Source organism: Deinococcus hopiensis KR-140 (assembly GCF_900176165.1).
GTDB lineage: Bacteria > Deinococcota > Deinococci > Deinococcales > Deinococcaceae > Deinococcus > Deinococcus hopiensis.
Genome location: NZ_FWWU01000009.1, coordinates 783,274 through 837,783 on the forward strand (window position 1 = coordinate 783,274; position 54,510 = coordinate 837,783).

Below are 54,510 nucleotides of genomic sequence, written 5' to 3' on the forward strand. Positions count from 1 at the left end.
GCTCTCGTTGGGCGAGTGGGGCGCGTCCTCGTTTAGGCCGAAGTCCACCAGCAGCACGGGCGCGCCCAGCACCTCCCGGAAGGTGGCGACGATGGGAATGCTCCCCCCGCCCCGGCCGAAGGCGGCGGGCTTACCGTACATGCGCGTCAGGGCGCGGTCCGCCGCCTTGATGTAGGGCGAGTCGAGGTCCACCTTCACGGGCTGACCGCCGTGGTGGCCGCGCACTTCGGCCTTCACGCCAGCGGGAGCAATGGTGGGCACGTACTCCTTGATGAGCTGGGTGATGCGCTCCGGGTCCTGGCCGGGCACCAGGCGCATGGAGACTTTCGCCCCGGCCTTCGCGGCGATCACCGTCTTGCTGCCCTCGCCCTGGTAGCCGCCCCAAATGCCGTTGACGTCCAACGTGGGACGCGCCCACAGGCGTTCCAGGGTGGTGTACCCCGCTTCGCCGGGCAACGCGGGCACACCGATGGAGGCGGCGAATTCCTCGTCCGAGTGGGGCAACTTGGCCCACATGTCCCGCTCCTCCTGGGTCAGTTCCTCCACGCCGTCGTAGAAACCGGGGATGGTCACGCGGCCCTGATCATCCTTCAATTTGGCAATGATCTCGCACAGGGCATTGATGGGGTTGGGAGCCGCGCCGCCGTAAGAGCCGGAATGCAGGTCCCGGTTCGCTCCCTGCACGTGGATTTCCACGTAGCTCAGGCCGCGCAGGCCGTAGGTCACGGTGGGCACGTCGGGCGCGAAGCGGCTGCCGTCGGAAATGACGATCACGTCGGCGCGCAGTTCCCCAGCGTGGTCCCGCAGGTAGGCTTCCAGCGAGGGGCTGCCCACCTCCTCCTCGCCTTCGAGCAGGAATTTGACGTTCACGGGCAGGGGCCCGGCGGCAAGCAGCAGTTCAACGCCGCGCACGTGGGCGTAGGCTTGGCCCTTGTCGTCGGTCGAGCCGCGCGCGTAGATGCGCCCGTTCCGCAGGGTGGGCTCGAAGGGCGGCGTGACCCATTCTTCCAGAGGGGCTTCCGGCTGCACGTCGTAGTGCCCGTAGATCAGCACGGTAGGCTTGCCAGGGGCGTCGAGGCGCTCGGCGTAGACGAGGGGGTGCCCGGCCTTGTCACCGTTGCGCGTGGCGTCCACGCGCGCCGTGAACCCCAGTTCCGCCAGCTTGGCCCGCAGGAACTCGGCGGCGCGCGCCATGTCGGCCGTGTGGGTGGGGTCTGCGCTCACCGAGGGAATCCGCAGCAGGGCAAACAGTTCGTTCTCGGCGGCCTGCCGGTTGAGCAGGGCGGGGAGGTCCGGCGTAGAGGCGGTCATGGGCGGATGATACCGGGGAAGTGTGGGACGGCAAAAAGGCGGCTGCCCGGCGCAGGCCCATGTCCCCGGCTCCAGGATGGAGAACGCACATTCCCAATCGTGCCGGGCGCACCTCGCGCCACGTTCAGAATCCTTGCGGCGGGTATACTCAAGCGAGGTATGCCCGCCGACTCCAAGCACCGCCCCGTCTACGTCATCTCGGTGGCCGCCGAACTCGTGGACATGCACCCGCAGACGCTGCGGCTGTACGAGCGCAAGGGTCTGATCCGGCCGGGGCGGTCCAGCGGCAAGACGCGGCTCTACAGTGAGCGCGATATCGAGCATCTGCGCGAGATCCGCCGCCTGACGCAGGAACTCGGCGTCAACCTCGCGGGCGTCGAGGAAGTCATGCGCCTTCAGCACGAACTCGACGATCTGCAGGGCGAGTTCGAGGCCGAGATCGAGCGCATCGAGGACGAGCTGCGCGAGCGGGCCACGCCGCGCGCCCTGCCTGCCGGGGACGGCAAGACCGACGCCCGGGACCGGCCCGTGTACGTGATCTCCATCGCCGCCGAACTTGTGGACATGCACCCGCAGACCCTGCGCCTGTACGAGCGCAAGCAGCTCATTCGGCCGGGCAGGAGCAGCGGCAAGACGCGGCTGTACAGCGAGCGCGACATCGAGCACCTGCGCGAGATTCGCCGCCTGACCCAGGAACTCGGCGTCAACCTCGCGGGCGTGGAGGAAATCATGCGGCTGCGCCACGAGCTCGATTCGGCCCGCTCGCAGATGGAGGGCAACGTGCGCCGGTTGCAGCAAGACCTCAGCGAACGCATGACCGGCTGGCGAACGCTGCCCGCCCCCGGCGACGGGGAAGAGGACGCCGAATGACCGCGTTGGGCGAGGTAAGGCCAGAAGCGGTGCAGCAGCGGGTGGGGGCGGGCGTGGCCGCCCTGCGCGCTGGGCCACATGGCCCGGAGGTGCTGCTCGTGTTGCGCCGCGACGATGGCCTGTGGGACCTGCCGGGCGGCGGAGTCAACGTGGGCGAGGAGGTGGAGGCCGCCGCCCGCCGCGAACTGCGCGAGGAAACGGGGCTAAGTGCCGGACCCCTCACGCTGCTGGGGGTGTTTAGCGGGGACGCGCACCGACACACCTACCCCGACGGTAACGTGGTGGCCTGGGTGACAGTGCTGTATACGGCGCGGCACGTTTCCGGAGAGGCCCGGGCTGGTGACGACGCCGCCGATACGGGCTGGTGGCCCCTGGGTGGCCTGCCCACCGGCGTGAGTATGGCAACGCGCGCCTACTTCATGACCCTGCTGCTGAGGTTGGAGGACCTGGGGCTGGAGGACGGACCGTGACCTCCTTGCCGGCCGAGTGCCCACTGTGGGTGATGGGCGACGTCCACGGCGCCTTTGACAAGCTCCGCACGCTGCTGCTCTCGGCGGGGTTGATCGATGTGCGGGGTGACTGGACAGGCGGACGGGCGCACCTCGTGTTTCTGGGCGACTATATGGACCGCGGGCCCAACGGCATCGGGGTGGTGCGGCTGGTGCGGCGGCTCGAAGCGCAGGCCCCGGCGTCGGGTGGTCGCGTCTCGGCGCTGCTGGGCAACCACGAAGTGATGTTCCTGGCTGCCCAGCGCTTTGCGCGCAGTGATCCTGGGGACCGTTACGGGTTTTTCGACTACTGGCTGGCCAACGGCGGCCAGGGCCGCGACGCAGCCAACATGACGGCCGAGGAGGAAGGGTGGCTGGCAGCCCGGCCCGCCCTGCTGCGGGTGGGGCGCTGGCTGCTGCTGCACGCCGACAGTCCGATGTACCTGCACCTGGGCACCAGCGTGAACGCGGTAAACGCGGCCGTCGCGCGGCTGATGCAGAGCGTGCAGCCCGAGGTCTGGGGCCACTTCGCCAACGCCTTCGCCGAGCGCCTCGCCTTTGCCGATCACGGCGGCGAGAAGGTGGCCCGCAAACTGCTGAACACCTTCGGCGGCACGCGGTTGGCCCACGGCCATACCCCAGTGCCCATCCTGCTGGGCGAGTCGGGCCTGGCCCCTGAGGACGGCCCCGGCCTGCCCGTGCTGTACGCCTCTCAGCTGTGTGTGGCCCTCGACAGCGGCCTGACCTTCGGCGACGCGGCGGGCTTCCTGACCCGGCTGGATGATCGGGGCGTGGCCGAAGTCGTGCCGTATCCCGCGCCAGAGCGGAGGACGAGGTTTTGAAGAAGGACCAGCAGGTCTGACCGCCAGGGTCGGTGCCCTGGGGTTGGACCATTTGACGGTCAGGCGGTGGGCCCCTGCCCGCCCACGGCAGGATAGACTCGGCCCCGTGAAAACGCACAAGGTCGAGGTCGGGGACGTGACCCGCGAACTGCCCATCGTGCCGGTGGCCCCCGGCGTCAGCGTGGCCCTCTTTAACATGCTGGGCGACACCGAGGTCACGGAAGCTGCTGGGCGCGAACTCGCGCGCCTCCTGCCCCCCGAGGTGGACGTGCTCGTCACGCCCGAGGTCAAGGCCCTGGGGCTGGCGCACGTGATCAGCCGGGAAAGCGGCAAGCCCTACGTGGTGATTCGCAAGACGGAAAAGCCTTACATGGTGGACCCGGTGGCCCGTGAGGTCGTCAGCATTACCACGGGCAAACCGCAACTGCTGGTGCTTGACGGCTTCGACGTCCCCAAGATCCGCGGCCACAAGGTTGCCATCGTGGACGACGTGGTGTCGAGCGGCGGAACGCTACACTCGCTTCGCCAGATTATCGAGGAGGTGGGCGGTGAGGTGGCCGCCGTCGTGGCGGTCTTTACCGAGGGTCAGGAGCGCCCCGAGGTGACGGCGCTGGGACACCTGCCGCTGTTTGAATGAGCCGCCGGCCACCTTTCAGGTCCGGCTGATGGTTAAGCGCTGACGGTTGACCGCTTCTTCCGTTACCCTGACGCCATGACTGCCCCTGTGCCCGCCCTCCGCATCACTGTCGGGGACGTAACCCGTGAGCTGCCCACCGTGCGCGTCGGCAACGTGGGGCGCGTGCCGCTGGTGGAATTTATCGGTGACAGCGAACTGACCAACGCCGCGGCCCAGGCGATGCTGCCCCTGATTCCCGAGGAAACCGAGGTGCTGCTCACGGTGGTGACCAACGCCCTGCCGCTTACCCACGAGATCAGCGACCGCTCGGGGCTGCCCTACGTGGTGGCGCGCAAGAAGCGCCGCACCTACATGCAAGACCCCCTGATTCAGGACGTGCCCTCCATGACGCTTGGCGTCGCGGAGACGCTGTGGCTGGATGGCCCCCACGCCGCGAGGTTGAAGGGCAAACAAGTGGCCATCGTGCAGGACGTGGTGGCGACGGGCGGCACAGCGCAGGCGCTGGCCCGGCTGGTGGAGCGGGCCGGCGGCACGGTGGCCGGGTATCTGGTGGCCTTCAAGCAGGGCGAGAGCCCGCTGCCGCTGCGCTACCTGCAGGAGTTGCCCCGGAGCCTGTAGGGCGCGCCCGCTTATTTCCTGGAGGGGGACACGATGCTCGGCAGCGCGTCCTCCAGCCGGTGCATGGGCAGGCCGAACGCCTCGCGGGCGGGCCCGTTGGGCGCGGTGTTGCCCTCCTTGAGCATGGCGTACTGGTCCCGGGTGATGGGCGGCTTGGGCAGAACCTGCATGGCGGGCACCAGCAGGTTCATCAGGGCAAGCGGCACAGGCGCGATGGGTTTGCGCTTGCCCAGGGCGGAGAGTTCCAGCTTCAGCAGTTGCCGGAAGGTGAATTCCTCGGGGCCGGTAAGGGCGTAGGTCTGCCCTACAGTTTCGGGCCGTTCCAGCGCCCCCGCGAAGGCCAGGGCCACGTCCTGCACGCTGACCGGGCGAAAGGGAAAGGAGCCGTCGCCGATCTGGGGCACGACGGGCGCGGTGCCCACCAGTTCACGCAGCACCCGACCGAAAAAGTCGTCGCCCACGCCGAAGATCAGGCTGGGCTGGAAGATGGTCCAGCTCAATCCACTTTCCCGCACCAGGCGCTCGGCCTGGGCCTTGCTGCGGCTGTAGCCGCTCCCGCTGTCTTCCCGTGCGCCCAGGGCGCTCATGTGAACGTAGCGGGTGTGGCGGGCACACGCGGCCAGCACGTTCCGCGTGCCCTCCACATGAACGCGCGTGAAGGTCTGTTCACCTTGCTCCGCAATGATGCCGACGAGGTGAACCACGGCGTCTGGCCGCGCGTGCCCGGAGGCCCGGAACACGCTGCCCGGGTCCGTGACGTCGAGGGGCACCCCCACTGTGCCGGGCAGCGCCCCGCCGCGACGTGATCCGGCAAACACCGTGTGTCCCCGCGTCAGCAGTTCACCCACCACCGCCCGTCCCACAAATCCCGTGGCTCCCGTGACCAGGACGTTCATCTGCGCTCCTTTCGGCTTCCGGTTGGTGGGGAAGCCTGTCCGTTTCATTGGACAGGGCGCCGGCCGGGCGAACCGTAAGCCTTGTGCCAGGGTTCCTTCTGTCCCGGTGCCGGGCGGCCCGGGCCTCTACAATGCCCCTGATGGTGTGGCCGCCGTCTGTTCCGGCGTGCCCCCGCCCCGCTGCCCATGCGTCCCCTGACCCTGCCCGCCCGATTGCCCCTGCGCCGCGTGCTCGCCGTGGCCCGCCCCGCGCTGTGGATCAACACCGTGGGCACGCTGGTCATGGGCCTCTGGCTGACGGGGCACCTCTGGACGGAGCACCCCGGTCTACTCGTGCTGCTCGCGTACCTCACGCTGCCCTTCAACCTCCTGATCTACGGGCTGAATGATCTGGCCGACCGTGAGGAGGACGCCTTATCTGTCCGCAAAGGTGGCTGGCAGGGGGCGCGGCTGACGGTGGGGGAGGGTGCGCCGCTGCTGCGGGCGGTCCTGTTGCTGAACGTGCCCTTTTTGCTGGCGCTGGCACTGCTGCTGCCCCCGGCAGCCCAGGGGGTGCTGCTGCTCTGCGTGGCGCTGTTCGCCGCTTACAGTGTGCCGCCGCTGCGCCTCAAGGGCCGCCCCTTTCTCGACGGCCTGAGCAACGTCGCCTACGCCCTGCCGCTCGCGCTGCCCGCGCTGGCGCTGGGCACGCCCGTGCCCACCCTGCCCCTGCTGGCCCTGATGTGCTACTCGGTGGGAAAGCACGCCTTCGACGCCGCACAAGACGTTCCTGCTGACCATCTCGCAGGCACCCGTACCGTCGCCACCACGCTCGGTGTTCCTGGCAGCGCCTCCTACGCGCTGGTCTGGTTCCTGCTCGCTGGAGCGCTGCTGTGGCCGGTCAGTCGCCTCACCGCCGCCGCCCTGTGGGTGGTGTGCGGTGGGATGGCCCTGGCGCTGTTGCGGGACCCGACGCCGGGCCGCGCCGCACGGCTGTATCCCCTCAGCATCGTCACGCCGTGGATCGTGGGCACGGTGGCAGGGGTGCCGCTGGTATACCTGCTGGCGCGCGGGCTCTGGCCGTGAAAGGAAGCGGTCAGCTTCCAGCCGCCGGGCGCCAGGCTGGTCCCCAGTCCATCGGCCTTCTCGGTGGCGGGGTAGCGGGCCTCGCGCTCGCGGCGCTGCTGGGAGGGCTGGGGCACGGCGTGACCGTGTACGAGCGGGACCGGGCGGGGGGCAAGTTGCGGCGGGTCACGGTGGGTGGGCTGAGCTTCGGTACAGGGCCCAGCCTCTTTACCTTTCCGGGGGTGTGGCGCGCGTTTCTGGCCCAGCTGGGCGAGGTAGACCCGCTGGACCTGCGCCCCCTGCCCGGCGGTCTGGGGATTCATTACACGCCGTTCGGGGAGGTGCCGCTGCCCGTTCCCCCCGGGCATCCCCTGCATTCTGCGTGGAGCCGGTACGTCGCGTCCGCTGCGCCACTCGCGCCCTGGGTGGAGACGCTGCTGACCACGCCGCCGCGCCTGACAGACCCGTTGTTCCGGCAGGCCAGTGGGGGGCTGTTCCGCGCCACGCGGGGCCACCTCACGGCAGAGGGCTGGGTGCGAGCTCAACGGTTGCCCCCCGCGTTGGCCCACGCCATCCGGACCCACGCCCTGAACGCAGGCCTGGCACCGGAGGACGCCCCCGCCCTCTACGCCCTAATTCCCGCATTGGTGGCCGAGAAGGTCTACCGGCCTGCCTCCGGCATGGGCGCGCTGCTCGGTACCCTGCTGGCCTTGGCAACGGCCCGGGGCGTGCAGGTGCGGGAAGGAGCAGAGGTGGTGCGGGTGGATGTGGAGCGCGCGGCCCTGACGCTGCGGGGAGGGAAGGTCTGCCAGCACGATCTGCTCGTCAGCGCCCTCGATCCGGTCCGGCTCGCGGCGCTGCGGGGGCATTCAGTTCGTTCCCCTGTGTCCTGCCGGACGGTAAGCGGCGTTGCGCTGTATGCGGCCTTGCCTGCCCCCGCTCCACTGCCTGCCACCTCGGTCCTGCCTCCCACCGACTTCACCACCTTTCGCGCCGCAATGCGGGCCGGGGCCCTGCCCCCCGATACGTTGGCCCTCGTCCACGCGGACGGTCCCCGCCTCGCCGTGCTGCTCACCGCGCCTGCCACAGCCCGTAACCTCGGCCCTCCCCATTCCTGGGTGCGGGCGCAGGTGAGGCGGGTGGAGGAGAGGCTCGGTGTGCCCGGGCTGCTGGCCTCCGCGCGGGATGTGGTGGCCCTGCCCCCGGCCTACTACGCGGCCGGAGGATATCCGGGCGGCGCGATCTACGGCGCGGCCCTTCCGGTGTGGCGCGGTGGGCCGCTGCACCCTCAGCCCTACCACCCAGCCCCCCGACTGTGGCAGGTGGGAACGGGGGTGCATCCAGGCGGAGGCCTCCCGGCGATCCTCGGTGGGGCGCTGATCGTGAAGCGGCTGATGCAGGGAAGAGGCTGAAGCCCTTCAGCAGTCCGGTTGGTGGGGGAATGCGCCAGCATCAGGAGGGCGCCGCTGAGCGGCTGGGCTTCTTCGCCGTTTGGTGCGGCCAGGGAGGCGGCTTCGATCCAGCCTGGGACGTGGGCAGTTGACCATTCTGGGGGAAGTTCGCCCGAGGGGCGCAGGTCCTGGGCCAGTGGGCCCCTCGCGTGAACCCACCACCGGGCCAGCAATCCGGCAGGCTGCACGGCGAACGCTTGCAGCGTGGACCAACGCAGCCGCATGCTGGCGTACCAGGGCCAGCGCGAGAGCACCTCGTCCCAGGAGGGCGGCGCGGAGGTGTGTAGAGCGGGGCCCGCTGCCCGCCACGCAGCAAAAACCCCTGCTGGGCGTATTCCAGGCGGCACGCTACTTTTTCCGCCCGGATCTCCTCGGCGTGCACCAACTCCAGAGGGCGTGGCAGGAAGTATCGGAAATCGTCCCAAGTCCCCTCCGTGGGCAGCGCGCAGCCGACAGTTCGGCAGTCGCCGGCGTTTCACTGGGCTGGAGCCCGTACGGTTCGCGGGCGATGTGCTGGGGCACGGCCGCGGAAGCCTGATACAGCTCTTTTACCACCTGGGCCGGCGCCACGTCCGCGATTTCGCCGTAAAGTCGGCCGCAAGGCTTGGATGACGGGGGTGGCCCAGGCCAGAAGAAGGAGGCGTCGGGGTGAATTCACCCCGACGCCTCGATTGTGCGTGTGGCCTTACTGTCCGGTAATCGCCCCCAAGGGGTTGACCAGACCGTAGCCGAAGTTGTTGTCCTTACCCGCCGTGCCCAAGTCCTTGGCGGTGCTGGTCAGCAGGCTCAGCAGCTGGGCATTGGTGAGGTTGGGCTTGACGGCCCACACCACCGCGGCGGCGGCACTGACGTGCGGCGTGGCCATGCTGGTCCCGTCGAAGTACTCGTAGTCGGCGCTCGTGACGCTGACCGTACCGGTGGTGGGCAGCTTGACCAGCAGACCCTGGCCGTCGGCCTGGGTGATGCCCACGACGGGCACGGTGTAGGCGTTTGTCAGGCTCATGCCCAGCGGCCCAGCCACGTTGTTGTAGATCATGACGCCCTTCGCGCCGCTGGCCACCGCGTTGGCGGTCTTTTCCTCGAAGGAGCAGGTGCCGCGGCTGATCAGGGCGATGTTGCCGCTCAGGGCCGCGTTTCGGGTGGAAGTGCCGCAGAACTCGTTGCCGCCCGCCGTGCCCGTGCCGTCGCCCGCTTTGACCACGTTGCCGCTGAAGGTGCCCTTGCCGCTCTTGTCCGCGCCCTCCACGTCGCTAAAGGTCACGCCGCCACCGCTCGCCGACGCGCGGGAGCCTTGCCCGAGCGGCACGCTGCTCAGCACGTGGACGCCGGGACCCACGAGGTCCACCTGGGTGCCGAAGTTGGAGAAGTCGGCCTTGGCCTCGGCGGCGTCAATCGCCCCGACGCCCACGACGTTCGTGTAGGCGGCAGGGTAGGAAACGGCGGCCCCGTCGTTGCCGGTGGCGGCGATCACGAGGACCCCCTTGTTGTAGACGCTGGTGTACGCGCGCTGCTCGGTCTGGCTGGCACGTCCACCGCCCAGCGACATAGACACCACCACGTGGTTTTCCGTCCCGCCCTGGCTCTTGAGCTGCGCGGCGCACCAGTTCACACCGTTGATGATCCCGCTCGACGCCCCCGAGCCGTCGTTGCCCAGCACCCGGGCCATGTACAGGTTCGCCCCGCTGGAAACGCCGCCTACGCCGTTGGGGTCCATGCCTGCCTGCATGCCGCTCGCGCCCGTGCCTGCGCCGTACTGCGCGAAGATGGTGCCCGACACGTGCGTGCCGTGGTGCGACACGTCGTTGAGCTGGTACGGATCGGTGTACGTCTCGCCCGTCACGAAGTTCTTGAAGCCCCTCAGCTTGCGCCCGAACTCCGGGTGGTTGGCATCAATGCCAGTGTCGGTCACGCACACCGCCACGCCCGCTCCGGTGTAGTTGCTGGCCCGCAGGGTGGGCACCTTCAGGGCGCTATCGCCCCAGGTGTACTCGCCGCTGGCCGTGTAGACGGGTGTGGCCTGGGCGGTGAGTCCCTGGGCGCTCAGGCCCGAGCGGACCGAGGCGTCGGTCACGCCGCTCTTCATCCCCACCGCGTGACGCACGAGGTCCGGCTCGACGTAGGCGACGCTGGGGTTGGCCTGGAGCTTCGAGAGCGCTTCTGGACTCAGCTTCACGGCTGCCGCGCTGATGTCGGCCCACTGGGTGGTCAGCACCCCGCCCGCCGCCGTGATGGCCTGCGCCTGGAGCTGCGCCTGCGCCGCGAGCTGTTCGGCGTTTAGGCTCTGCGCGCCCAGATTGCTCTCCTTGAAGCCCACCAGATATGCCCCTGCGATTTCGCCAGTGTGCTCGGGCGCGCTCGCCGCGGGAGACGCGACTTGCACCTGCTGCCCACAGGCGGCGAGCGTGAGGGCGAGGGTGGCGGCCAGCAGGGTACGGGTATGCTTCATGGGGTCTCCTGAAAAGCGGGAAAGGGGGAGGACGCGGGCGTACACCCCGGGTCAGGGGGAGGGGCAGGCGAAGCTGTTGTGTTGATTGGGCGAATGCTATTGCGCGCCTGATAGGGTGCTTTGTGTGTTTCTAGACATTTCTGGACTTGGTTCAAGTTACATTTCCTCTCTCTTTCCTGTGCTCCTTCCCGTTCTCTTCGTCCCGCTTAACGTGTGAAAGGCTGAACAGTAGACTCGCCCCTCCGCTGCCAACTGGGGCGGAGAGCTGGCCGGGGGCGTTCCCCTGTTTCTCAACTCCAGCTAAAGAAAAAAAGCCAGGAAACCCTGGCTTCTCTCACTCCCCCCGGTGGGGGTATCATCGTGAATTTTTTGGCTCACCAGCGCTCAGTTACCGTCTTGAGTTGCATGAAGTTGGCGAGGTAGTCGGGGCCGCCTGCCTTGGAGTCGGTGCCGCTCATGTTGTAGCCGCCGAAGGGCTGCACACCGACAATTGCCCCCGTGATCTTGCGGTTGAAGTAGAGGTTGCCCACCTCGAACTCATTTCGCGCCTGCTCCAACCGCTCGCGCCGGTTGCTGCACACGCCGCCCGTCAGGCCATACTCGGTGGAATTGGCGATTTCGAGGGCGTGGTTCCAGTCACGCGCGCGAAATACGGCCACCACGGGCCCAAAGATTTCCTCCTGGGCGATGCGTGCCCCCTGGTCCACGTCTCCGAAGATCGTCGGCTGGATGTAGTAGCCTTTCTTGCCGCCGCACTCGCCGGGGGCCTGACCGCCCAGCAGCAACTTTCCTTCCTGCGGGCCGAGTTCGAGGTAGCCGCTGATCTTCTTGAAACTCATCTCGTTGACCACACCCGTGATGTTGGCGTTCTCCTCACCCGTGCCCATCTTCAGCGCCTGGGCACGTTCGACGAAGGCGTTGACCACGGCGCCGTAGACCTCATCCACCACGATCAGGCGGCTCATGGCCGAGCACTTCTGGCCGTTGAAGCCGAACGCGCCCTGTACGGCAGCGGTGACGGCCACATCGAGATCGGCCGTCTCGTCCACGATCATGGCGTCCTTGCCGCCGAGTTCCAGCACCACCTTCTTGATCCATTTCTGGCCGGGCTGCACCTTGGCCGCCACCTCGTTGATGTGCAGACCTACGGCGCGGCTGCCCGTGAAGGTGATAAAGCGCGTCTTCGGGTGCGTGGTCAGGAACTCGCCCACCTCAGCGCCGATGCCGGGCAGGAATTGCAGCACGCCCGCAGGCAGCCCCGCTTCCAGCAGGACGTCCACCACGAAGCCCGCGATCAGGCCCGAGTCCTCGGCGGGCTTGGCGATTACGCAGTTGCCTGCCACGATGGGCGCGGCGAGCATCCCCAGGAAGATCGCGCAGGGAAAGTTCCAGGGGCTGATGGAAACGCCCACGCCGAGCGGCAGGAACATCAGGCCGTTTTCCTCGCCCTCGTACCAGGTGGTCTCGGCAGAGCCGAAGCCCGCGTATTTCATGGCGCTGCGGGCGTAATACTCCAGAAAGTCGATGGCTTCGGCCACTTCCACGTCGGCCTCAGCGTAGTTCTTGCCCACTTCGATGCTCATGAGGGCGCAGGCTTCCAGGCGGCGGCGCTTGAGGATCGCCGAGGCCTTTAGCAGGATGCGGGCGCGGGCGTCCATGTCCCACTTCTTCCACGACTCGAACGCCTTCCACGCGCCGTCCAGTGCGCGCTGGGCGTCCTCTACCGTCGCCCTGGCCGTCGTGCCCACCACTTCCGAGGTGTCGCAGGGATTGAGGGAGGTCAGCCTTTCTGCCGTGTCCACCCGTTCGCCATCAATCACGAGGGGGTAGTGTTTGCCCAGCAGTTCGGCGCGGACCTTCTGAAGCGCAGCTTGATAGGCAGCGACGTTCTCAGGCTGGCTGAAGTCGGTGAAGGCTTGGGGGCGGTAGTCTTGGACTTTGATCATGGGGCGGCTCCTTTAGAGGGGTCTTGGCTGTCGGCTGGGGTAGCAGTAGCGGTAGAGTTCAAGATCGTCGGCTTCGCCGTGGACAGAGCTGGAGAAGTCTGGCTCGCTGGCCCGAGGGCTATCAAATCCAGCGGCAAAAACATTTAAAAACTCGGAGAACAGCTCTGGGCAATCTTCAGTGGGCTTGTGACCGTTGCACATGAAATGCTTGTACCCGTTGGCATGTTTTGTAAATCATTACTGCTTTGCGAAATCAACAGGACTGGGGCACTCAATACCAATGCCTTTCGAAAAGAGTTTAAGACTTTAAAAACTGATAAGAGCCTGTATTTACAAATTGTAGAACGCCGGCCCTACTATTAATCCCACAAGCAGTCAAAAAAGGTGTAGCTGGAAAATTGTGTTGACGAGGTTTTAATCTATTGGTCACGGTTTAACCTTTCCTATGGCCTGAAACATGAACTCCCGAAGCCAATAGGTGTTGGTATGGCCCAGAGGATTCATGGCCTCACCCCTTGAGCATTCCCCGCAGGACGAACACAGCATTGCGCGGCGTTTCAGCGATGCGGCGGCTGAAATACGGATACCAGTCGCGGCCATAAGGGATGTACGCCCGCACACGGTAGCCCTCGGCGGCGAGGGCCTTTTGCAAGTCGCGGCGGATACCGTAGAGCATCTGGAACTCGAAGTTCTCCTTGTCGGTGCCGTGGGCCAGCACGAACATTTTCACGTCCTCCACGATGCGCTCATCGTGCGTGGCGACGTTGACGTAGTTGCCCGCCTTCATGTGCGCGTACACGAGGCGGCGGTAACCGGCGTCGACGTCCGCCTTGTCGGGCATGGCGACGGAGGGGGGTTCGAGGTATGCGCCCTTCACGATGCGGAGGTTGGGATGCAGGTCGTCCAGGCTGTCCCGGTCCGCCTCCGTGCGGTAGAGGTAGCTCTGGAGCACGGTGCCGACGTGGCCGTTGCCGAACTCGCGGACCAGTTCGCGGAACTGCGCGAGGGTCACGTCCACGCGGGGGTGGTCCTCCATGTCCAGGCACACGAAGCCGCCATACGCCTTGGCGCGACCGATGATGCGCCGGGCATTGGCGAGGCCGAGGTCCATACCGGCGACGTCCTGGCCCTGACCCACCGAGGAAAGCTTCACGCTGACGTAGGGCGTGATTCCGGCGGCGTGCGCCTCGTCAAGCAGGTGCAGCACCTTTTCGGCGAATTCATTCGCCTTCTCCGGCGAGGCGACGAACTCGCCCAGCAGGTCGAGGTTGCTCAAGATGCCGTCGCGTTCCAGCTCCTTGACGGCCTGGAGGGCGGAGGTGGCGTCCTCGCCCGCCACGAAGCGCTGCGCCATGCCCCAACCGCGCGAGCGCACGAGGTCTTCGACGAATTTCTGGCCCGAGACGGTCAGGACAGCCTTGCGGTAGATCTGGTCAATCATGGCGTTTCTCCAGGGGTGGCGCTGTCTTCGAGGTTTTGCAGCACGAGCCTGCCGAAGGTGCGGACGTGCAACCGGGCAGCCTCGCGGGCCGCACCGATATCCCGCGCGAGCACCGCTTCCAGAATGTTGGCGTGCTGACGGGCGGTGTCGGGGTGGGCGTTGTACGTGCGGGTCTGGTGTTTGATGAGGGCCACCCGCTGTTCGAGGCCCCGCGCGATTTCCACGAGGGCGGCGTTGTGGGCGGCGAGCGTGACGGCGGAATGAAAGGCCAGGTCCAGCCGCGTCTGGCGGCGGTAGTCGTTTCCAGCAGCGGTCTGGAGGGTGTTCAGGGCGGCGCGCAGCAACTCGGCGTCCTCAGAGGTGTGGGCCTGTGCGGCCAGCGCAGCGGCCAGACCGTCGAATTCCTCGCGTACCACGTAGGTGTCGCGGGCCTCGGCGGCGCTGACAGTTCGCACGCGGACCCCCTTGTTCGCCTCGGACACCAGCAGGCCGTCTTGCATCAACCGCATCAGCGCCTCGCGGATGGGTGTCCGGCTCACGCCCAGGCGGTCGCCCAGTTCCACCTCGCCCAGCCGCTCGCCGGGCGCGAACTCGCCGTCCAGCACTGCGCGGCGCAGGTGGCCGTATACACCGTCGCGCACCAGCCCGGGCCTTTCAAAAAGAGTCACCTGTATATTGTATACAAAAAAATGAGGAAGTGTGGAACAGGCCATATAGAGTCCCGGGAGTGAAAGGCGGTGGAACCGGGCCGGCAGGGAAGAAATTCAGCCGCAAGTTGTCTGTCCTGTCAACGCCGGTCCAGCTCCAGAAGGACCGCTGGTAGACGCCGGCAGTTCGGCCTGTCCCAGGCAAAGAATCCAATCGTTCCAGCAACCCCGCGGCCGCGAGAGGTTGCTTTTGTGTTGGTTCTCGCCGCGTTCCGTTGCCCGTCCATGATCCATATGCTGAAAGCAGACTTACCTTGAACGATTCACCCGGTGTGTTGCCCAGTACGCAAGCCCACAACTGCAGAGGCCTGAACTTGGAAGCCCAGTGGCGGCTCGATCTGGCCCGCCGTTTTCCCCACGTCTGGTCTGTTTTTCCTGGGCTCGCTGCCGTGCCCGTGGGCGGCCCGGTGGCCCGGGGCCTCGCCGCCGATCTGGAGATCGGCGTGTTCTGGCACGCACCGCCCAGCAATGCCGAACGTATCCGCCTCCTGCAATCCCTGGACGTGACCAGCCCCCGCTCCTTTCCCTACTTCCCGGATGAAGACCTCTGGCTCGATCAGGGACAGCTCGGAGGCGTTCGCCTGGACCTGAGTCACCGCACAGTGGAAGGCGTGGAGGCCGGGCTCTGTGCCGTTCACGCGGAGCAACAGACCGGTGCAACCGCGCTGAACGCGATTGGGGTGTTGCGGTGGGGTGCGTCTGTGGGGCGAGGAGGTGCTGAAGCGCTGGCAGGCACAGGCCGCCGACTATCCCCGTCCCCCGCCGTGGCGGTGATCGGGGCCCACCTCGGGCCTACGCCAGTGGCCTGGCTGCGGCAACATCTGGCGTGACGAGAAGAACCTGTTGATGGTCCTGATGGCGCTTGGCGGCGTGTATGTGCCCCACGGCGAATTCAAGTGGCTGGCCGTATTGGAAGGTCTGCTCCCCCTGCGGCCTCAGGACCTGACCCGGCGGCTCGGAGACGTGCTGACCGCACCGCTGGCCCAGGGCATCGAAGCGCTGCACGCCTTGTGGGAAGACACCTACGCCCTGGTTGGGAAGCACTTTCCTGAACTCGAGCCGGTGCAAAAAGCGCGGCGCTGGCTGAACCGGCCTGCCGAGCGGTTCTCGCCCCTCGGTTGGCCGCCTTAGTTCAGCAGCAGGCTACGGGCGGGCAGTGTACTCAGCCGGGCCTGCTTTTTTCGCTGTCTCCCGGCTGTTTTCCGTTTGTGGACTCGGTTCGCGACATCTCTCCGGCCAGGCGGCCCAGCCAGCCCAGCGTGAACAGAAACAGCAGGGTGGCTCCCGTCGCCAGCACGTACAGGTGCAGGCCGCAGGCCACCCCGACGCCCGCCGTGGCGAGCAGGCCGGCCGCGGTCGTCAGGCCCTGGGTGCCCTCGCCCCGCCGGTCCGAGAAGATGGCCCCGGCCCCCAGAAAACTGACGCCGCTGACCACCGCGCCCAGCACGCCCACGAGGTCGAAGCGTACCTGTTGCGAGTCGCCGGAAAAGCGGTCGATCAGCGTGTCGGCCAGCACGACGAACATCGCGGCGCTCACGCCCACCAGGATGTGGGTCCGCAACCCGGCCGGACGGTTTCGCTGCTCGCGCTCCCAGCCGATCAGACCGCTCAGCACGAACGCCGCGAGCAGGCCCTGCATCAGGCGCAGCTCATTCCAGAACGCTTCCACGTCCCGCAGCCTAGAGCAGTTCTCCGAATGAGGTGTGCGGGGAAAAGCCCCCGGACAGAAGGGCGCTCTTCCGTCTGCCCCACGCCGCCGTTTTCCGGGCGGATGTCTGGGCCGACTTCAGTTGGTTGAACGCGGCTTCGATTCCCACGTCCTGACCTGCCGCCAGCCTGGCGAGGTCGGCGACGTTCACCTCGGGCTTGACCGGCTTGTCGGCGTCCTTGCCGTTCAGCAGCACACGGCCCGCCGTCACGCTCACGTTGCGCTCGGCGGGCAGATCGGAGCTGAAGGTGGTATTGCTGACCCCGTAGGTGGGTTTGCCGAACAGCACGCTGTTGCCGCCCGCACGGATGTTCTGGCCGAACATTTCGCTGGCGCTGTTCCCGTTCAGCAGCACGGCCGCCTTGCCCTTGAAGACCGTGGTGTCCTTGAGGGGCAGCGCGACTTCCTGCTGGGCGCAAGACGCCGTGTAGGTCACGCCTGTGCTGCTCAACGAGAAGCTGGAGACGCTGCCGTCGGCGTAGCGCACCCCTTCGCCGTGGTGGGCGAGAAGGCGGCGACCGCGCCGACATACTCGCGCAGATCTCCGCCACCGTTGTTACGCAGGTCGATGATCGCGTCCACTGCGCCCTGCGCCTCACGCATCAGGTCGTGGACGCGCTGGGCGATTCCCGTGCCGCTGAAGGTGGGAATGCGCAGGTGGTGGTGCTTCTTGCCGCTGGCGTCCGCGCGAATTTCACCCCAGGGCTGCGCCGCGGCGCAGCCCTGCCTTCAAGGTCACGGTCCGCTGCGCGCCGCCCCCAGCCCACGGCGAACACCACGTCCGCCTGCTTGGCCGCCGCGCCCGCAATGACCTTGCTGTAGGCGGCCCGCGCGTCGGCGTCGTTCGACCCGTTCCGCTTCAGGGGCGTGCCGTCCACGCTGAGAACAACGTCTCCGCGGCGCAATCCGGCCGTGAAGGCAGGGCCGCCGTATCGGGTGTTGGTCAGGACGGCCCCGTCCTCACCGGGCACGGGCGCGTCGTTCAGCCCGAAGACCGGCGTGGACGTGGGCTGGTTGCTGATGGCGCGGCGGTAGGCGTTCGCCTGCGAGAAGCTGCGGTAGAAGGTGTGCTCGTCCCCGAAGGCGTCGACGTACTGCGCCATCAGGGGATCAATCCGCGCGTCGTCGCTGTACGGCACGAAGTGGTTTGCCAGGGCGCCGGGAAAGAGTTTCTTGACGTCCACGTAGGCCTGATCGTGCACCTCGTCCAGATTCACCTGCCAAAAGCCGTAGTAGTACACGTTGATGCTGCTCTTGACGCTGTAGAGCAATGTCCTGCATGGTCCCGGGCAGATCGGTCTGCGCGGCCAGGCGGGGCAGGTCGGTGTCGCCCCGCCTGGCCGCCCCCAGCACAGAGGCGGTGGGCCGCCCGCCGGGCAGACGTACTTGCCGGGGGTCAACGTGCGGGGCACGCTGGGAATCTCGGTGTTGGCGCTGGGCTGCACGCCGAGAGCAACACCGTCAGGCCCAGGGCGGCGAGGGACAGGGACGCCTTCATAACTCGCTGAGCATAGATTTCCGGCTCCTGGCAGGGAAGCAGGGGCGGCCCCTTCCGGGCTTCCCCTCGGCACGTCTCAGGCGGTGCAGGTGTGGCTGTGGGGCCGCCTTCCAGCATGCGCCCGGTGAATTCAGCGCGAGTTGGCAGGGGCCGGACTGTACAGGCGGCGGGCGCACGCCCGGGCGGCCCCGGCAGCCTCGAGGCCAGCTTTTTGTGGGTGCGGGCCGCAGCACGCACAGCGCGAGGACCTGCCGGGGAAAGTCCAGCTACCAGCGGTCCGAATCGCCGTTCACAAAGGAGCGCTTGGGTGGACGGGCCAGGTGTTTCCACCGGATCACCGGCACTGGGGCATTCAGGAGGAGGGAGAACTGGGCGAAACCAGGTTACATCACCTGGCTTAGTCCAGGTACATCGGCTCCAGAGGAAAGATACGGCCGGACAGCTGGCTCAGGCCGCGCGGTCCCGCCCGCTTCTGGCAGGGTTCGGTGTCCAGGCACAGGGTCACGTAGCGGGTGCGCCGCGCGCCCACCACCACCCGGTACAGCGCCGCCTCCGAACGCGAGCGCGTGTAGTGACACAGGTCGCAGTGCAGGGCGTTCTTGCCCTTGGGGTCCAGCGGCGTGAACTCGGCCAGCTGGTCGCCATGCACCAGGGCGAGCCGTCCGTCGGCCACTGGATACAGCCCCAGCGTCAGGGGGGCCTGGGGCTGGCCCTCACCAAACAGTTCGCGGTACGTATCGGGAAAGAGTTCCCGCAAGAGATCGCGGGCACTGTGATCCTTGGGGCGGAACTCACTCATGGGGCGCAGTGTACGGGAGGGGCGCAGGCGGTGAAGGTGGGGTGGGGAGCGTTTGGCCGGGCGTCAAACGGCCAATGGCGCAGGGCCAAAGGTGGTCCCCAACCGTGCCTCTGCGCCCCCTCGTTTTGCCGCCCACACCCTAGACTGCTCTGCGTGAGATCGCGCAGCGCCAACCGCAGCGGCATCGTGATCCGGCGGCGGGTGACGCCTGCCGGAGACATCATCGTGACCCTGCTGACGCCGCAGGGCAAGGTGAAGGCCATTGCGCGCGGCGGCGTGCGGGGCCAGCTGTCCAGCCGCCTGAACCTCTTCCATCACGTCGGCGCGCAGCTGTACCAGACGCCGCAGGCAGACTTGGCCACCGTGCAGCAGGCCGTGCTGGAGGGCGCGCTGCCGAGGTTGGCCGAGCCGGAGCGCTACGCCTTCGCGCACCTGATGGCCGAACTTGCTGACGCCCTGTTTCAGGAGGGTGAATTCAGCGAGCAGGCCTTTGAGCTGTTTGCGGGAGCGCTGCGCGGCATCTCCCACCAGGCGGACCCGGAGTGGGTGGCGCTCGTGATGAGTTACAAACTGCTCGGGCTGGCGGGCTTCATTCCCCAGACCACCCGTTGCGCACGCTGCGGCGCGCCCGGGCCCTCGCATCCCGATCCACTGGGCGGTCAACTGCTGTGCGGAGCGTGCGCGAGCCTGCCCGCGTACCCCGAGGAGGGCCTGGACTTTCTGCAGAACGTGGTGCGCCGCTCGGTGCGCGTGAGCATCGAGGAACCTGTGCCCGAGGAGCAGCGCCCGGCGCTGTGGCGCGCGCTCGAGCGCTTCGTGACGGTGCAGGTGGGCGGCGTGCAGAGCTGGCGACAACTCGTGCCACACGTCGGCGCCGTGCCGGCCTGAACCCGGTGCTGGGAGACCCATCGGTTCGGGGACAGACCGTCTGAGATCGGTCTGCGCGTAGGTCGGCAACATAGGGTGATACGGATTCTGGCCAGACAGTTATAAGATTTGCCTGACGCGAGCCGAACAAGAGGGAAAAAGAGCGGCCAGCAGTAAAGGCACTCCGCCACCCTTCAGAATCGATCACGGGTTAAGCGGAATCCGTAGGGGTCCCTCCCGCGCTGGCAACCCATTCGGCTGCCCCGTGCTCAACAGGAAGAGCGGTGGCTTGCGGCCCAGCCCTTCCCGCAGGCCCCCCCCTTGCGCACCGTGACTTGTGCGTCGGTGCGGTCGGTGCGCTGAAGACTCGACTGACGTTGGAATGGCCACGGGTCCGCCGTAAGGACCTCCCTCTGGCATTGATCCGGGGTGCGCCCTTCACCGATTCGTTACTGACTTAGCGCGAATGGCGCCGTGGGGGTGCCCTTCCACGCGCGGCGCCGTTCTCCCCCAAGCGCATTCAAGTTCGCTCGCCGGGCCCGGTCAACAAGAAATCCTCTTTCTCTAAGCACAGATCAAGAAGTGGGTCCGGGAACTGAATGGGTACCTGCCGAAGACGCCTGGTCCGGCGCGCAGGGTCAGGTCCTCGGGGGTCAGCGCGCCGTCGGAAATCCAGGTGGTGATGCCCACGCACACTGGGATGTGGGAGCAATCCCCGGTCCTTCGTGAGGCAGGTGAAGTCCGCGATCCTTGCCCGAGGAGGCGCTCAGCCAACAGCGCCGCGCCCGCCTCATTGGTGCCGGGCAGGATCATCGCGAATTCCTCGCCTCCGTGCCGGGCCACGAAATCTTTGCGGTTACGCCCACGTTGGCCCGGGTGTGGCGATCTGCCTCAGGCAGTTGTCGCCCGCTAGGTCGCCGTAGCGGTCGTTGTACTGTTTGGAAAAGTCCACGCCGCACAGCAGCAGGCTGATGGGGCGCCGCGCCAGCCGGTGGTTGTGCCATTCCCGCCTGGAGTACGAGGTGAACGCCGCGCGGTTAAAAAGGCCCGTCACGGCGTCTGTGGTCGCTGAGGCCGAGGGCCCGCGGTTAAGCAGGCGCAGGGCATTCATCGGCTTTTATGGGAGGCAACTTCCGAAACGCTTGTGGAGAGAGAAGACCAGCCCAGGCTGGCAGCTGGCGCTGATGCGAGAATCCCACCTTTTTAAAGGTGGGATTCTCAATTCACCCGGTGCGCCTCGATAAAGTCGGTCACCCGCTGGCGTGTCGGCCCCAGTGAGGTGAGGGGACGGGCCAGCGCCGCGGCGATGGTGATGTGGTTGAGGCCCGGCAGCACGGTGCGGGTGACGGGAATGCCCGCTTTTTTCAGCGCCGCTTCCATGTTCAGGGCATTTTGCGGATAGACCGTCCGGTCGTTTTCCGCCACGAGGAGCAGGTGGGGCGGGGCGTCCGGGCGGACGTGACGGTCCGGCATGACCTCGTCGGGGGTGCTGCCCTCGGGAAAGGCATTGCGGCTGGCCAGGGGCCGGAAGTCGTAGGAGTAGGGTCCGGCGATGCCGATGACGCCGCGTACCGCTGAGATGGGCACGCCCGCCTCGCGCAACCAGCGCGCGTTGTCCACGGCCTCCACGGCGTTGAAGCCGCCGGCAGAGTGGCCCATCACGAAGAGGTTGTCGGGGCCACCACCGAAGCGCGTGGCGTTGTCGCGCATCCACCTCAGGGCCGCCGCCGTGTCCTGCACGTAGGCGGGATAGCGGTTTTGCGGCGCGAGGCGGTAATTCATCACGCCCGTCACGTACCCCACCCGCGCCAGGCTCTCGCCCACGAACCTGTGCCCCATCTTGTCGCCGCCTTCCCACGAGCCACCGTGGACAAACAGCACGACGGGCGCGTTCTGTGCGTTCTGAGGCGCGTACACGTCCAGGACATTGCGGGCGTCTGGGCCGTAACGCTGATCGGCAGCGACGTTCAGGCCCCGGGTGCTGACGGCGCGGTTGAGGGTGTTTTGCACGTTCACCGCCGAGCACCCCGTGAGCAACGCGCCCAGCGTGAGCGTGCTGAGCGCCAGCCACCCCAGGCCGGACGGTGCCTGCCGAGAAGAAGAGGTTTTGCGAGAAGGCATGGGGCAGGCTAGCTGCCCCGCTGCCCGGCCTTGGGCACGCTGGGCACACTCCGCGGCCCACCCGGCTTGAGCCTTCCTTGACCCACCGCCCAGGAGCGGCCCGCACGAACGCCTACACTTTTGCGCCGTCCCCGCGCGCTAGCCTGCCGGGGATGCCGCCCTCGCCTCCCCGAACCGATGTGCTGGTGGTGGGCGGCGGCCCGGCGGGAGTGGCCCTCGCGTCCGAATTCGCACGCCGAGGCCTGCGCGTGCGGCTCGTCGCGCCCGAAGAGCCCCGGGCCTTCGCGCCCACCTACGGGGCGTGGCTGGACGAGCTGCCCGGCTGGGCCCAGGCCTGCCTTGAGGCGGTGTGGACCGATGTCCGCGTCTACATGACGCAAACGCCCACCCCGTTGCTGCGGCCCTACGCGCTGCTGGACAACGCCGCACTGCTGGACGCCTTGTTGTGCCGGGCAGGGAAGCACCTGACCTGGACGGTGGGCACGGTGCGCGGCGCGGCGCGGGCGGGGGAGGGCTGGGAGGTCCACGGCCAGGCGGGCGAACGCTGGTGGGCAGCGGTGGTGGTGGATGCGGGCGGGCACGCGGGAAGTTTGCGGCGGCCGCGGCATCCCGGCGGCGCGGCCCTGCAGACGGCCTACGGCGTCGTCGCCCATTTCGACTCGCCGCCCATCTCGCCCGGCAGCACGGTGTGGATGGATTACCGCGCGGAACACCTTCCGGCCACAGACGTGCGCGCCGCGCCCACCTTCCTCTATGCCATGCACCTCGGCGGTACACGCTACCTGGTGGAGGAGACGAGCCTGATCGCCCGCCCCGCGCCATCCCGCGCGCTGTTGCGGGAGCGGCTGTACGCCCGCTTGAGGGCGCTTGGTGCCCTCCCTGGCGAGATCGAGCGTGAGGAGTGGGTCGCCTTTCCTATGAACGCCGCCGCCCCTTTGCCCGGTCCCTGGCTGGCCTTCGGCTCGGCGGCGGGCATGGTGCACCCGGTCAGCGGTTTTCAGGTGGCGGGCGCGCTGAGCGCGGCGCCGGAGGTAGCGGATGCGGTGACGGGTGCCCTCGTCGCGTCTGGACCTGAAGCGGCGGTGTGGGCGGGGTGGTCCGCCCTGTGGCCTCCCGAGCGCCGCGCCGCCCGCGAACTTGCCCTGCTGGGCGTCGACGCGCTGTTGGCGCTGCCGGGGAACATGCTCCCCGACTTCTTCCGCGCCTTTTTCGGGCTTCCCGCCTCTGAGTGGCGCGCCTTTCTGTCGCATGGGGCCGGGGCGGGGGACCTCGCCCGCACCATGCTGCGGGTCTTCGCGGCCGCGAAGCAGGGGGTGCGTCTCCCCCTGGCCCGCGCCGCACTCAGGCAACCTGGGGTCAGTGGGCGGGGGTTGCTGGCGGTCGCCAGACGGTCGGACCGGACTGGTGGGGGGCCGAACGGGTAGAAGGGGAGGGCGTCGTGGAGGCCCTTATGGTCAATGACCTTGTTGTCAACGTCTCTCCCATAACCTCAACTGCGAGATGTCGGTCAACCTTCCTGATCGGCTGCGTTCGCTGGGCCATGCCTGGGCCTGGGGCAACATGGCGCTGAGGGCGGTGCTGTGCCGTTGGCCCTGGTGGCCGTGGGAGGCGGCTTGCCCGCCGATTTGAGCGTGGCCCTGCCCCTGCTCGCCGTATGGTGTTTGCGCGCATCCCGGGAAGCTGGCGTCAGCGGTGGCCCGGAGATGAGGCTCAGAAATACGTGGGTTGGCCTGGCGGTGTCCCTTCGTCCTCTTCGCCGCCAACCTGCCGCTGGTCCTGGGAACCCTGACGCAGCGTCCGGGGGCCACGACGCTGGGCTCTGAAACCGCTGCTGCTGCTGACCCCCCCTGCCCCTGCGGGCAGTGGGGCTGCTGGCCGCGCAGATCGCCGACGTGACGCAGCTGCAGGTCCTGGAGCGGACGGGGGTACTGACCCAGCCTGGCCCATCTCGGCAAGCTCCCGGTGTGGGCAACCGGCACGTTCTGGACGGGGCGCTGGCCGCTCTGGAGGACCCCCCCGCACCTGCTGTTGCTGGACACCGACGCATTCAAGTCGATCAACGGTGCGTGTGGGCACGGCGGGGGGCGCCCGGGTGCTGGAAGCGCTCGCGAGGCGCTGGGCAGCCCTACCCCTGGAAGCGGGGGTTCGTGGTTCTGCTGCGCGGAACGGCGCTCCTTCAGGCCCGGGATCTGGCGGAGCAGGTGGGCGTGCGCGCCGGGCAGGGTTCCCTGCGCGTGACCGTTTCTCTGGTGGAACGGGCCACCCCTGCTGTACGCTGCCAAGCGTGGCGGGCGAAACCGGGGCGGGGCCGATCCGCTCCACCCCTCAAACGCAGGAGGTCTTCACGCCCTGAGGACTGTCCCGGAAAGTGGGAAGGCCAGGTGAGGCACACGTCTATACTTCTTCCATGTCTCTTCTCGACATGATCGGCCCCGTGATGATTGGGCCGAGCAGCAGCCACACGGCGGGCGCGTGCCGCCTGGGCCTGGTAGCGCACCACCTTCTCGGTGGCGTGCCCCAGCGGGCGGTCATCGGCCTGCATGCCTCCTTCGCCAAGACGGGCCGGGGCCACGGCACCCACCTCGCCCTCGTCGCCGGACTGCTGGGCTGTTTTCCCGATGATCCTCGGCTGCCCCGCGCCTTTGAGGAAGCCGGGGTGGCTGGGCTGAAGGTGGAATTCCGGGATGTGGACCTGGGAGACGTGCATCCCAACACGGCCCATATCGACCTTACGGGCGAGGGACCGGAGGGAGCCGAGGTGCGCGTCGCCGTGCAGGGCAGTTCCACGGGCGGCGGCGTCATTCTGGTCACGCAGGTACAGGGGCTGGGGGTCAACTTCAGCGGGTCTGCGCCCACGGTCTTGCTGCGGTATACGGACACCATCGGCATGATTGCGCGTATTGCCAGCACCATCGCGGCCGATGGAGTGAATATCGCTTCGCTGACGTGTACGCGGGAGAACCGCGGGGGGCAGGCGCTGCTTGCCATCGAGTTGGACGCGCCGCTGAGTGCTGCGGCGTTGGCGTTTTTCAACCACTGGCCGGATACGAACTGGGTGCGGTTGCTGCCGAAGTTGATGGATGGGTAGGGAACGGGGCCAGGGGTCTTGCTCCAGTTTCTCCCCCCTGCCCCACCGGGGCAGGGGCGTTTCGCCGCGCCCCCGCGAGGGGCCCGTTTGGTTGGAATGCGGGTGTTGTTCACGGCCCGGACTGGTTGTGTTGCCTGCCTGGGCCACCGTCCCGCTGCGCGGAGCGGCGTGACTCAGGGAGTCGCTTGCGGGCCCTGTGGGGACGGATGGGGCGGTGGCGTTCAGATTCTAGGAGCAGAGGGTCCTGCTTTTGACCCTCTCCCACAAGGGGAGAGGGCCTTACGAAGCAAGGGGTGTGGAGGCCAGCGGGGCACCCCGTCCTCTACTCACACCGCACTGCCTCAATCGGCGTCAGGCTCGCCACCCTGCGCGCGGGCCACACGCCGCGGCACCAGCCCGGTCAGCGTCGCCGCCTCGATCAGGAACTGCCCCAGGGTGCCACGGCGTGCGCTCGGTGACGGACACCAGCATCATGTTCATGATCCCGATTCCGCCTGCTCGGTTGAAAAGAAGTCCTCTTTTTGACAGCTGTTCTCGGCCGCCGATTCTGGCGGGCATCGCCTGCAGCACGCCCGTAATCTGCTTGAACTGGTCCACAAACTGATCGAAGTTCTGGAAATCGAAATCCGCCGGGCCGTCAGGATGCGGCGCAGGTCACGCTGCGCCCGGTCCTTGTCGGCCCCGGGCCAAATTCGCAGCGTCAGGGAGGGGTATTCGCCGCGCGTGTAGGAGTAGCGCCGCCGCGAGTTCGTTCCACCCCTCCACCCGCGTCCGCCACTCGGCGTGGTGCAGGCGCGGCTCGCCGAATTCGGCCTCCCGCAGCGCCTGCGCGGGGCCCAGCCACGCGTCGTCACCTGCCCAGGAGCCGGGGCGAACCACCCGCAGCCCGGCCGTCAGGTCCCGGGGGAGGTCCTCGCTGGCGGGCGCCCTGCTCAGGCCCGCATGGCCCGTCGCCGTGACTTGCCAGCCCTGCGCGGCGCCCAGGCGAGCGCGGGCCAGGTCACGCTGCCCCTGCGCCAGGGTGACGCCCGGGCTGCCAGCAGGGTCAGCCCCAGCAGGGCCGCTCCCCAGATTCTGTATCTGCTCACGGCCGTCCTCGCGGCTGGAAGGTCGCCGGTTCCTGCCCGTCCGCGTCCCCGCTCTACATGGGGCAAGTCACACAGCTTGACGGATTTGCGCGGAGTCGTGGAAGCCCCGCCAACTGTCCCCCTGCCCCGGACAGCGTGAGGAACGAAAGGGACAGGCTGTCTAGACGCTTAAGAAAAGAGCGTTACACTCGGCCTATTCGGACGTTCCCCAGACTGCCCGACCCGTATTGCCCGACACCGTGCCGAAGGAGGCGCTCATGACGCTGGAAGAACTGATGAACGCCCCTGCCCCGGCCTCCGCCTGGGTGCTCGCCCAGGACTGCGCCGAGACGGGCCTGGACCCCGCAGATATCCGCACGGAGATGGCCCGCCGCATACTCGAGATGCGCGACTCCATCGGGCGTGGACTGCAAAGCGGCGCGAAAAGCATCACCGGCATGGTGGGCTGGAACGCCAAGGGTCTGTGGGACGCGCCGGACATACTGGGCGCACCGCTCCTCAAGCGGGTGCAAGCGTATGCCATGGCCGTCAACGAGGAAAACGCACGTATGGGCCGCATCGTCGCCGCCCCCACGGCGGGCAGTGCGGGCACCATTCCAGGCGCATTGATCGGCGTGGCGGACCATCTGGGGCTGAGTGACGAGCGCCTGGTGGACCCCATGATTCTGGCGGCGGGCGTCGGCAAGGCGATCAGCAAGCGCATGTTCATCTCCGGCGCGGCGGGTGGCTGCCAGGCCGAGATCGGCTCCAGCGCCGCGATGGCTGCCGCCGCTGTGGTGGAACTGCTCGGAGGCACGCCCCGTGCGGCCGTTCACGCGGCCTCCTTGGCCCTGATGAACACCATCGGCCTGGTGTGCGATCCGGTGGGCGGGTACGTGGAGGTCCCCTGCGTGAGCCGCAACGCCTTTTACGCCGTCCACGCTGTTAGCGCGGCCCAGCTGGCCCTCGCGCAGCTCGAATCCTTTATTCCGCCTGACGAGGTGCTGGGCGCGATGGCGTCTGTGGGCCGCATGATGCCCGCTGCCCTACGTGAAACGGCGGAGGGTGGCCTGGCCCAGACGCCCACGGGGCTCGCCGTTACCGCCCGCATGGAGGGGCGGCAGGAGGACGCGGGCGGGATGATCGAATTGCCGATGGCTTGAGGTTGGGGACGTGGGTGGGTTGTAGGGGATGGGTCAGGCGCTCAGGCCCTACAGCTCGCTCCAGCCTGCACCGCGATGCTCGCCTGCCAGCCGCCTTCCGTGCGCTTCACGATGTTCCGCGTGTTCTGCAGACCAGCATCACGTCGGGGTAGAAGTACGTGGCGCGGGTGGGGGTGTACAGCTGCATGTCGGCCTGGGAGTGGCGGCAGTTTTGCCGCAGGGCATCGGGGTAGAGGTCCCCACAGGCAGTTCGCCCCCCTCGGCATGGAGGGGGTACGCGAACCTCCCCAAATGTTTGCGTTTGTAGCGGCTCCCGCACCCGGACTGCAGGGATTTGGCCTCGCTGATTGCCTGGGAACGTCCTCCCACGGCGTCGTCTGATGGGCGTACGCCGGGGGGCCACCTGTAACGGAGGAACTGCCCCACTGCGGCTCCATTTGCCGCCAGGACCACGAGAACGGGGGGAGCAAAGCCGGGGGACAGGAGGGTTCCTGCGCCGAGCTTCCATTGCGGGGCCAGCGTGACCAGCCACCTGGGGCAGAGAGGCGGGCGCGGCGTCCAGCACACCGTGAGGGACGCGAAGCGGAAGAAGTCAGACCCAAGCCGACAGCGGCGAAGGTCCACATCAGGCCGGGCCAGAACGGGCGAGAGGGCTGCACGCCCGGTAAAGACCCGTGCGGTCAGGCCCCAGGTTCGGGCGAACTGCAGGTGCCCGGCGGCCGAGCCCCGTCCGTCCGGTCCAGCGTTCGTCGTCCATGCTGGCGCCCCGTTGTTTAGAGCAGTGGTCCGAATTGCGCCGCGCGTGGAAGGCGCAGCCCTCACGGCGCGCCATTCTCCCGCACGCGCATCTCGCTCGCCGGGCTCGGTCAAAAAGAAGTCCGCACGTTGACACATGCTCTATGGCGACGTGCCAGTCTTTGGGCCCATACCCGTCGGTTCCGCCTCACCGCGGTGGACGAGGCTCGCCCAGACGCCGAGGAGAACCACTTCGGCGCAGACTGACCCAACAAGCCAGCGGTACGGGTCTGGGCAGCAGTGGGTGACAGCTTCGGCCGTGTCACGGCTTCGGCCCTTATGCCTGCAGCGGCGCTCCCCACCCAGACGGCAGCGGCGAGCAACCAGAGTGAAACGGGCTGGAGAAGACCGCCGCGATCACTGGGCGTCTCGCTTCCAACCTGACCGGCAGCAGGCCCGAAAGGACCAGCATGCCCGTCAGGCTGACCCCGAAGCCCCACCGGTTCTCAGCGGTCCACCTTTGCAAGTGGGTTCTTGGGTCAAGTCCCAGGGTATTCGGCCAAAGAAAGCCGCCATGACCCGCTTTACCGCGCCTCCGGCGCCCACCCCGCATCGTCTACGCTCGCCGCGTTCTCCATCCCCTTGCGCCAGCCTTCCAGCCTCACGGGAGCGCTCCCTTCAGGCAGGTCAGGGCCTGCTCCCTTCCGTTCCCGCGCCAGCCGCAGCCCTTCTTCGGTCAGGGTGTAGATGTGGCGGGGCGGCTTCCCAGGGTGAGGCGAGTCCTCCCACTCGGCACCCAGGTGCCCGCTTCCGTGCAGCCGCTGGAGGATGGGGTAGAGGGTGCCACCCTTAAGCCCCGTCGCCTTGCTCAGGTCATAGCCGTAGCTGGGGCGCGGGTGGGTGGTCAGCAGGGTCTGCAAGACGGCCTGCGTGTGTGGACTGGAATTCGGAGACCTGGCCATACCCTCTCTCTCTAGACTTTGAGGTCGAGGGGCGCGCAAGCCCCTGGAATTAGCCCATCGGACCCAGTTCGCGGCGCAGTTCCTCATGGGAGGTGAGGAGGCGCGCCGCTCCCGCACGCCGCAGCGCCTCACCCGTATCCGGGTGGATGTGTCCTCCGGCCAGCAGGCCCCAGACTGTCGCGCCCGCGGCCACGCCCGCCGTGACTCCGGCTGCGCTGTCCTCTACCACCAGGCAGCGGGTGGGGGAGACGCCGAGCGCCCGCGCCGCATGTTCGTAGAGGTCCGGCAGGGGCTTGCCGCGTCCGCCGACGTGGGCAGGATCGTAGGCGTGCTCGCCCACCAGGGCCGCCAGTCCCGACGCCTCCAGCTTCAGGTGCAGCCGGGACCGTAGGCTGTTGCTCGCCACCGCGAAGGGACGGTCCGCTCGGCGCAGCGCCTCCAGCGTCTCCCGCGCGCCCTCGATGGTGGGGGTGGCCCGAAAGGCCTGGGCCAGTCGCGCGTCGAGTTCGGGCAGAAAGCCTTCCGGTTTCTCCCAGCTGTATTCCTCCCGTAACCAGTTGAACAGGGCGCGGTGCGTGCTGCCCACGGCGCGGGCCATAAAGGCGCCCTGTTCGATGGTCAGCCCGTGCTCGTCGAGCAGCGCCACCCATACGCCGTTTGCCAGGAGTTCGCTGTCCACCAGCACACCGTCGAGATCAAACAGGACGGCGCCGAAGGTTTGAGCCGGCATCACGTGTCGCTGTCCGGCCCATTTTCCCAGCCCGCGAGGACGTGAATGTGGGTGTGAAATACCACCTGCCCGCCGCCGGGGCCGCAGTTCACCGCCAGGCGGTAGTCGGCTGCGTGCTGCCGGGCCACCTTCACCGCCGTCAGCCACAGCTGCCCCATCTCCTCCGCGTCTTCGATCTCATCCACGCGGGCCGTTACCTTCTTGGGAATCACGAGCAGGTGAATGGGGGCCTTGGGCGCGATGTCGCGTATGGCGATGAAGCGGTCGTCCTCGTACACCACGGCTGCGGGAATTTCCCGGGCGATGATGCGTTCAAACAGCGTGGGGCCAGCGTTGTCCATGCCTTTACTCTAAGCCCTGGGCTGGAAGGGGCTTTTAAGCTGTGAAGATGCGACTGCCCAAGCGACTCCTCCTCGCCGCCGGAATCGGAGCCCTTTCCGCCCGCCGCCTCCTGAGTGCTCCGTATCCCCTGGGGGGCAAGAGCGTGCTCATCACGGGTGGCTCGCGCGGGCTGGGGCTGGCCCTGGCGCGGGAATTCACGGCCAGGGGTGCGAAGGTGACCCTGATGGCCCGCACCGGCGACGCCCTGGAACGGGCTGCCCAGGAATTGCGGGCCAGCGGGGCGGCCGTCCACACGGTGGTGGGAGACATTACCGTCGCCGCCGATCTGGAGCGCGCGGTGGAGGAGACGGCGCGGGCGCACGGCGGGCTGGACGTGGTGGTCAACAACGCGGGGCTCATTCAGGTGGGACCGCTGGAAAACATGACCGAAGCCAATTTCCGCGAGGTCATGGAGGTGAACGCCTTCGCGCCCCTGTGCCTCACGCGCGCCGCCCTGCCGCTGCTGCGTGCCGCGCGGGGCCGGGTTCTTATCGTGGCGTCGGTGGGGGGCAAGGTGGCGGTGCCGCACCTGGGGCCGTATTCCATGAGCAAATTTGCCGTCACCGGGCTGGGTCAGGCCCTCCGCGCCGAACTCGCCCGCGACGGCGTCGGCGTCACCACCGTCTGCCCCTCGCTGATGCAGACGGGCAGCGCCCGACACGCTGAGGTCAAGGGCCGCCAGGAGCGGGAATACGCCCTGTTCGCCACGGTGGACAACGTGCCCGTGGTGTCGCTGGACGCGGCCACAGCGGCGCGGCGCATTGTGGACGTCCTCGTACGCGGCGACGCCGAGGCGATGATCGGCGGCCCGGCCCTGCTGCTGCGCTACGCCCAGGCCCTCGCGCCCCAACTGGTGGCCGACGTGATGGCGCTGACCAACCGGTTGCTGCCCGGTCCCACGCCGAGCAATGAGGGCGTGCGGGGCGCGAACGTCGAAACGCCGGTGACGCAGAACAACCCCATCAAGCGGGCAGCGGAGGCGGCGCACAACGAGGGGTGAGCAGAGGCGGGATACGTTTTCACCCGCGCTCCGCTCCTATTGCCCGCTGTCCACCGTCCACCAGTCATCAAACGGCGTGACCGGCAACGCCCGCTTGTGCCGGGTGTTGCGGTAGGCGGTTTCCAACTTTTTCGCCACTTCCGGAGCCACCTCGCGCCCTTCGAGGTAATCGTCGATCTCGGCGTAGGTCAGGCCCAGAGCCACCTCGTCGGGAAGGCCGGGGCGGTTGTCTTCGAGGTCCGCTGTGGGAACTTTGCGCCAGGTGGACTCCGGTGCGCCGAGGTGCTGCAACAGCTGTGCGCCCTGGCGTTTGGTCAGGCCGGTCAGGGGCGTCAGGTCCACGCCGCCGTCGCCGTGTTTGGTGAAAAAGCCTGTCACGGCCTCCGCCGCATGGTCCGTTCCCACCACCAGCAGGTTTGCCTGTCCGGCGAGGGCGTACTGGGCGATCATGCGCTCGCGGGCCTTGATGTTGCCGCGCACGAAATCGCGCATCTCCTCTCCCAGGGCTTCGGCCGCCGCTGCCGCGCTCGCGTCCGCCGCTCCCTTGATGTTGACGGTGACGTGCCGGTCCGGGTGGATAAAGGCCAGGGCCAGCTGTGCGTCGGCCTCGTCGGCCTGCACCCCGTAGGGCAGACGCACGGCGAGGAAGGTGGCGTCGCCCCCCGCTTCCCGCACCCGCTCAGCGGCGAGCTGACATAGCCGCCCGGTCAGCGTGCTGTCCTGCCCGCCGCTGATCCCCAGCACGAAGCCGCGTGCGGGCGTGGAGCGCAGGTAATCGGCCAGAAAGGCCACTCGGCGCTTGATCTCCTCCGCCGGGTCAATGTCGGCGAGGACGTTCAGCTCTTGCCGGATCAGGTCACGGGTGGAAGACATGGGCCAAGTATCCCACGGGGCGTTTTGGCCGGAAGGTGCCGTTCTGTTCACGCTTGAGAGCGGACTGTGCGAATGGGACGCGTCACGTTGGGCGCGACTGAAGTGTGAATAGGGGAGGGCAAGGTGACTGACATCGCCCCAGACGTTCTCCTGCCCGGAAACGCGTTCTCTGCGAAACAAGGCCCGCTTCACATCGGGTTCCGTACCCAACTGGTTCTCGGTGTGGGCTGGTATCCCGGGGGAAACCCGGATGATGGGTTTTCGGCGTTCGCGCCGTTCGTAACCACAATTGGGGCCCTGCGGCGTTGCGGTTGGGGGCGGGACGTGGAGGAGATGCAGGACAGGGGGCGTCACCCTGTTCCATGGATTGAGGCGGAGATGAACGCCTTCCCTGACCCCAAAGCTCAAGGCTTTCCCAGTGCCTTCCTACGTCTCCCAATTGAGCCGCGCCCTACCTTCGGAGGATGACCGCCTCCGCTCCACCTGAAAAAGCACTGGCTGTAGATGATGCCGTGGACCGCCTGGGCCTCGGGCCTTTTCAGTGGCGGCTGCTGGCCATCTGCGGCCTGACCTGGGCCGCCGACGCGATGGAGGTGCTGCTGATGGGTTTCGCGCTCCCTGGCATCAGCGCGGCGTTCGGGCTGGCGCGCGGTTCGGCCACGGCCACCTTGCTGCTGAGCGCCACCTTTGCCGGAATGCTGGTGGGGGCGATGTTCTGGGGCTGGCTGGCGGACCGCATCGGGCGGCGGACGGTGTTCCTGGCCACCGTGGCGCTGGGGGTGGTGTTCGGGCTGCTGGGGGCCGCCGCGCCGGGGGTGACCTGGCTGGCACTGGCCCGCTTCCTGACCGGCTTTGCCATCGGGGGCACGTTGCCCGTGGACTACGCGATGATGGCCGAGTTTGTGCCGACGGCGTGGCGGGGGCGGTTCCTGGTGTACCTGGAAAGTTTCTGGGCGCTGGGAACCGTGGCGGTGGCGGCGCTCGCCTGGGGCCTGAGCACGTACTTTGAACCCGGGCAGGCCTGGCGCTGGCTGCTGGGTCTGGCCGCTCTGCCCGGTGTGGTGGGCCTGGTGGCCCGGTTGGGCATTCCGGACTCGCCCCGCTCGCTGCTGGCGCGGGGGCGGGAAGCCGCGGCACGGGAGGCCCTGTCGCGGGTGGCGCGGGCCAACGGGACCACGTTGCCGGACGTGCCCCTGCTCGCCCCGCCACCTGCGCCGCGGATCACGCCCGCCACGCTGTTTGGGGGCGTACTGGCCCGCCGCACCGTGCTGCTCGCGCTGATCTGGTTTGGGCTGAGCCTGGGGTATTACGGCCTCTTCTCGTGGCTGCCCTCGTACCTGCGGGCGCAGGGGTTGGAGCTGGGCGCGGTGTACCGCACGTCGCTGCTGCTGGCGCTGGCGCAGATTCCAGGCTATGTGCTGGCTGCCTACCTCGTCGAGCAGGTGGGCCGCCGCGCCACCCTCGTCGGTTACCTTGCCGTCTCGGCGCTGGGGGCGTACCTGTTTTTGCTGGCGGGGACCCCGAACGCCGTGCTCGCCACGTCGGCGCTGCTGTCCTTCGCGCTGCTGGGGGCGTGGGGAGCGCTGTACGCCTACACGCCGGAACTGTTTCCCACGCCGGTACGCACCACGGGCATGGGCTTCGTGTCCAGCATGGCCCGCCTCGCTTCCGTGCTGTCGCCCAGCGTGGGCGCGATGTTGCTGACCGGACGACTCGGGGTGGCGCTCACCCTCTTTTCCGCCTGCTTCGCGGTGGCAGCGGTGTGCGGCTGGCTGATCGGCGTGGAGACGCGCGGGCAAAAACTCCCCGACACCCTGCTGCCGGAGAATGGCGCATGAGCTCGCCCCTTTTTACGGACCTCTACCAGCTCACCATGATGCAGGGTTACTGGAAACACGGCCTGCACACGCAAGAAGCCGTGTTCGACCTGTACTTCCGCAAGCTGCCTTACCGGGGCGGCTTTGCGGTATGGGCCGGGCTGGGTCCAGCGCTGGAGATGCTCGAAACGCTGCACTTCGGTGACGCCGATCTAAGCTACCTGGATACGCTGGGCCTCTTTCAGCCCGCCTTTCTGGACGCGCTGCGCGGCTGGAAGTTCTCTGCCCGCGTCACTGCCTTCCCGGAAGGCAGCGCCGTGTTTCCCCACGAGCCGCTGTTGACCGTGCGGGGGCCGCTCTGGGAAGCGCAGCTGGTGGAGACGGCGCTGCTGAACACGCTGAACTTTCAGACGCTGGTGGCGACGAAGGCCGCCCGCTGCGTGTTGGCCGCCGAGGCCAGCCCCCACGGCGGACAGGTGATCGAATTCGGCGCACGCCGGGCGCAGGGGCCGGACGGAGCCCTCAGCGCCGCGCGGGCCGCTTTTGTGGGTGGGGCTGTGGGCACGAGCGATGTGGAGGCCGCCCGCCGCTTTGGCCTGCCTGCTGTGGGCACCCATGCCCACGCCTGGGTGGAGAGTTTCCCGGACGAATTGACCGCCTTTCGCGCCTACGCCGAGTTGTACCCCGACTCCACCACATTGCTGCTGGACACCGTTGACACGCTGAGAAGCGGGCTGCCCAACGCCCTGACCGTTGCCCGCGAACTGCGCGAGCGCGGCCATGAATTGCGCGGCGTGCGGCTGGACAGCGGAGACCTCGCGTACCTGTCTTGCCGCATCCGCTCGGCCTTCGACGAGGCGGATTTCCGAGACGTGAAGATCGTTGCCAGCAACGACCTCTCGGAATCCGTAATCGCCTCCGTGATCGCGGAGGGCGGCCGGGTGGACACCTACGGCGTGGGCACGCAGCTCGTCACGGCGGGTGGTGAGGGCGGCGGAGCGCTGGGCGGCGTGTTCAAGCTGGCCTCGCTGGGCGGCGTGCCCCGCATGAAACTGACCGGTGAGCCCGGCAAGTCCAGCCTGCCCGGCGAGAAGCGGGTGTGGCGGGGCACGGACGACGAGGGTCTATACGCTCTGGACGCCCTGACCCTCGGAGACGTGCCGCGAGCGGGGGACCGGGTGAGCGATCCCACCAACCCGCTGCGCTTTTCTCGCCTCTCTGAAGGCCTGACGTGGCATGAGGCGCACGCGCTGGTGATGGAAGGTGGCAAACGGACGGTCCCTGGCGAAGCCCTGCCCACCGTGCAGCTCCGCGCCCGTGCGGAGCTGGCCCGGCTTCCGGCGGGCACGCGCCGCCCCCTCAATCCGCACCTGTACCGGGTTGGGCTGGGCGACGACGTGGCGGCGCTGCGGGAGCAGGTGGCAGAAGGGCTGCGGGCGCACACGAAGGCATGACCGATCTGCCTGCCGCCGTCTATGTGGGCCGCTTTCAGCCTCCGCACGCAGCGCATGTCGGAACGGTCCTGCACGCCCTGCAACGCGCCAGGCGGGTACTCGTGCTACTGGGAAGCGCGAATGCGGCCCGCTCTGTCCGCAACCCGTTCAGCGCGCAGGAGCGGGCGCAGATGTTCCGGGCAGCCTTGCGGGAAGTGGGGGGCTCACCGGGCCGCGTCGTGTTCCGCCCCCTGCCGGACCGTTTCGATGCTGACGCCTGGGCAGCCGATGTGCGTGCCCAGGCGGGAGAGGTGTTTGGCCCTGGTGCGCGGGTTGCCCTGGTGGGCTTCGAGAAGGACGCCAGCAGCGCCTACCTGCGCTGGTTTCCCGGCTGGGAACGGCTGGGCGCGCCCGAGGTGCCGGGGCTGAACGCCACCGATCTGCGCGCGGTGTGGCTGACTGGCCAGCCTCTGCCCAGAGCGATGCCGGGAGCGGTGCGAACGTTCCTGGCCCAGTTCGCCGGGACCCCAGCCTTCGTCCGCCTTCAGGCCGAGTGGAAGGCGGTGCAGGCGGCCCGCGCCCTGCTGCCTCCAGGCGCACACCTCCACGAGGAACGCTGGCTCCGCACCGAGGGCGGGCAGGTCTGGCTGCACACCCGCACTGGTCCTGTGGGGCAGGGGTTGTGGGAATTGCCCGGGCGGGTGCTTCCCCTGGGGCGAACGCCACCTGGCGGGGAAGCGGCCCGCTTCACCCACCCCGCCCGCGCCCTGATTGTGCCCACCACGGCACACGTTTACTGGGAATCTGTCCCTGCCGGACACGCCGCGCGGCCCGTGCCCCTCGCGCTTGCGCTGGCCCGGCCTCGCCGCTTTCATGAGGACCACCACGTGATTTTGAGCCGGATGCTCAGCCGCGGGGAAGCGGGAACGCTCCGGCTTCGGCCGTGACTCCTCCGTGCGGACCTTCCTTTTGAAAGTTCTTCACCGGTCTTCGCAGCCCGTTCGCTTCGCCCCATCCTCCTGCGCCTCAAGGAGAAAGGAAGGAACGCGCCTCCTGCTTTCCGCGCTGCCGCTGTCTGTCGTCCTGTCCGCGGCCCGGACGCGGGCGGAAATGCGGCGCTCTACTGGAGCGCTGCGCCTGGCGACGAGCGCCGATGATCAGCCGTACAACTCCGAGGAAGATGGAAATTGTCGGGGTTCGGGGTGGCGCTCGGCAACCTGCTCGCCAAGCAGAGGGGGCCCAGGCCGCGGTGGGTCAAGCACAACTTCGGCGCGTTGCTGACCGACTTCGACAAGAACGAGCACGGCGGGGTGACCGCCGCGCGCGCCATGACCTCCACCCGCCTCAAGGCCGTGGACTTCGCTCCACGCCTGTGGCGGCGGGCAGCATCAACCGGGGCTTCTTGAAGAAGCTGCCCTTCAGGAAGCAGCTGCAGGTCTACCGCATCTTCGGCGACGCCATCAAGGCTGTGGCTCCGGGCGAGGTGGACGCCGTACTGGTGGACAGGCTGACGTTCCTCAGGGCCACCAAGACCTACAGCAAGGCGGGCCTGACCCTTGGAGCCCCCGGAGCGGCAACTGCTGTGCAACAGGGCGGCCGTGCTCTGCGCCCCGCACGAAACCCGGCGCTGGCGAACGTGCTCAAGGACGGCCTGTACACGCAGGCGTCCATGAAGTTCTTCGGCCCCGACCTTCGTTGCGGCGGCCGGAAGCCCACATCGTCCGGAGGAGCAGGAGCCAGAGAACGCCCCTTTGTGTGATTCCTTGCAAAGTGATCCACTCCCGAGCCCGGCTGCATATATCCCGGTGAAGCTGCCCGACGTTCCGGCGCGGGCCTTAACGGAGGTATCTATGAACCAGGACCAGACCACACTCGCCCCGCAGACCACCGACACCACTGGTGCCCCCACGGCAAACACGCAGGGCACGAGCCGCCGCGCGGCCCTGGGCACGCTGGGCAAGATCGGCCTGGGCGTGGCTGCCTTCGGCCTGGCCCCGGAAGCGCTGGCGGCGCCCGCCAAGAACATCGACGCGGACGTGCTGAACTTCGCGCTGAACCTCGAATACCTGGAGGCGGCGTTCTACCTGGCTGCTGTGGGCCGCATCAGTGAGCTGCGCGCCATCGGTGGTGGGGCCGAGATCAGCCTGCCCGCCAGCCTGGACCGTACGCGCGGCATGTCCTTTAAGGACAGCAACGTGCAGGCACTGGCGCAGGACATCGCCGAGGACGAGCTGGCGCACGTCAAGTTCCTGTACGGCGCGCTGGGCAAGGCGGCCGCGCCCCGGCCCTCGCTGGACCTCTCCAAAGCGTTCGACGCGGCGGGTCAGGCGGCGAGCGGCGGTGCCATCAAGGGCTTTAACCCCTACGCGAACGATCTGTTTTTCCTGCACGGCGCGTTTATCTTTGAGGACGTGGGCGTCACCGCGTACAACGGTGCGGCCACCCTGCTGACCAACCCCGCCTTCCTGCAGGCGGCGGCGGGTATCCTGGCTGTGGAGGCGTACCACGGCGGCGCGATCCGCTCCATGCTGTTCCAGCAGCGGCAGGTCAGCGCGGCAGCGGGCCTGTATGTGGGTCAGGTCGTGCAGGCCATCAGCAACCTGCGCGGCAAGGTGGGCGGCGGCAAGGACCAGGGCCTGACCGATGCCAAGGGCAATGCCGTGATTGCTCCCGCCGATACAAACGGCGTGGCCTACGCCCGCTCTACCCGCGAGGTGCTGAACATCGTGTACCTCGCGCCCGGAGCGCACAAGGGCGGGTTTTACCCGAATGGGCTGAACGGCAGCATTCGCTAAGCCGTCAGCTTTCAGCCCCTGGCAAAATGAAGGGCCGTTCCTACGGGAGCGGCTCTTTTCGCTCCGTGGGGGAGAGGAGGCGGTGCACAGCCTGAACGGGGGTAAGGGCTCCGCCCAGGACCTCGGCGCGGAGGCGCCGCAACCTTTCGGAATCCGTCCCCGCTTGAAACACGCGCCAGGCCGCCTCTCGCAGCAATTCGTCGAACCACAGGGCCGTCTGTCCCTGACGTTTCTGACGCACATCCACGGCTTTCCGGTACGCCTCCACCGCTGTCCACAATTCGGGAATACCCTTGCCCGTCAGTGCGGAGGCTTGCAGGGCGCGGGGCCGCCACGGCGCGTCGTGGGGGGTAAGGAGCCTGAGCGCCGCTGTCAGTTCGGTCTGCGCCCGCGTCGCCGCTTTGGAGTCCGCGTCGGCTTTGTTCACCACGCACAGGTCCGCCAGTTCCATGATGCCGCGCTTGATGCCCTGAAGCTCGTCGCCCGCGTTGGGCAGGGTCAGCAGCACGAAGAGGTCCGTCATGGCGGCCACCTGGGTTTCTGATTGGCCCACGCCCACAGTTTCCACCAACACCACGTCGTAGCCCGCCGCCTCGCACATGGTCATTGCCTCGCGCGTGCGCCGGGCCACGCCGCCCAAGGCGCCGCCACTGGGGCTGGGACGGATGAAGGCGTGTGGGTGGACCGTTAGCCGGGGCATCCGCGTCTTGTCGCCCATGATGCTGCCGCCCGTGCGTGCGCTGCTGGGGTCCACCGCCAGCACGGCCACCCGGTGCCCAGCGTCGGCGAGGTGCAGGCCCAGGGCCTCGATCAGTGTGCTTTTGCCCACGCCGGGCACGCCCGTCAGGCCCACCCGGATGGACTTCCCAGCGTGGGGAAGCACGTCCGTGAGCAGTTGTTGCGCCTGCGCTTCGTGCTCGGTCCGGGTGGACTCGGTGAGGGTGATGGCGCGGGCGAGGGCGCGGCGCTGGCCGGACAGAAGGGGAGCAGTCAGGGGATGGGCCATCGGGTGGGGGCGCAATTGCGCTTGGGGTGGTTGGAGAAGGAAGGGCGAAAGGTCAACGCGGGCAGCAGGGGAACGGTGAGGGTCGAGGGCGGACGTTCAGGGGAAGGGCCGACTTTCCAGCCTTTTTCCCGCACGGCGGGTGTCTCTTCCTGAGGGCCCATATGCCACCTGGTCCCGGGCCGACTCCTGTCACGGGGGCGGTTCCACACGGCGGTCTGCCGCCTTCCCAAACCGTCACAGGGAAGCGTCACATCCTCGTAGGCGTTTATGATGAGAGAACGTGAAAAACTGACCCCTCGGAGGCGTTTGCGCTGATCGCGCCGCTGCCCTACAGCACCGAAAGCGCCAAAAGAGAGGAGGGGAGCCTGACCGCACGGTTTGGAGCGTGCGGCCGTGGCCGATTGCCAAGGGGTGGGCCGGGCTGCCATAGCGCCCATGCCCGAAAAGGCACCCCACACGGCGGCCGAGCCCAAGGGGCTGCCTTTTGGCCCTACGGCGCGCGCCCCTGCGGTACGTTGACCGGCTGTATCCTGCATGCCTGACCTGACCGGGACAACGGCGGACGGGCCGCCCCTGTGCATCAAGGCAGGCCCGCTCGCGTCTGCAACAGCCCCAGCACCTCCCGCGCTGAGTGCAGAATCGGAGTTCCCGGCCCGAAGATCCCCGCCACGCCCGCTGCCCGCAGCGCTGCGTAGTCCTGCTGCGGAATCACGCCGCCCGCCACCACCAGAATGTCGCCTGCGCCCTCGGCCTTCAAAGCCTCCACAAGCTGAGGAATCAGCGTCTTGTGGCCGGCGGCCTGGCTGCTCACGCCAATCACGTGAACATCGTTCTCCACCGCCTGCCGAGCGGCTTCCCCGGGGGTCTGGAACAGCGGACCCACGTCCACGTCAAAGCCGAGGTCCGCAAAGCCTGTGGCGATGACCTTCGCGCCCCGGTCATGGCCGTCTTGCCCCATCTTCACCACCAGGATGCGCGGGCGGCGGCCCTCGACCTCGGCAAAGGCTTCGATCTCGCTTTGAAGCGCCGCGAAGCCCTCGTCGCCCTCGTAGCCCTGGGCATACACCCCGGACAGGGTGCGGACCTCGGCCTGGTGGCGGCCCCACACCCGTTCCAGGGCGTCGCTGACCTCACCCACCGTGGCGCGGGCGCGGATGGCGTCCACGCTCAGGGCCAGCAGGTTGCCCTTGCCGGTGCGGGCAGCTTCTTCGAGCGCCTGCATTGCGGCTTCCACGGCGCCCGCGTCACGCTCCGCCTTCACCCGGTTCAGCCGGGCAATCTGCGACCCACGCACCACGGCGTTGTCGATGTCCAGCACGTCCACATGCGTTTCTGCGGTGGGGCGGTACTTGTTCACGCCCACGATGACGTCCTCGCCCCGGTCGATGCGGGCCTGTTTGCGGGCTGCCGACTCCTCAATGCGCAGTTTGGGGACGCCACTCTCGATGGCCTTCGCCATGCCGCCCAAGCCCTCCACCTCGCGCATGAGCTCCCGCGCCTTTTCGGCCAGGTCGTGCGTCAGCCGCTCCATCAGGTATGAGCCGCCCCAGGGGTCCACGACGTGCGGGATGCCCGTTTCCTCCTGGATCACCAGCTGGGTGTTGCGGGCAATTCGCGCCGAGAAGTCGGTGGGCAGGCCAATGGCCTCGTCGAAAGCGTTGGTGTGCAGGCTCTGGGTGCCTCCGAATACGGCCGCCATCGCCTCAATGGCCGTACGCACCACGTTGTTGTAGGGGTCCTGCTCGGTCAGGCTCCAGCCTGAGGTCTGACAGTGGGTTCGCAGGGCACGGCTCATGGGGTTTTGGGGGTTGAACTGCGCCATGATCTCGTCCCACAGCAGCCGGGCGGCGCGGAGTTTGGCGACTTCGGTGTAGAAGTTCATGCCGATGGCGAAGAAGAACGACAGCCGGGGCGCGAACTCGTCCACACCCAAACCTGAGGCGAGGGCCGCTCGCACATACTCCAGGCCGTCTGCCAGCGTGTAGGCCAGTTCCAACGCGGCGTTTGCCCCCGCTTCCTGAAGGTGGTAGCCGGAGATGGAGATGGAATTGAAGCGCGGCATCTCACGCGCCGTGTACGCGATGATGTCGGCCACGATCCGCATGCTCGGCGTGGGCGGATAGATGTAGGTGTTGCGCACCATGAATTCTTTGAGAATGTCGTTCTGGATGGTGCCAGACAGCTGTGCGCGGGGCACGCCCTGTTCCTCGCCCGCCACGATAAAGGCGGCCAGCACCGGCAACACCGCGCCGTTCATGGTCATGCTGACCGACATTTCACCCAGTGGGATGCCGTCGAACAGGATTTTCATGTCCTCGACGCTGTCGATCGCCACGCCCGCCTTGCCCACGTCGCCCACCACCCTGGAGTGGTCCGAGTCGTAGCCCCGGTGGGTGGCGAGGTCAAAGGCCACGCTGAGGCCCTTTTGTCCGGCGGCGAGGTTGCGGCGGTAGAAGGCGTTCGATTCCTCAGCGGTGGAAAAGCCGGCGTACTGGCGGATCGTCCAGGGCCGGGCCGCGTACATGGTGGCGCGCGGTCCCCGGGTAAAGGGCGGCAGGCCGGGCAGGGTGTCGGCCCTGACGCCTTCCAGATCGGCGGACGTATACAGCGCCTTGAGGGTCAGGCCCTCGGGCGTCGTGCGGTTGAGCGCTTCGGGGTCTGCGCCGCGCAGGTCCTTTTGCGCCAGCGCCTTCCACGCGGACAGGTCAGGTCGGGTCATGGTTCCTCCGTGCCTTGCATGATGCCACGTGGCAACCAAACGGGCGTTAGGAAGGGGACGGTCAGATCTCTGCCAGATGAGGAAGGTTAGAATAGGGGGCGTGACCTCCAATTCAGTGGGTTCTTCTCCTTCTGGCCCTCCGGCTCCTGGTAGGCGGCAGGTCAAGCTCGCCCCCAGCCTCCTCGCCTCCGATTTCACGCGGCTGGGTGAGGAGCTGCAGGCCATCTCAAGCGCGGAATACGCCCATGTGGACGTGATGGACGGGATGTTCGTTCCCAACATTTCCTTTGGCATGCCCGTACTGGCGGCGGCGCGGCGCGTTTCCAGCCTGTATATGGACGTTCACCTGATGATTGAGCGGCCCGAGCGCTATATCCGCGACTTCGTGGAAGCGGGCGCGGACGGCATCACGGTGCATGTGGAGGCCACGCCGCACGTCCACCGCGCCGTGGGGATGGTCCGCGAACTGGGCAGACGGGCGGGTGTGACCCTCAACCCCGGTACGTCGCTGGAAACGCTGCGCCCAGTACTGGCCGATGTGGACCTCGTGCTCGTCATGAGCGTGAATCCAGGCTTCGGTGGGCAGAAGTTCATTGCGCAGAGCGTGGAGCGCATCCGCACCCTGCGTGCCTGGCTGGACGAACTCGGCAGTGACGCCGAGTTGGAGGTGGACGGCGGCGTGACGCCCAGCAATGCCCGGCTGCTCGCGGACGCCGGGGCGACGGTGCTGGTGGCCGGGAGCAGCGTCTTTGGCAAGGACGGCGCGGCGGCGGGACTGACACGGCTTCGGGAGGCCCTCGCTTGAGACTGCGGGTGGACCTGCTTCCCCACGGCCAGTATTCGGACGTGGTGATCGTGGTGGACGTGCTGCGGGCCACCACCACCGCCGTCACCTATCTGGAGCGCGGCGCAGATGCCCTCTTGCTGACGGCCACCCCGGAAGCGGCCTTTGTCCTGCGCGGTGAGGGGGTGGTGCTGGGTGGCGAGCGCGGTGGGCTGCCCATTCCCGGCTTCGACTTCGGCAACAGCCCGGTGGAAGCGGCGGCGCAGAACTTCACGGGCAAAACGGTGGTGATGAACACGACGAACGGCACGGGCGCGGCCCATACCGGCGCTGCGACGGGCAAACACGTCTTGCTCGCCGCGCTGACCAACGCCCACGCCGCCGCCCGCCGTGCCCGGGCAATGGCGACCGAAGAAATCGCCATCGTCTGTGCGGGCACCGATGGCCGCGCTGGGCTGGAGGACGTGTACGCCGCCGGGGTGCTGGCCGAGTACCTGCTGGCGATGGGCACCTTTACCATCGATGACGGCACCCGCATGGCCCTCACCGTCCGCCGCAGTGCCGACAGCCCGCTGGAAACCTTGAGCAGCGCCACCCACGGGCAGACCCTGCTGAATTTGGGCCTGGGTGACGACGTGCGTTACGCCGCGCAGATCAGCACGAGCACGGTGGTGCCCGTGCTGCTGGAGGGGGAGGGCCAGTCCTCAGCGGACGCGCTGCGGTTCATGTGAGACTCATGCTCAACGGGGTAGATCTGCCGCTTTCTGATGTCGCGCTTCGCTCTATCCTTAAGAAGGCATGAACGTTTCTTCCTCCCTCCAGCTGTTGCGCGCCGAGCAGTACGCAGCGCTCGACCGTGAGCTCTCGGACGTACAGGTCGCCTTCGAGCGGGGCGAGCGGAGTGAGCGGGACCTGCGCGACGCCTTCGCGCCCTTCGAGCGGCCGGACCCCGCGCTGGGTGAGAAGTGTGGCGAATGGGTGGAGGCCTGCCCCGGCTCCTACGCGGCGCATGTGGCGCTGGCGAAGTGGTGCCTGTCACGGGCGTGGGCTTTTCGGGGACACACCACCTTCAACCTCGTCAGTGACCGGGGCAGGCGGGGGATGCGTCACTTTCTGGAACAGGCGGAAGGGTGCGCCCGGCACGCCACCACGATGACGGACCATCCCCTCACCGCCTGGCTCGTGGTGGCCCAGGTTCACCTGACCCAGGGCTGCGAAATGAGCCTCCAAGACGTGCAGGCGGGGCGTTATCCCGACTGGTTCACCCGGCCCCTGGCCGACAATCCGCACAGCTTCGAGGTACGCCAGACCATGCTGGCGTACCTGCGGACCGAGTGGGGCGGCAGCGAAGAACAGATGCTGACCTTTGTGCGGCAGCAGCAGGAGGCCGGGCTGCTGGGGGCGGCGGAGATGCAGCGGCTATGGGCTGAGTTTCACGCCCTGGTGGCGCACCACTTCATGGCTTTTGCCCAGGACCCGGCGGGGGCTGTGGAACGCGCCCGCCTCGCCGCCGACTTGCGCGAGCTCCAGGCGGGCAGCCTGTTCGTGGCGCTGACGAACGCCAAGGCCCCGGTGCTCGAGCGTCAGGCCGCCCTCGAACGCCTGCTACGCGCCGCCGAGAATGAACCTGGCAATGCCCTGGAGGGCAACGTCGCCTGGGCGCTGTACGTCAACCGCGACTGGCTGGAGTCCTTCCTGCCCCGCATCACCGCCCTGCTCGTGCGCGAGGCGGAGCGCGGGGACCCGGACGCGGCGATCACCCTGGGGCGGCTCAAGCTGTATATCCGCAAAGGCCGGGTCCCCGATCCCACCGCCTTCCTGCGGGCGGCGCGCGATGAGGGCAACTGCGAGGCGGCAGAGCTGCTCGTGGAGCTGGGGCGCAAGTCTGAGGGCGCGTCTCGCCACGGTGCTTCGGGGACCTCCGCCCAGGAGCGTGAGGACGTGTACAAGGCCGCCCAACTGGGCAGCGAGGACATGAGCTGGGAGGTCTACAGCGACTTCGACGCCTACCGCGCGCAATTCGAGCTGAGCGAGCGGGACCGCTACCGCTACCTGCTGCGCGCCGCCGACGCGGGCAACAACGCCGCCCGCTACGTGCTGGCCCAGCGCCTGCGCGCTGGACTGGTGGAAGTCGGTGACGACGGCGTGCTGCGCCCGGTGGACACCCCGCCCCTGCAAGACAGCCTCAACTATGCCAAGCACCTGCTGGAGCGGGCCGCTGCCGAGGACCACGCCCCGGCCCAGAAGGCCCTCGCCGCCGCGCAGGAGCGCGACTGGCAGGAAAAGACGGCCCGGCGACTAAGCCTGTCTTCTGCGAGGGCAGAGCCCGAGCGGCAGGTCACGTCCGGGCAGGCCGTCTCCAAGCCCTTGTCCGGCGGCTCCCGCTGGTCTTGGTGGCTGGGCCTGAGCCTCGTGCTGGGGGTGCTGCGCGCCTGCACCCATCAGGACCACGGCTACCGCCCGAACACGGTCTTGCCCAACACGCCGCCCGCCCTCAGCGCTGCCCTGACCTTGCCTCCCCGCTGACGGTTCGCCCGGGGAAGGCGCGTTACCCTGTGCTCCATGACCGTCTCCGACTTCCAACTCCCCGCCGTGACCCCCACCGAGTCGGTGGACTGGGCGGCCATTCCCAGCCCGGCCTTCGTGCTCGACGAGTCCCGCCTGCGCCGCAATCTGGCGCTCATCTCACGCGTTCAGCGTGAAAGTGGGGCGCAGATCATCGTCGCCTTCAAGGGTTACTCCATGTGGAGCACCTTCCCCCTCCTGCGCGAGTACGGCATCACCGGGGCAACGGCCAGCAGCCTGAACGAGGCCATTCTCGCCCGCGAGGAGATGCAGGGGGAGGTCCACGTCTACGCCCCCGCCTACAGCGACGAGGACTTTCCCCGGATTCTGGAGCTGGCCGATCACCTCGTCTTCAATTCCTTCTCGCAGTGGGAGCGCTTTAAACCCCAGGTGGAGGCGGCGCGTGCGGCGGGCAGAACGCTCCACGTCGGCCTGCGCATCAATCCCGAGTACGCCGAGGTGGAGACGGACCTGTACAACCCGGCTGGTCCCTTTTCCCGCCTCGGCGTGACCCGGCGCGAGTTCCGGACGGATCTGCTTGACGGCGTGGACGGCCTGCATTTCCACAGCCTCTGTGAAAAGGACTCCGATACGCTGGAGCGCACGCTGGAAGTGATCGAGCGTAACTTTGGGGAGTTTTTGCCTCAGATGCGGTGGGTCAACTTCGGCGGCGGGCACCTGATGACGCGCGAGGGCTACGATATTCCCCGTCTGATCCGGGTCGTCCGTGCCTTCCGCGAAAAGTGGGGCGTTCACGTGATCCTGGAGCCTGGCAGCGCGTTCGGCTGGCAGACCGGATGGCTGGTGAGCAGCGTGCTCGACGTGGTGCACAACGTCAAGGACGCCGTGCTGCTCGACGTGTCGGTCAGCGCCCACATGCCCGACGTGCTGGAGATGCCCTACCGTCCCCGCATCCTGGGCGCGGGCGATCCCCCCGAGCACGATCACCGGGAAGCGGTGGACGCGCCTGCCGGACACGCCTACCTGATCGGCGGCACCACCTGCCTCGCGGGTGACGTGGTGGGCGAGTACGTCTTCCCCCACGAGTTGAAGGTGGGGGACCGGGTGGTCTTTGACGACATGATCCACTACACGATGGTCAAAACCACCTTCTTTAATGGTGTCAAGCACCCCGACATCGGCATTCTGCATACGGACGGGCACTACGAGCGGGTGAAGACCTTCGGCTACGGGGAATTCAAAGCCAAGCTGAGCTGAGCCCTGCTCCCGCAGCCTCGGTCCCGTTTACTCGAACGCCGAGCGAATGGACCGGGGCCGTTGGCCGTCCACGTCCGTGAAGCCGTACTCCTCGCCCAGTTCGGCGGCGACCAGCGTCTGTCCCGAGCGCTCCAGCCTTTTTCCATCGGCGGCGAGGTGTGCCACGGCCCGCCCCACGAACTGCGGTGACTCCGAGTTGGAAAAGTCGAAGGCCCCCTCCGGGGCCAGCAGCACGCCCTCGGTGCGGACGAGGCCCGGGTACAGCGACACGGCTGTGACCCCGTGCGGACGGAAGTGGTTCGCCAGCGCCTGCGCCATGCGGTCGTCGGCATTCTTGGCGAGGAAATAGGGAACGTTCTCAGCGCCCCGGTGCCGCTGCCCCGCAAAGAAGCTGATGTTGACCACCAGCCCGCGTCTGGCGATCAGGAGCGGCGCGGCGAGCGAGGTCGTGACGTAGTGCGCCCGCACCCCAGCCCCGAACATCTCGTCCCACAGTGAGAGGGGCTGTTGCCAGAACGCCGCACCCCAGCTCTGCCCGCGCTCGTCCCAGCGGTGCAGGCCCTCGTACCCCCCCCAGACGTTGTTGACGAGAATGTCGAGGTGACCGTGTTCCCCGCGGATGGTTTCGAGGACAACCTGCGTCTGCCCGTCGTCGCGGTGGTCACACACGAGGGGAATACCTTGCCCGCCCAGCGCCGTGACCTCCGCGGCCGTCTCTTCCAGGCAGCCGGACAAGAAGGGCATTTCGGGATGCCGCCCCCGCAACGTCCTTCCAGTGACGTAAACCGTCGCGCCCGCCTCGCCCAGTCCCAGGGCCACCCCGCGTCCCACGCCCCGGCTCGCGCCCGTTACCAGCGCCACCTTGCCCCCCAGAGGTGCCGTCGTCATGTTCTGCTCCTTTCGCTCAAGGGCACTCTACGCCACGAAGGTTCTGCCCGAAACATACGGCAAAAGGCGGATGCTCCAGGCCGTGAAGCTGGGACATCCGCGTGAGCAGTGGGCTTGAAGAAGCGGGCGTGGGGACGGGAAGAACCGGTCCACCCACGCCGCCGATTAAGACCCGGTCCCTTGGCCTGGCTGCCGAACTCGGCTTTCGGCAGATCAGCCGGTGGGGACGCGGGAGAGGGAAGGGCCGGGGGTGGGGCGGGGAAGGGTGAGAGGAGGGAAGGCCAGTCGCCCCCGGCGCAGCAGGGTCAGGGTGGAGGGATTACTTGCGGGAGACCTTCGGCACGCCGTTCACGGTGCGGATGGTCCCGCCCTCGAAGTCGGCGGCCCACGCCCCATTCACGAGGTACTGGTCCCGGGTGGGGAAGCCCAGAAACGAACCGCTGCCGCCCAGGCCCTGGTAGGTCTTGAGGACCGCGCCCGTCAGCCAGAAGGTGCCGTACTTCTCGGTGCCGTACAGCGCTCCATTCTGGAAAAAGCCGTACAGCCCGGTGGTGCCGTAGGGGTTGCGGGGAATGACCTTCTCGTCGCCCGCCGCCCAGCCCAGCCGGGAGGGGGGACGGCCCGCGGCGTTCTCAGCCTTTGCCAGCGCGAGGTAGCGCTCCAGCAGGCGGCCGTGAACCGCGTAGGCGCGGCTGCTGCCGTTTGCGTGCAGCAGCACGGCGTCGCCATACGCGCCCACACCCCGGAACTTCTGCCACAGGCCCTCGCCCCAGGGCACGGCGTAGCTCGTGGCCCTGCCCAGCGACTCGTCGCCCTTCAGTCGGTCATAGGCGCCCACCACAGCAGCGTCGAAGGAGCCGTCCTGCTTCTCGCCGGGCTGAATCTGCGCGGTGGGCTGTTCCTGGGCCGGAGGCGTCGGCAGCGACTGGCCGGGCGCGGTGGTCACCGTGCCCACGCCGCCGCCCGCATTCCCGCCGTTGCCGACGCGAAAGGTCAACACATCGGTGGTCCAGGCGTCCTCAGGCAGCGGGTTCACGATCACGCTGAGGGCCTGGGCAAGTTTGTCCTGTCCCTGCAGCCGCACCTCTGCGAAGCCCTGGTCACCGGCGAACTGCGCGACGTCGTTCAGGTTCAGCGGTTTCGTGCTTGCCAGCGCGAGCAGCCGGTCTTGCCCGTTGGGGCCACCCACCGTCAGGGAATATTTGGCGTTTTTGCCTGGAAACAGGCGCGTTACGCCGCCCTGCACGAAGTTGTCCTCGCCGTTCTCACCGGACTCATAGCCGTTGGGAAAAAACAGGTCAATCTGGCCGTCAGCGTTGACGTTAAAGAGGTAGACGTAGGCGTCGGCATTTGTCTTCACGCCCACGCGGACCGGGTCACCCTTGCGGTAGACCGGATTGCCCTGCCCGCTGGGGTCCTTGTTCACCCAGACCTGAATGTCCAGTTTCGTCTCAACGGGGTTCACGATGATGCTTTGCGCGCTGATCTTCGCGCGTCCTGCCGCCTGGGCGGGGGACGTGAGGCCCAGCAGGGCCGTCAAGGCCAGCAGGCCCACCAGGGGGGTGCGGGAACCGTTTCGCATGTCGTGCCTCCTTGTGCTTGCGGCCCAAGGTAGGCGGTAAAGCTGACCGGGCACTGACAGCGGAAGGCGCAAAAGCGTGTATAGAACGACATTAAGGATTGGCTCAAGGGGAGCTGGGACGCATGGGCGACGGGTGAGGCCGGGCGGACGGCCCCATGATTTCCGTAGATGCGGGCACTTCCTCATTCCCGCTCCCTTACGCTGGAAGCCATGAAGAGGCTGCTCCTCGCCCTCGTCCTTCCCGCCTGTGCGGTGGGTCCTGCCGCCGCTGCGCCCCCTGCCCGGGTGGTGGCCGATCCGTGGCCACGCAGTCCGGTGTTGCTGCGGCTCTACGCGTTGCCCGCCTCTGCCCGGGACCGCGAACGACTGACAAGGGCGCTGAACCTCGCCCCGGCAGAGGTGGCCGAGCTGCGCCGACTGGCCCGAAGCGAGGCTGCCGACAGCGAGGCCGGGCGGCACGTGCTGGGGCGGCAGGAGGCCACGCAACTGAACGTGCGCATCGCCGCCCACCGCGCCGAGAAGGACCGCAAGGTGCGCGCCCTGCTTGGCGGCCGGTATCCCGCCTTTCGGGCGTGGGTGCGCCTGTGGTGGGCCAGCCAGGTGAAGGCTGCGCGTTAGAGGAGGGTGGGAAGACCTGACTTCTTTCGTGTTGCTGTTTCGCGGTCAGGCAAATTCGCCAAACAGCGGCGGAGAAGCGTACGCGCCGGTCTGCGCTGCTGTCTCTGTCGGCCGCCCTCCCCTCCTCACGGGGGGTGACGCCGGACGTGCCGGGCGGCCCTCGCGGGGGTTTCGTCCTGCTGTCCTGGTCCTGCCGGGCAGCGGCCCCACAGACCCGCAATGGGGACAATCTGCTGAGCGGCCCGGGCGGAACGGAACGTACCGCAAACTGGCGGCCAACCTTGCCGCGCGGGGGACCGCCCCGCTGGGGATCGACAAACGCGGCGTCGGGGCGGGTACCGCTGCTGACGCGCGCGAGGAGGCGCTGGGTTTTGGCCACGCGAACGACGCCCGCGCGTGGCCAAATTCGCTGGCCGCGCAGCCTGAGCTCGGCTCCACCGCGGTAATCGGCCACAGCGAGGGTGGGTTGATCGCGTTGGAGCGCTGCAGGGCCAGAACCCAGCCCGCGCCCTCGCGCTGCTCGCCGCCCCCGGCGGGGACATCGGCACCACCATCCGCCGTCAGCCCGTGCAGAACCCCGCCAATCCGCCCGAGCTCGTGGCCAAGGGCAACCGAATTGCTGGACGCCCTGGGCCGGGGCGAGACGGTTGCGGACGTGTCTCCCGTCCTCGCGCCGCTGTTCCGTTCCGGCCCTCGGTGCAGCCCTACTTGCGCCGCAGTCTGAACTGCGGTGTGCAGGAGCTGATGGCCGCCGTGACGGTCCCCACGCTGATCGTGCAGGGAGACCGGGACCTGCAGGTGCGCGCTGAAGATGCCCGCCTCCTCGCCGGCGCCCAGCCGGCGGCCCGGCTGCACCTCGCGCGCGGCGTGCACCATGTCCTCGTGCCCGCGCCCCTGGACCCCGCTGCCAACTTCGCCACCTGCGGCAATGCCGGGCTGCCGCTGGAGCGCAGGGCGGTCACCGCCACCGTGGACTTTCTGTGCACCGCCCTCTTGGGCACGAAGTGGCCGTGCGTCCCGTACAGGTTAGCGGGATCTTTCGCGCCCTGGTCGACCCCACCCGGCGGGCCATTCTGCGCGGCGGTAAGCGGACGGCGGGCGAACCGGCGGACCTCTACGATCAAAAGCGCCCTCAGCGGTCACCTTGCGGTTCTCAGGGCCGCCGATCTGGTGTGGACGGAAAAGCGCGGCACACAGGGGATCTACCGCCTGAACACCACCACCTTTCAGGACGTGATGGCGCAGGCGCTGGGGGCGTTCGGACTGGGAGCGGAGGAAAAGGAGGCCGGCCGTGACGCGCAGCCGAATTGATCCCCTCTTCGCGCTGGGCGCGGCCGTCACGTTGGTGCTGCTCGTGCTGGCCTGGCCACACCTGCCCACCGGAGAACGGGGGGCGCTGTTGCCCACCAGTGTGTCGCCGCTCGTTGCGGGCGTGCTCGTCGCGCGGATGGGCGGCCTGGAGCGGCAAAACCCGGCCATGTCGGACGCGGCGGCGCAGGCCCTCGCGCTTCAGGCCGCTATCGCCGCTGCGCTCGCCTTCGGCGGCGATCTGCTCCGGGCGCTGGGCCTCGCCACCGGCGTCATGCTGACCGTGACGGGCAACGCCACCGCCCGCGCTCGCCCGGGCGAATGGTTCGGCTTTCGCGCGCGCTCGACCCTGCTGCCCGAACGGGCATGGTCCGCGTCGCAGCGCCGGACGGCTCCGGCGCTGGTGGTACCGGGCACGTTCTATACCGTGTTCGCGCCCCTGCTTCTGCCCTGGATCAACCCCCCGGGGGGGCCTGCTGGTGCTCCTCCTTCCGGTGGTCTACGGTCTCAACCGCGCGTTCCATCAGGATTCCCTGCACGGCACCGAGCGCCGCCCCGCCGTGCCTGGGGCGCGCCACCTCCCGCCCTTCTTGCCCGCCGAACGCGCTACGTGCGCCCTGATGCTGGGGTTGCCCGTGCTGTCGCTGGTGGGGCTGCTCGCCGCCCTGCCTGCCCGCCCGGGTGGCGATTTCGACGCTGCTGGAACGGCTGACCGCTACGGTTCACCGCTGGAAATACCCGTGCTGCTCGGCATTGGATTCCTGATGGCCGCTGTCGTGGTGGCGGGCGTCCGTCTCGGGACCACCACCACGACAGCGGCACCTGGCCCCCGCGTCTTCGGTGGGATGATGGCCGCGTTTCTGGCTCCCCCCCGTCATTGGCCTGACGGGCAAACGGGGCCTGGCGCTGGGCCTCGCCCACGCGCCTGCTCGCCGCTTCCCCTGGCCCTCGCGTGCGCCCTGCCCGGCGCCCAGGCGCAGCGGCACCCAAAGCGGCCCGCCTTTTCCTCGGACTCGCGGCGCTGTTCGCTCCGCTGGCCTTCCTGCCCGCCCGCGTTGGCGGTGCGGCCCTGCCCGGGCTGCTGCTCGCGCTGGGCACGCCGCTGTTCCTCGCGCCTGTGTCCGTGTGCCGAGTGCCGCCAAAGCAGGTTCAGAACTGACCCCAACCTCAAAACTCCTGGCGAGTGGAGACTACACCCGCCCCGCCAGCCACAGCGCCACCGGCGCAATCACCAGTGCCGGAAGCAGGCTGCCCACCCGCACCCGGCGGTCCTCCCACCCCAGTCCCGCCAGCATCAGGTTCCACGCGATGCCCACGATGGTTAGCCCGCCCGTGCCCGTGATGAGCAGGACGTACGGATTGGTTTTCAGAATGCTGGGATCCGCGCCTCCCAGCAGGCCCGAGGCGAAGGCCCCGGCGAGCAGGCTGATCCCCCCCTGCAGCAGCAGCACCGTCAGGGCGCTAAAGCCCACCCCGATGCCGTAGGCCCCCGCCAGCGCCAACGAGGCGATGCCGTCCAGCGTGGCCTTCAGCACGTAGGTGGAGGGATCGCCCGTCAGGCCGTTCTGAATGCCGCCCACCACCGTCATGGGCCCGATGCAGAACAGCAGGCTGGCGGCCACGAAGCCCTCGGTGAAGCGCCCACCACCCCGAAACCGTGCCTTGAGGGTATCGCCCAGCCGGGACAGGCCTTCTTCTATCCCCAGCATCTCGCCCACCACGGCCCCCAGCGCCAGGGCGACAAGCGCCAGAATAACGCCGGGAATAGAGCCGCCCTTCACTGCGTTCAGGCTGCCCGCCATATCCAGCCCGATAAAGGTGGTCACGAGGGATAAGGTCTGGAGCAGCGTGCGCTGGGTGCGCTCGGGGAGGCGGCCGCCCAGCAGCAGGCCCACCACGGTTCCGGCGAGGACGGTGGCGACGTTGATCAGGGTGCCGGACAGTTGGTCGAGCAGGCTCATTGGGGGTGAATCTATCCTGCCCCGCGCGGCCGACGCCACAGAAAGCCGCCCCGCCTCGGAGGAAGAGGAGCGGGGCGGCGGTGGAGGTGCTGGGTGACCCGGTGCGGTCCTACTCCGTCCGGTACTTGGGGGTGATGATCTGTTCGCGGTGCCCGATGTCCAGGCCTTCGAGCATCTGCGCTGTGGTGGTGGGGACGCGGTAGCTGTCGGCGGCGTTGTAGTTCACCGCGTAGCCCATGTCCTGCAGCGATCCGACGCTGATGCGCGACAGCGGATTGACCACGCCGCTGTTGAGGTAGCCGGTCATGAGTTCGGTCTTGAAGGTGGTTTCGCGCCAGTGGGCTCCCGCCGTGCCCGAGCCGCCCTGGTTCTCGACAGGCACGGTGGAGAGGGTGCCGCCCGCCGCGCGGTACTCGCGCACACCGTTGCTGCCGCTGTACACGGGGTTGGTGGTGTTTGCACCGCTGACCAGCCTGAACTGCCGCCACAGCGAGCCGATGCCGAGCGAGTGACCCAGTTCGTGCACGGCGATGTCGGCAAGCTGGCTACTGAACTGCCCGAGGTCCGCCGTGTCAAACACCAGTGTGGAGTAGGTCGTCAGGCCGCTCGCCGAGCGCACGCTGCACGGGCCGCTCTGGGCCAGGATGCCGCCGGGGCCGTCGATGCTCTTGTTGCCGGTGAAGACCAGGATGTCGTCGATGGTGCCGCTGTAGGCCGCGTTGCTGCCGCAGGCGTTGGCCGGAATATTCGCGGTCACGCTGGGCAGGCCCTGGGTTACCACGCCCTGCCAGCGGCTGGCCGCCGACTTCATCGCGTTGACCACGCTGGCGTCGCTGCCCGCCGCGAAGTTCAGGGTGATGTTGTACGCCTCGGTGGCCTGCTCGGTCAGCCCGCTGGATTTCGCGTAGGGGTCGGCGGTCAGCGCAGCGATATTGACGGCCGGGCTGCTGGCTTCCTCACTGGCGGAGGTCGGGGCGCTCATGTTGCAGGAGGCGAGCAGGGTGGTCAGGGCGAGGGTGGCGGTGGGCAGGGCAAATCGGCGCATGGGGACTCCTTGAAGCGGACCGGAAAGCTCTCGCTTCCCTGGGAACGACAACGGTTGTTTGGTACGTATGCAGGTTAGAGCGCCATGTGTGATGGGCCTGTGTTTGCCCTATGCGCGTGTGGGCGGGGGCTGCAGGGGAAGGGAGCGCCCGCACGTGCGATTCAAAAACGCCACCAGCCGAGCCGTGAAGGGGGTTGTTTCCCACGCTGCTGCCTGCCGCAGTGGACGGGGCATGGGGTCCCTGCACCCCTCCTTCATCCTTGATCTTGCGCTGACGGTGGGCGTGATACGCTTTTTTCAAGTTGATCGCGCCGCTTGCCCTTCCCCTCCCCGTACCGCTTCTGTGCGGTGGGGGTCCGGGTGCGCCGGGCGGTGCGGTCACAAATCAGAACGTCGTCGGGGCTGCCCTTGTGGTGGCCCCACGTGCTTTTCGGAGGTTTGCCCTTGACACTCACCGAACAGTTCCAGACGCTTCCCAAACTCCTCAAGGTCCGCGAGGTCGCCGACTTCACCGGCACGCACGAGCGCACCGTCCGCCGGTGGATTCGTGACGGGCGGCTCGGGGCCGTTGAGCACCCCAGCGGCCTGCGCGTGCCCCGGCGTTCGCTGTGGCGTTTTCTGGGACTGGACCTCGGCCTGAGCGCCTGAAGCCCCCCACGCGCTCCCGCTATCCTGCCGTGCATGGCGTTTTCCTCCGCTTCCCTGAACCGGCTGCGCACGTTGGTGGAGGCGGGAGAGGACACCGCTGCCCTCGCTGCCCTGCGCGCCCTGTTTCCCACCGAGCCCGAACGGGACGGAGCGGCGGCCCTGGCCCTGCGCCTGGGGCAGCCGAGGCTGGCGCTGCGCTGGGCGGCGGCTCCCCTGCTGCGGGCCGCCGCCCTCTTGCGCCTGGGAGACGGACCTGCCGCCCTGAACGTCCTGGAGCGGCAACCCGAAACGGCCCGCCAAGCCCTGCTGCGTGCCCGCGCCGCGTGGCAGACCCGGGACACAGAGACCGCGAAGCACGCCCGTCACGTCCGCTCACTGGCCCGCGCGGAGGGCGACGCGGAGGCGCTCGTCGCCGCTGCCACCCTGCTGGGCGA

Annotated in this window: 56 protein-coding genes (2 of these 56 cut by a window edge); 30 read left to right on the top strand and 26 right to left on the bottom strand. The window is 68.1% G+C overall.

Annotated features, from left to right (window positions below; translation table 11 throughout):
- A protein-coding gene (locus tag B9A95_RS17305; protein ID WP_084048433.1) for a dipeptidase crosses the window boundary here: on the bottom strand, positions 1-1,311 show its 5' portion. The gene continues 69 nt to the left of window position 1, outside the view; 1,311 of the gene's 1,380 nt are visible here — the first part of the coding sequence; it begins with the start codon at positions 1,309-1,311; its stop codon lies beyond the left edge, outside the window.
- A 159-nt stretch (positions 1,312-1,470) separates the two neighbouring features.
- Between B9A95_RS17305 and hspR the strand changes: the two genes are divergently transcribed.
- The 5 genes from hspR to B9A95_RS17330 all read left to right on the top strand — a co-directional run bounded on the left by hspR (position 1,471) and on the right by B9A95_RS17330 (position 4,766).
- Positions 1,471-2,181, top strand: a complete 711-nt coding sequence (hspR, locus tag B9A95_RS17310; RefSeq protein WP_084048434.1) for a heat shock protein transcriptional repressor HspR, fused homodimer type — start codon at positions 1,471-1,473, stop codon at positions 2,179-2,181.
- On the top strand, positions 2,178-2,651 hold the full coding sequence (locus B9A95_RS17315; RefSeq protein WP_084048435.1) for an NUDIX domain-containing protein: 474 nt from the start codon (positions 2,178-2,180) through the stop codon (positions 2,649-2,651). The genes hspR and B9A95_RS17315 overlap by 4 nt, the downstream gene beginning before the upstream one ends.
- Entirely contained in the window at positions 2,648-3,511 is an 864-nt protein-coding gene (locus tag B9A95_RS17320) for a metallophosphoesterase (RefSeq protein WP_245808355.1), read from the top strand. Before B9A95_RS17315 ends, B9A95_RS17320 begins: the two co-directional genes overlap by 4 nt.
- A 106-nt stretch (positions 3,512-3,617) precedes the next feature.
- Positions 3,618-4,148, top strand: coding sequence for a phosphoribosyltransferase family protein (locus tag B9A95_RS17325; RefSeq protein ID WP_084048436.1), 531 nt, complete (start codon positions 3,618-3,620; stop codon positions 4,146-4,148).
- A gap of 75 nt (positions 4,149-4,223) precedes the next feature.
- A complete protein-coding gene (locus B9A95_RS17330; protein WP_084048437.1) occupies positions 4,224-4,766 on the top strand; it encodes a phosphoribosyltransferase family protein in 543 nt (180 codons plus the stop codon).
- An 11-nt stretch (positions 4,767-4,777) separates the two neighbouring features.
- On the opposite strand, the gene B9A95_RS17335 is transcribed toward B9A95_RS17330, so the two are convergent.
- Positions 4,778-5,662, bottom strand: a complete 885-nt coding sequence (locus B9A95_RS17335; RefSeq protein WP_084048438.1) for a complex I NDUFA9 subunit family protein — start codon at positions 5,660-5,662, stop codon at positions 4,778-4,780.
- A gap of 186 nt (positions 5,663-5,848) precedes the next feature.
- On the opposite strand from B9A95_RS17335, the gene B9A95_RS17340 reads away from it, so the two are divergent.
- Positions 5,849-6,727, top strand: coding sequence for a UbiA family prenyltransferase (locus B9A95_RS17340; protein ID WP_084048439.1), 879 nt, complete (start codon positions 5,849-5,851; stop codon positions 6,725-6,727).
- Complete coding sequence (locus B9A95_RS17345; RefSeq protein ID WP_084050799.1) at positions 6,718-8,118, top strand: phytoene desaturase family protein; 1,401 nt, start codon at positions 6,718-6,720, stop codon at positions 8,116-8,118. The genes B9A95_RS17340 and B9A95_RS17345 overlap by 10 nt, the downstream gene beginning before the upstream one ends.
- Positions 8,119-8,842: 724 nt before the next feature.
- On the opposite strand, the gene B9A95_RS17350 is transcribed toward B9A95_RS17345, so the two are convergent.
- From B9A95_RS17350 to B9A95_RS17365, 4 genes are all read right to left on the bottom strand, one after another.
- On the bottom strand, positions 8,843-10,603 hold the full coding sequence (locus B9A95_RS17350) for a S8 family serine peptidase (RefSeq protein WP_084048440.1): 1,761 nt from the start codon (positions 10,601-10,603) through the stop codon (positions 8,843-8,845).
- A gap of 374 nt (positions 10,604-10,977) precedes the next feature.
- On the bottom strand, positions 10,978-12,549 hold the full coding sequence (pruA, locus tag B9A95_RS17355; RefSeq protein ID WP_084048441.1) for an L-glutamate gamma-semialdehyde dehydrogenase: 1,572 nt from the start codon (positions 12,547-12,549) through the stop codon (positions 10,978-10,980).
- Positions 12,550-13,057: 508 nt separating this feature from the next.
- Complete coding sequence (locus B9A95_RS17360) at positions 13,058-13,990, bottom strand: proline dehydrogenase family protein (protein ID WP_084048442.1); 933 nt, start codon at positions 13,988-13,990, stop codon at positions 13,058-13,060.
- Entirely contained in the window at positions 13,987-14,658 is a 672-nt protein-coding gene (locus tag B9A95_RS17365; protein ID WP_245808357.1) for a GntR family transcriptional regulator, read from the bottom strand. The genes B9A95_RS17360 and B9A95_RS17365 overlap by 4 nt, the downstream gene beginning before the upstream one ends.
- 293 nt (positions 14,659-14,951) lie before the next feature.
- Between B9A95_RS17365 and B9A95_RS17370 the strand changes: the two genes are divergently transcribed.
- Positions 14,952-15,527 carry a hypothetical protein gene (locus tag B9A95_RS17370; RefSeq protein WP_139806849.1) on the top strand — a complete coding sequence of 192 codons (576 nt, stop codon included), beginning with the start codon at positions 14,952-14,954 and terminating at the stop codon, positions 15,525-15,527.
- 13 nt (positions 15,528-15,540) lie between these two features.
- Positions 15,541-15,828 (top strand): hypothetical protein, encoded by a 288-nt coding sequence (locus tag B9A95_RS17375; RefSeq protein ID WP_139806850.1) that lies wholly within the window; start codon positions 15,541-15,543, stop codon positions 15,826-15,828.
- Positions 15,829-15,859: 31 nt separating this feature from the next.
- On the opposite strand, the gene B9A95_RS17380 is transcribed toward B9A95_RS17375, so the two are convergent.
- The 5 genes from B9A95_RS17380 to B9A95_RS17400 all read right to left on the bottom strand — a co-directional run bounded on the left by B9A95_RS17380 (position 15,860) and on the right by B9A95_RS17400 (position 18,702).
- Complete coding sequence (locus tag B9A95_RS17380; protein WP_084048446.1) at positions 15,860-16,366, bottom strand: MgtC/SapB family protein; 507 nt, start codon at positions 16,364-16,366, stop codon at positions 15,860-15,862.
- A gap of 10 nt (positions 16,367-16,376) precedes the next feature.
- Positions 16,377-16,892 (bottom strand): S41 family peptidase, encoded by a 516-nt coding sequence (locus B9A95_RS17385; RefSeq protein WP_084048447.1) that lies wholly within the window; start codon positions 16,890-16,892, stop codon positions 16,377-16,379.
- On the bottom strand, positions 16,853-17,008 hold the full coding sequence (locus B9A95_RS36345; protein WP_281255878.1) for a S41 family peptidase: 156 nt from the start codon (positions 17,006-17,008) through the stop codon (positions 16,853-16,855). Before B9A95_RS36345 ends, B9A95_RS17385 begins: the two co-directional genes overlap by 40 nt.
- Positions 17,008-17,850, bottom strand: coding sequence for a S41 family peptidase (locus tag B9A95_RS17395; protein ID WP_139806851.1), 843 nt, complete (start codon positions 17,848-17,850; stop codon positions 17,008-17,010). Before B9A95_RS17395 ends, B9A95_RS36345 begins: the two co-directional genes overlap by 1 nt.
- 450 nt (positions 17,851-18,300) lie before the next feature.
- Positions 18,301-18,702, bottom strand: a complete 402-nt coding sequence (locus tag B9A95_RS17400; RefSeq protein WP_084048450.1) for a hypothetical protein — start codon at positions 18,700-18,702, stop codon at positions 18,301-18,303.
- A gap of 153 nt (positions 18,703-18,855) precedes the next feature.
- On the opposite strand from B9A95_RS17400, the gene recO reads away from it, so the two are divergent.
- Positions 18,856-19,590 carry a DNA repair protein RecO gene (recO, locus tag B9A95_RS17405; RefSeq protein ID WP_084048451.1) on the top strand — a complete coding sequence of 245 codons (735 nt, stop codon included), beginning with the start codon at positions 18,856-18,858 and terminating at the stop codon, positions 19,588-19,590.
- A gap of 543 nt (positions 19,591-20,133) precedes the next feature.
- On the opposite strand, the gene B9A95_RS37220 is transcribed toward recO, so the two are convergent.
- The 3 genes from B9A95_RS37220 to B9A95_RS17420 all read right to left on the bottom strand — a co-directional run bounded on the left by B9A95_RS37220 (position 20,134) and on the right by B9A95_RS17420 (position 21,690).
- Entirely contained in the window at positions 20,134-20,412 is a 279-nt protein-coding gene (locus B9A95_RS37220) for a diguanylate cyclase domain-containing protein (RefSeq protein ID WP_139806852.1), read from the bottom strand.
- Between the two features lie 13 nt (positions 20,413-20,425).
- The gene (locus B9A95_RS36350; protein ID WP_084048453.1) at positions 20,426-20,680 is read right to left on the bottom strand and encodes a diguanylate cyclase domain-containing protein; all 255 of its coding nucleotides are present in this window, start codon (positions 20,678-20,680) and stop codon (positions 20,426-20,428) included.
- Positions 20,681-20,787: 107 nt separating this feature from the next.
- Positions 20,788-21,690 (bottom strand): alpha/beta hydrolase, encoded by a 903-nt coding sequence (locus tag B9A95_RS17420; RefSeq protein WP_084048454.1) that lies wholly within the window; start codon positions 21,688-21,690, stop codon positions 20,788-20,790.
- A 152-nt stretch (positions 21,691-21,842) separates the two neighbouring features.
- On the opposite strand from B9A95_RS17420, the gene B9A95_RS17425 reads away from it, so the two are divergent.
- The gene (locus B9A95_RS17425) at positions 21,843-23,114 is read left to right on the top strand and encodes a lycopene cyclase family protein (protein WP_084048455.1); all 1,272 of its coding nucleotides are present in this window, start codon (positions 21,843-21,845) and stop codon (positions 23,112-23,114) included.
- A gap of 983 nt (positions 23,115-24,097) precedes the next feature.
- Positions 24,098-24,778: an L-serine ammonia-lyase, iron-sulfur-dependent subunit beta gene (gene sdaAB / locus B9A95_RS17435; protein ID WP_084048457.1), complete on the top strand. Its 681-nt coding sequence runs from the start codon at positions 24,098-24,100 to the stop codon at positions 24,776-24,778.
- 654 nt (positions 24,779-25,432) lie between these two features.
- Here sdaAB and B9A95_RS32425 read toward each other — a convergent pair.
- Positions 25,433-25,657, bottom strand: coding sequence for a hypothetical protein (locus B9A95_RS32425; RefSeq protein WP_139806853.1), 225 nt, complete (start codon positions 25,655-25,657; stop codon positions 25,433-25,435).
- Between the two features lie 53 nt (positions 25,658-25,710).
- Positions 25,711-25,866, bottom strand: a complete 156-nt coding sequence (locus B9A95_RS33865; protein ID WP_170928687.1) for a hypothetical protein — start codon at positions 25,864-25,866, stop codon at positions 25,711-25,713.
- 257 nt (positions 25,867-26,123) lie between these two features.
- Here B9A95_RS33865 and sdaAA point away from each other — a divergent pair, with 257 nt between their 5' ends.
- Positions 26,124-27,008: an L-serine ammonia-lyase, iron-sulfur-dependent, subunit alpha gene (sdaAA, locus tag B9A95_RS17440; RefSeq protein ID WP_084048458.1), complete on the top strand. Its 885-nt coding sequence runs from the start codon at positions 26,124-26,126 to the stop codon at positions 27,006-27,008.
- Between the two features lie 1,319 nt (positions 27,009-28,327).
- Here the strand turns inward: sdaAA and B9A95_RS17445 are convergent.
- The 3 genes from B9A95_RS17445 to B9A95_RS17455 are packed head-to-tail and all read right to left on the bottom strand — an operon-like array spanning position 28,328 to position 29,776.
- Positions 28,328-28,705, bottom strand: coding sequence for a PadR family transcriptional regulator (locus B9A95_RS17445; RefSeq protein WP_084048459.1), 378 nt, complete (start codon positions 28,703-28,705; stop codon positions 28,328-28,330).
- 49 nt (positions 28,706-28,754) lie between these two features.
- Entirely contained in the window at positions 28,755-29,435 is a 681-nt protein-coding gene (locus tag B9A95_RS17450; RefSeq protein WP_084048460.1) for an HAD family hydrolase, read from the bottom strand.
- Complete coding sequence (locus B9A95_RS17455; RefSeq protein ID WP_084048461.1) at positions 29,435-29,776, bottom strand: histidine triad nucleotide-binding protein; 342 nt, start codon at positions 29,774-29,776, stop codon at positions 29,435-29,437. The genes B9A95_RS17450 and B9A95_RS17455 overlap by 1 nt, the downstream gene beginning before the upstream one ends.
- 47 nt (positions 29,777-29,823) lie before the next feature.
- On the opposite strand from B9A95_RS17455, the gene B9A95_RS17460 reads away from it, so the two are divergent.
- Complete coding sequence (locus tag B9A95_RS17460) at positions 29,824-30,816, top strand: SDR family NAD(P)-dependent oxidoreductase (protein WP_084050800.1); 993 nt, start codon at positions 29,824-29,826, stop codon at positions 30,814-30,816.
- A gap of 36 nt (positions 30,817-30,852) precedes the next feature.
- Here the strand turns inward: B9A95_RS17460 and nadE are convergent, their stop codons facing one another.
- A complete protein-coding gene (nadE, locus tag B9A95_RS17465) occupies positions 30,853-31,689 on the bottom strand; it encodes an ammonia-dependent NAD(+) synthetase (protein ID WP_084048462.1) in 837 nt (278 codons plus the stop codon).
- A gap of 464 nt (positions 31,690-32,153) precedes the next feature.
- Here nadE and B9A95_RS17475 point away from each other — a divergent pair, with 464 nt between their 5' ends.
- The 6 genes from B9A95_RS17475 to B9A95_RS17495 all read left to right on the top strand — a co-directional run bounded on the left by B9A95_RS17475 (position 32,154) and on the right by B9A95_RS17495 (position 37,734).
- Complete coding sequence (locus B9A95_RS17475; protein ID WP_084048464.1) at positions 32,154-33,527, top strand: MFS transporter; 1,374 nt, start codon at positions 32,154-32,156, stop codon at positions 33,525-33,527.
- Complete coding sequence (locus tag B9A95_RS17480) at positions 33,524-34,960, top strand: nicotinate phosphoribosyltransferase (RefSeq protein WP_084048465.1); 1,437 nt, start codon at positions 33,524-33,526, stop codon at positions 34,958-34,960. Before B9A95_RS17475 ends, B9A95_RS17480 begins: the two co-directional genes overlap by 4 nt.
- The gene (locus B9A95_RS17485) at positions 34,957-35,886 is read left to right on the top strand and encodes an adenylyltransferase/cytidyltransferase family protein (RefSeq protein WP_084048466.1); all 930 of its coding nucleotides are present in this window, start codon (positions 34,957-34,959) and stop codon (positions 35,884-35,886) included. The genes B9A95_RS17480 and B9A95_RS17485 overlap by 4 nt, the downstream gene beginning before the upstream one ends.
- A 240-nt stretch (positions 35,887-36,126) precedes the next feature.
- The gene (locus B9A95_RS33870) at positions 36,127-36,345 is read left to right on the top strand and encodes a type 2 periplasmic-binding domain-containing protein (RefSeq protein ID WP_170928688.1); all 219 of its coding nucleotides are present in this window, start codon (positions 36,127-36,129) and stop codon (positions 36,343-36,345) included.
- Positions 36,342-36,698 carry a type 2 periplasmic-binding domain-containing protein gene (locus tag B9A95_RS33875; RefSeq protein ID WP_170928689.1) on the top strand — a complete coding sequence of 119 codons (357 nt, stop codon included), beginning with the start codon at positions 36,342-36,344 and terminating at the stop codon, positions 36,696-36,698. The genes B9A95_RS33870 and B9A95_RS33875 overlap by 4 nt, the downstream gene beginning before the upstream one ends.
- Positions 36,699-36,789: 91 nt before the next feature.
- Positions 36,790-37,734, top strand: a complete 945-nt coding sequence (locus B9A95_RS17495; RefSeq protein WP_084048468.1) for a ferritin-like domain-containing protein — start codon at positions 36,790-36,792, stop codon at positions 37,732-37,734.
- 40 nt (positions 37,735-37,774) lie between these two features.
- On the opposite strand, the gene meaB is transcribed toward B9A95_RS17495, so the two are convergent.
- Together meaB and scpA are read right to left on the bottom strand one after the other, a co-directional pair.
- Positions 37,775-38,740, bottom strand: a complete 966-nt coding sequence (gene meaB / locus B9A95_RS17500; protein WP_084048469.1) for a methylmalonyl Co-A mutase-associated GTPase MeaB — start codon at positions 38,738-38,740, stop codon at positions 37,775-37,777.
- A 580-nt stretch (positions 38,741-39,320) separates the two neighbouring features.
- Positions 39,321-41,459, bottom strand: a complete 2,139-nt coding sequence (gene scpA / locus B9A95_RS17505; protein WP_084048470.1) for a methylmalonyl-CoA mutase — start codon at positions 41,457-41,459, stop codon at positions 39,321-39,323.
- Between the two features lie 100 nt (positions 41,460-41,559).
- On the opposite strand from scpA, the gene rpe reads away from it, so the two are divergent.
- From rpe to nspC, 4 genes are all read left to right on the top strand, one after another.
- Entirely contained in the window at positions 41,560-42,264 is a 705-nt protein-coding gene (rpe, locus tag B9A95_RS17510) for a ribulose-phosphate 3-epimerase (RefSeq protein ID WP_245808358.1), read from the top strand.
- Complete coding sequence (locus tag B9A95_RS17515; protein WP_084048472.1) at positions 42,261-42,974, top strand: 2-phosphosulfolactate phosphatase; 714 nt, start codon at positions 42,261-42,263, stop codon at positions 42,972-42,974. Before rpe ends, B9A95_RS17515 begins: the two co-directional genes overlap by 4 nt.
- Before the next feature lie 67 nt (positions 42,975-43,041).
- Complete coding sequence (locus B9A95_RS17520) at positions 43,042-44,769, top strand: DUF4034 domain-containing protein (protein ID WP_084048473.1); 1,728 nt, start codon at positions 43,042-43,044, stop codon at positions 44,767-44,769.
- Positions 44,770-44,805: 36 nt separating this feature from the next.
- Entirely contained in the window at positions 44,806-46,026 is a 1,221-nt protein-coding gene (nspC, locus tag B9A95_RS17525; RefSeq protein WP_084048474.1) for a carboxynorspermidine decarboxylase, read from the top strand.
- Positions 46,027-46,053: 27 nt separating this feature from the next.
- Here nspC and B9A95_RS17530 read toward each other — a convergent pair whose 3' ends face one another.
- A complete protein-coding gene (locus tag B9A95_RS17530) occupies positions 46,054-46,914 on the bottom strand; it encodes an SDR family NAD(P)-dependent oxidoreductase (RefSeq protein ID WP_084048475.1) in 861 nt (286 codons plus the stop codon).
- A gap of 319 nt (positions 46,915-47,233) precedes the next feature.
- On the bottom strand, positions 47,234-48,496 hold the full coding sequence (locus tag B9A95_RS17535) for a DUF4384 domain-containing protein (RefSeq protein WP_084048476.1): 1,263 nt from the start codon (positions 48,494-48,496) through the stop codon (positions 47,234-47,236).
- A 210-nt stretch (positions 48,497-48,706) separates the two neighbouring features.
- Between B9A95_RS17535 and B9A95_RS17540 the strand changes: the two genes are divergently transcribed.
- The 4 genes from B9A95_RS17540 to B9A95_RS17555 all read left to right on the top strand — a co-directional run bounded on the left by B9A95_RS17540 (position 48,707) and on the right by B9A95_RS17555 (position 51,581).
- Entirely contained in the window at positions 48,707-49,114 is a 408-nt protein-coding gene (locus B9A95_RS17540; RefSeq protein ID WP_084048477.1) for a hypothetical protein, read from the top strand.
- Between the two features lie 567 nt (positions 49,115-49,681).
- Positions 49,682-50,425, top strand: coding sequence for a hypothetical protein (locus tag B9A95_RS35535; protein ID WP_245808359.1), 744 nt, complete (start codon positions 49,682-49,684; stop codon positions 50,423-50,425).
- The gene (locus B9A95_RS17550; RefSeq protein WP_084048478.1) at positions 50,406-51,134 is read left to right on the top strand and encodes a hypothetical protein; all 729 of its coding nucleotides are present in this window, start codon (positions 50,406-50,408) and stop codon (positions 51,132-51,134) included. Before B9A95_RS35535 ends, B9A95_RS17550 begins: the two co-directional genes overlap by 20 nt.
- 240 nt (positions 51,135-51,374) lie before the next feature.
- A complete protein-coding gene (locus B9A95_RS17555) occupies positions 51,375-51,581 on the top strand; it encodes a hypothetical protein (protein ID WP_084048479.1) in 207 nt (68 codons plus the stop codon).
- 31 nt (positions 51,582-51,612) lie between these two features.
- Here the strand turns inward: B9A95_RS17555 and B9A95_RS17560 are convergent, their stop codons facing one another.
- Both B9A95_RS17560 and B9A95_RS17565 read right to left on the bottom strand, forming a co-directional pair.
- The gene (locus B9A95_RS17560; RefSeq protein ID WP_084048480.1) at positions 51,613-52,383 is read right to left on the bottom strand and encodes a DUF554 domain-containing protein; all 771 of its coding nucleotides are present in this window, start codon (positions 52,381-52,383) and stop codon (positions 51,613-51,615) included.
- A 109-nt stretch (positions 52,384-52,492) separates the two neighbouring features.
- On the bottom strand, positions 52,493-53,428 hold the full coding sequence (locus B9A95_RS17565; protein WP_084048481.1) for a leishmanolysin-related zinc metalloendopeptidase: 936 nt from the start codon (positions 53,426-53,428) through the stop codon (positions 52,493-52,495).
- A 444-nt stretch (positions 53,429-53,872) separates the two neighbouring features.
- Between B9A95_RS17565 and B9A95_RS17570 the strand changes: the two genes are divergently transcribed.
- Both B9A95_RS17570 and B9A95_RS17575 read left to right on the top strand, forming a co-directional pair.
- Positions 53,873-54,076: a helix-turn-helix domain-containing protein gene (locus tag B9A95_RS17570; protein WP_084048482.1), complete on the top strand. Its 204-nt coding sequence runs from the start codon at positions 53,873-53,875 to the stop codon at positions 54,074-54,076.
- Positions 54,077-54,109: 33 nt separating this feature from the next.
- On the top strand, positions 54,110-54,510 hold the 5' portion of the coding sequence (locus B9A95_RS17575) for a hypothetical protein (RefSeq protein WP_084048483.1). The gene runs 346 nt beyond the window's last position; 401 of the gene's 747 nt are visible here — the first part of the coding sequence; its start codon is at positions 54,110-54,112; its stop codon lies off the right edge, out of view.

What these genes read in the sequence shown, in the direction of transcription:
- hspR (WP_084048434.1), top strand. Translation starts at nt 1,471, where the DNA reads ATGCCCGCCGACTCCAAGCACCGCCCCGTCTACGTCATCTCGGTGGCC.
- B9A95_RS17315 (WP_084048435.1), top strand. Translation starts at nt 2,178, where the DNA reads ATGACCGCGTTGGGCGAGGTAAGGCCAGAAGCGGTGCAGCAGCGGGTG.
- B9A95_RS17330 (WP_084048437.1), top strand. Translation starts at nt 4,224, where the DNA reads ATGACTGCCCCTGTGCCCGCCCTCCGCATCACTGTCGGGGACGTAACC.
- B9A95_RS17335 (WP_084048438.1), bottom strand. Translation starts at nt 5,662, where the DNA reads ATGAACGTCCTGGTCACGGGAGCCACGGGATTTGTGGGACGGGCGGTG.
- B9A95_RS17340 (WP_084048439.1), top strand. Translation starts at nt 5,849, where the DNA reads ATGCGTCCCCTGACCCTGCCCGCCCGATTGCCCCTGCGCCGCGTGCTC.
- B9A95_RS17350 (WP_084048440.1), bottom strand. Translation starts at nt 10,603, where the DNA reads ATGAAGCATACCCGTACCCTGCTGGCCGCCACCCTCGCCCTCACGCTC.
- pruA (WP_084048441.1), bottom strand. Translation starts at nt 12,549, where the DNA reads ATGATCAAAGTCCAAGACTACCGCCCCCAAGCCTTCACCGACTTCAGC.
- B9A95_RS17360 (WP_084048442.1), bottom strand. Translation starts at nt 13,990, where the DNA reads ATGATTGACCAGATCTACCGCAAGGCTGTCCTGACCGTCTCGGGCCAG.
- B9A95_RS36345 (WP_281255878.1), bottom strand. Translation starts at nt 17,008, where the DNA reads ATGCGTGAGGCGCAGGGCGCAGTGGACGCGATCATCGACCTGCGTAAC.
- B9A95_RS17400 (WP_084048450.1), bottom strand. Translation starts at nt 18,702, where the DNA reads ATGAGTGAGTTCCGCCCCAAGGATCACAGTGCCCGCGATCTCTTGCGG.
- B9A95_RS36350 (WP_084048453.1), bottom strand. Translation starts at nt 20,680, where the DNA reads ATGAATGCCCTGCGCCTGCTTAACCGCGGGCCCTCGGCCTCAGCGACC.
- B9A95_RS17420 (WP_084048454.1), bottom strand. Translation starts at nt 21,690, where the DNA reads ATGCCTTCTCGCAAAACCTCTTCTTCTCGGCAGGCACCGTCCGGCCTG.
- B9A95_RS17425 (WP_084048455.1), top strand. Translation starts at nt 21,843, where the DNA reads ATGCCGCCCTCGCCTCCCCGAACCGATGTGCTGGTGGTGGGCGGCGGC.
- sdaAB (WP_084048457.1), top strand. Translation starts at nt 24,098, where the DNA reads ATGTCTCTTCTCGACATGATCGGCCCCGTGATGATTGGGCCGAGCAGC.
- sdaAA (WP_084048458.1), top strand. Translation starts at nt 26,124, where the DNA reads ATGACGCTGGAAGAACTGATGAACGCCCCTGCCCCGGCCTCCGCCTGG.
- B9A95_RS17445 (WP_084048459.1), bottom strand. Translation starts at nt 28,705, where the DNA reads ATGGCCAGGTCTCCGAATTCCAGTCCACACACGCAGGCCGTCTTGCAG.
- B9A95_RS17450 (WP_084048460.1), bottom strand. Translation starts at nt 29,435, where the DNA reads ATGCCGGCTCAAACCTTCGGCGCCGTCCTGTTTGATCTCGACGGTGTG.
- B9A95_RS17455 (WP_084048461.1), bottom strand. Translation starts at nt 29,776, where the DNA reads ATGGACAACGCTGGCCCCACGCTGTTTGAACGCATCATCGCCCGGGAA.
- B9A95_RS17460 (WP_084050800.1), top strand. Translation starts at nt 29,824, where the DNA reads ATGCGACTGCCCAAGCGACTCCTCCTCGCCGCCGGAATCGGAGCCCTT.
- nadE (WP_084048462.1), bottom strand. Translation starts at nt 31,689, where the DNA reads ATGTCTTCCACCCGTGACCTGATCCGGCAAGAGCTGAACGTCCTCGCC.
- B9A95_RS17475 (WP_084048464.1), top strand. Translation starts at nt 32,154, where the DNA reads ATGACCGCCTCCGCTCCACCTGAAAAAGCACTGGCTGTAGATGATGCC.
- B9A95_RS17480 (WP_084048465.1), top strand. Translation starts at nt 33,524, where the DNA reads ATGAGCTCGCCCCTTTTTACGGACCTCTACCAGCTCACCATGATGCAG.
- B9A95_RS17485 (WP_084048466.1), top strand. Translation starts at nt 34,957, where the DNA reads ATGACCGATCTGCCTGCCGCCGTCTATGTGGGCCGCTTTCAGCCTCCG.
- B9A95_RS17495 (WP_084048468.1), top strand. Translation starts at nt 36,790, where the DNA reads ATGAACCAGGACCAGACCACACTCGCCCCGCAGACCACCGACACCACT.
- meaB (WP_084048469.1), bottom strand. Translation starts at nt 38,740, where the DNA reads ATGGCCCATCCCCTGACTGCTCCCCTTCTGTCCGGCCAGCGCCGCGCC.
- scpA (WP_084048470.1), bottom strand. Translation starts at nt 41,459, where the DNA reads ATGACCCGACCTGACCTGTCCGCGTGGAAGGCGCTGGCGCAAAAGGAC.
- B9A95_RS17520 (WP_084048473.1), top strand. Translation starts at nt 43,042, where the DNA reads ATGAACGTTTCTTCCTCCCTCCAGCTGTTGCGCGCCGAGCAGTACGCA.
- nspC (WP_084048474.1), top strand. Translation starts at nt 44,806, where the DNA reads ATGACCGTCTCCGACTTCCAACTCCCCGCCGTGACCCCCACCGAGTCG.
- B9A95_RS17530 (WP_084048475.1), bottom strand. Translation starts at nt 46,914, where the DNA reads ATGACGACGGCACCTCTGGGGGGCAAGGTGGCGCTGGTAACGGGCGCG.
- B9A95_RS17535 (WP_084048476.1), bottom strand. Translation starts at nt 48,496, where the DNA reads ATGCGAAACGGTTCCCGCACCCCCCTGGTGGGCCTGCTGGCCTTGACG.
- B9A95_RS17540 (WP_084048477.1), top strand. Translation starts at nt 48,707, where the DNA reads ATGAAGAGGCTGCTCCTCGCCCTCGTCCTTCCCGCCTGTGCGGTGGGT.
- B9A95_RS17560 (WP_084048480.1), bottom strand. Translation starts at nt 52,383, where the DNA reads ATGAGCCTGCTCGACCAACTGTCCGGCACCCTGATCAACGTCGCCACC.
- B9A95_RS17565 (WP_084048481.1), bottom strand. Translation starts at nt 53,428, where the DNA reads ATGCGCCGATTTGCCCTGCCCACCGCCACCCTCGCCCTGACCACCCTG.